At 58.1% G+C, this 57,671-nt stretch carries 49 protein-coding genes and 1 pseudogene (2 of these 50 running past the window's edge); 28 read left to right on the top strand and 22 right to left on the bottom strand.

Annotated elements, in window-relative coordinates; translation table 11 throughout:
* Positions 1–174, bottom strand: partial view of an ATP-binding cassette domain-containing protein gene (locus tag KOL70_RS19010; protein WP_021509459.1) — the 5' end (the start) only. Its footprint begins 573 nt before the window's first position; the window shows 174 of its 747 coding nt (coding positions 1–174); it begins with the start codon at positions 172–174; its stop codon lies beyond the left edge, outside the window.
* Between the two features lie 360 nt (positions 175–534).
* Positions 535–1,572: a LacI family DNA-binding transcriptional regulator gene (locus KOL70_RS19005; RefSeq protein WP_058775032.1), complete on the bottom strand. Its 1,038-nt coding sequence runs from the start codon at positions 1,570–1,572 to the stop codon at positions 535–537.
* Positions 1,573–1,913: 341 nt separating this feature from the next.
* Between KOL70_RS19005 and KOL70_RS19000 the strand changes: the two genes are divergently transcribed.
* The gene (locus KOL70_RS19000; protein ID WP_058758765.1) at positions 1,914–2,864 is read left to right on the top strand and encodes a substrate-binding domain-containing protein; all 951 of its coding nucleotides are present in this window, start codon (positions 1,914–1,916) and stop codon (positions 2,862–2,864) included.
* A 35-nt stretch (positions 2,865–2,899) separates the two neighbouring features.
* Here the strand turns inward: KOL70_RS19000 and KOL70_RS18995 are convergent, their stop codons facing one another.
* On the bottom strand, positions 2,900–3,763 hold the full coding sequence (locus tag KOL70_RS18995) for a PfkB family carbohydrate kinase (RefSeq protein WP_215481349.1): 864 nt from the start codon (positions 3,761–3,763) through the stop codon (positions 2,900–2,902).
* A gap of 27 nt (positions 3,764–3,790) precedes the next feature.
* On the opposite strand from KOL70_RS18995, the gene KOL70_RS18990 reads away from it, so the two are divergent.
* The 7 genes from KOL70_RS18990 to KOL70_RS18960 are packed head-to-tail and all read left to right on the top strand — an operon-like array spanning position 3,791 to position 10,280.
* Entirely contained in the window at positions 3,791–4,636 is an 846-nt protein-coding gene (locus KOL70_RS18990; protein WP_058781454.1) for a BtpA/SgcQ family protein, read from the top strand.
* Positions 4,636–5,292 carry a TenA family protein gene (locus tag KOL70_RS18985; RefSeq protein ID WP_215481348.1) on the top strand — a complete coding sequence of 219 codons (657 nt, stop codon included), beginning with the start codon at positions 4,636–4,638 and terminating at the stop codon, positions 5,290–5,292. The genes KOL70_RS18990 and KOL70_RS18985 overlap by 1 nt, the downstream gene beginning before the upstream one ends.
* Entirely contained in the window at positions 5,285–6,052 is a 768-nt protein-coding gene (locus tag KOL70_RS18980; protein ID WP_104093608.1) for an ATP-binding cassette domain-containing protein, read from the top strand. Before KOL70_RS18985 ends, KOL70_RS18980 begins: the two co-directional genes overlap by 8 nt.
* A 24-nt stretch (positions 6,053–6,076) precedes the next feature.
* Positions 6,077–7,048 (top strand): autoinducer 2 ABC transporter substrate-binding protein, encoded by a 972-nt coding sequence (locus tag KOL70_RS18975; RefSeq protein ID WP_215481347.1) that lies wholly within the window; start codon positions 6,077–6,079, stop codon positions 7,046–7,048.
* 11 nt (positions 7,049–7,059) lie between these two features.
* Positions 7,060–8,001 (top strand): ABC transporter permease, encoded by a 942-nt coding sequence (locus KOL70_RS18970; protein ID WP_058758759.1) that lies wholly within the window; start codon positions 7,060–7,062, stop codon positions 7,999–8,001.
* On the top strand, positions 7,998–8,942 hold the full coding sequence (locus tag KOL70_RS18965) for an ABC transporter permease (protein ID WP_132463790.1): 945 nt from the start codon (positions 7,998–8,000) through the stop codon (positions 8,940–8,942). Before KOL70_RS18970 ends, KOL70_RS18965 begins: the two co-directional genes overlap by 4 nt.
* Before the next feature lie 3 nt (positions 8,943–8,945).
* Positions 8,946–10,280: a M20 family metallopeptidase gene (locus tag KOL70_RS18960; RefSeq protein ID WP_215481346.1), complete on the top strand. Its 1,335-nt coding sequence runs from the start codon at positions 8,946–8,948 to the stop codon at positions 10,278–10,280.
* Between the two features lie 50 nt (positions 10,281–10,330).
* On the opposite strand, the gene KOL70_RS18955 is transcribed toward KOL70_RS18960, so the two are convergent.
* From KOL70_RS18955 to paoA, 5 genes are all read right to left on the bottom strand, one after another.
* On the bottom strand, positions 10,331–10,618 hold the full coding sequence (locus tag KOL70_RS18955) for a type II toxin-antitoxin system RelE/ParE family toxin (protein ID WP_058770149.1): 288 nt from the start codon (positions 10,616–10,618) through the stop codon (positions 10,331–10,333).
* Entirely contained in the window at positions 10,615–10,866 is a 252-nt protein-coding gene (locus tag KOL70_RS18950) for a type II toxin-antitoxin system Phd/YefM family antitoxin (protein ID WP_088517619.1), read from the bottom strand. Before KOL70_RS18950 ends, KOL70_RS18955 begins: the two co-directional genes overlap by 4 nt.
* Before the next feature lie 131 nt (positions 10,867–10,997).
* Positions 10,998–13,187: an aldehyde oxidoreductase molybdenum-binding subunit PaoC gene (paoC, locus tag KOL70_RS18945; protein WP_215481345.1), complete on the bottom strand. Its 2,190-nt coding sequence runs from the start codon at positions 13,185–13,187 to the stop codon at positions 10,998–11,000.
* Positions 13,184–14,140 carry a xanthine dehydrogenase family protein subunit M gene (locus tag KOL70_RS18940; RefSeq protein ID WP_215481344.1) on the bottom strand — a complete coding sequence of 319 codons (957 nt, stop codon included), beginning with the start codon at positions 14,138–14,140 and terminating at the stop codon, positions 13,184–13,186. Before KOL70_RS18940 ends, paoC begins: the two co-directional genes overlap by 4 nt.
* Positions 14,137–14,757, bottom strand: a complete 621-nt coding sequence (gene paoA / locus KOL70_RS18935; RefSeq protein WP_021509446.1) for an aldehyde dehydrogenase iron-sulfur subunit PaoA — start codon at positions 14,755–14,757, stop codon at positions 14,137–14,139. The genes KOL70_RS18940 and paoA overlap by 4 nt, the downstream gene beginning before the upstream one ends.
* A gap of 236 nt (positions 14,758–14,993) precedes the next feature.
* On the opposite strand from paoA, the gene KOL70_RS18930 reads away from it, so the two are divergent.
* From KOL70_RS18930 to KOL70_RS18910, 5 genes are all read left to right on the top strand, one after another.
* Complete coding sequence (locus KOL70_RS18930; protein WP_215481343.1) at positions 14,994–15,920, top strand: aminoimidazole riboside kinase; 927 nt, start codon at positions 14,994–14,996, stop codon at positions 15,918–15,920.
* A 130-nt stretch (positions 15,921–16,050) separates the two neighbouring features.
* Entirely contained in the window at positions 16,051–17,607 is a 1,557-nt protein-coding gene (locus KOL70_RS18925) for a carbohydrate porin (RefSeq protein ID WP_211075110.1), read from the top strand.
* Between the two features lie 64 nt (positions 17,608–17,671).
* Positions 17,672–19,042, top strand: coding sequence for a sucrose-specific PTS transporter subunit IIBC (locus tag KOL70_RS18920; protein ID WP_127834882.1), 1,371 nt, complete (start codon positions 17,672–17,674; stop codon positions 19,040–19,042).
* Positions 19,042–20,451: a sucrose-6-phosphate hydrolase gene (locus KOL70_RS18915; protein ID WP_215481342.1), complete on the top strand. Its 1,410-nt coding sequence runs from the start codon at positions 19,042–19,044 to the stop codon at positions 20,449–20,451. Before KOL70_RS18920 ends, KOL70_RS18915 begins: the two co-directional genes overlap by 1 nt.
* Before the next feature lie 29 nt (positions 20,452–20,480).
* The gene (locus KOL70_RS18910) at positions 20,481–21,491 is read left to right on the top strand and encodes a substrate-binding domain-containing protein (protein WP_058775021.1); all 1,011 of its coding nucleotides are present in this window, start codon (positions 20,481–20,483) and stop codon (positions 21,489–21,491) included.
* 24 nt (positions 21,492–21,515) lie between these two features.
* Here the strand turns inward: KOL70_RS18910 and KOL70_RS18905 are convergent, their stop codons facing one another.
* Positions 21,516–22,220, bottom strand: a complete 705-nt coding sequence (locus tag KOL70_RS18905; RefSeq protein WP_104093619.1) for an MgtC/SapB family protein — start codon at positions 22,218–22,220, stop codon at positions 21,516–21,518.
* A gap of 388 nt (positions 22,221–22,608) precedes the next feature.
* Here KOL70_RS18905 and KOL70_RS18900 point away from each other — a divergent pair, with 388 nt between their 5' ends.
* A complete protein-coding gene (locus KOL70_RS18900; protein ID WP_104093620.1) occupies positions 22,609–23,301 on the top strand; it encodes a hypothetical protein in 693 nt (230 codons plus the stop codon).
* Between the two features lie 130 nt (positions 23,302–23,431).
* On the opposite strand, the gene KOL70_RS18895 is transcribed toward KOL70_RS18900, so the two are convergent.
* The 4 genes from KOL70_RS18895 to KOL70_RS18880 form a co-directional block, all read right to left on the bottom strand.
* Positions 23,432–24,820 (bottom strand): ISNCY family transposase, encoded by a 1,389-nt coding sequence (locus tag KOL70_RS18895; protein WP_215480316.1) that lies wholly within the window; start codon positions 24,818–24,820, stop codon positions 23,432–23,434.
* Positions 24,821–25,217: 397 nt separating this feature from the next.
* The gene (locus KOL70_RS18890; protein WP_215481341.1) at positions 25,218–25,856 is read right to left on the bottom strand and encodes an SMI1/KNR4 family protein; all 639 of its coding nucleotides are present in this window, start codon (positions 25,854–25,856) and stop codon (positions 25,218–25,220) included.
* A gap of 121 nt (positions 25,857–25,977) precedes the next feature.
* Positions 25,978–26,388 carry a hypothetical protein gene (locus KOL70_RS18885; RefSeq protein ID WP_215481340.1) on the bottom strand — a complete coding sequence of 137 codons (411 nt, stop codon included), beginning with the start codon at positions 26,386–26,388 and terminating at the stop codon, positions 25,978–25,980.
* A gap of 195 nt (positions 26,389–26,583) precedes the next feature.
* The gene (locus KOL70_RS18880) at positions 26,584–27,660 is read right to left on the bottom strand and encodes a LacI family DNA-binding transcriptional regulator (protein ID WP_215481339.1); all 1,077 of its coding nucleotides are present in this window, start codon (positions 27,658–27,660) and stop codon (positions 26,584–26,586) included.
* 195 nt (positions 27,661–27,855) lie between these two features.
* Here KOL70_RS18880 and KOL70_RS18875 point away from each other — a divergent pair, with 195 nt between their 5' ends.
* The 7 genes from KOL70_RS18875 to KOL70_RS18845 all read left to right on the top strand — a co-directional run bounded on the left by KOL70_RS18875 (position 27,856) and on the right by KOL70_RS18845 (position 35,620).
* A complete protein-coding gene (locus KOL70_RS18875) occupies positions 27,856–28,677 on the top strand; it encodes an ABC transporter substrate-binding protein (protein ID WP_058759175.1) in 822 nt (273 codons plus the stop codon).
* Between the two features lie 73 nt (positions 28,678–28,750).
* The gene (locus tag KOL70_RS18870; protein WP_021509434.1) at positions 28,751–29,557 is read left to right on the top strand and encodes an amino acid ABC transporter permease; all 807 of its coding nucleotides are present in this window, start codon (positions 28,751–28,753) and stop codon (positions 29,555–29,557) included.
* Position 29,558: 1 nt separating this feature from the next.
* Positions 29,559–30,305, top strand: coding sequence for an amino acid ABC transporter ATP-binding protein (locus tag KOL70_RS18865; RefSeq protein WP_021509433.1), 747 nt, complete (start codon positions 29,559–29,561; stop codon positions 30,303–30,305).
* Entirely contained in the window at positions 30,305–31,378 is a 1,074-nt protein-coding gene (locus tag KOL70_RS18860; protein WP_215481338.1) for a Gfo/Idh/MocA family oxidoreductase, read from the top strand. Before KOL70_RS18865 ends, KOL70_RS18860 begins: the two co-directional genes overlap by 1 nt.
* Positions 31,379–31,411: 33 nt before the next feature.
* Positions 31,412–32,530 carry an FAD-binding oxidoreductase gene (locus KOL70_RS18855; RefSeq protein ID WP_058776330.1) on the top strand — a complete coding sequence of 373 codons (1,119 nt, stop codon included), beginning with the start codon at positions 31,412–31,414 and terminating at the stop codon, positions 32,528–32,530.
* Positions 32,531–32,801: 271 nt separating this feature from the next.
* Positions 32,802–33,812 carry a GlxA family transcriptional regulator gene (locus KOL70_RS18850; protein ID WP_058776331.1) on the top strand — a complete coding sequence of 337 codons (1,011 nt, stop codon included), beginning with the start codon at positions 32,802–32,804 and terminating at the stop codon, positions 33,810–33,812.
* 158 nt (positions 33,813–33,970) lie between these two features.
* The gene (locus KOL70_RS18845; protein ID WP_058776389.1) at positions 33,971–35,620 is read left to right on the top strand and encodes a methyl-accepting chemotaxis protein; all 1,650 of its coding nucleotides are present in this window, start codon (positions 33,971–33,973) and stop codon (positions 35,618–35,620) included.
* An 82-nt stretch (positions 35,621–35,702) separates the two neighbouring features.
* On the opposite strand, the gene alsS is transcribed toward KOL70_RS18845, so the two are convergent.
* A complete protein-coding gene (gene alsS / locus KOL70_RS18840; protein WP_058776332.1) occupies positions 35,703–37,382 on the bottom strand; it encodes an acetolactate synthase AlsS in 1,680 nt (559 codons plus the stop codon).
* Between the two features lie 14 nt (positions 37,383–37,396).
* Positions 37,397–38,179, bottom strand: coding sequence for an acetolactate decarboxylase (budA, locus tag KOL70_RS18835; protein ID WP_215481337.1), 783 nt, complete (start codon positions 38,177–38,179; stop codon positions 37,397–37,399).
* 104 nt (positions 38,180–38,283) lie between these two features.
* Between budA and KOL70_RS18830 the strand changes: the two genes are divergently transcribed.
* Both KOL70_RS18830 and KOL70_RS18825 read left to right on the top strand, forming a co-directional pair.
* On the top strand, positions 38,284–39,165 hold the full coding sequence (locus KOL70_RS18830) for a LysR family transcriptional regulator (RefSeq protein ID WP_136548390.1): 882 nt from the start codon (positions 38,284–38,286) through the stop codon (positions 39,163–39,165).
* Between the two features lie 498 nt (positions 39,166–39,663).
* Positions 39,664–41,445 (top strand): GGDEF domain-containing phosphodiesterase, encoded by a 1,782-nt coding sequence (locus tag KOL70_RS18825; protein WP_215481336.1) that lies wholly within the window; start codon positions 39,664–39,666, stop codon positions 41,443–41,445.
* Between the two features lie 118 nt (positions 41,446–41,563).
* Here the strand turns inward: KOL70_RS18825 and KOL70_RS18820 are convergent.
* The 3 genes and pseudogenes from KOL70_RS18820 to malT all read right to left on the bottom strand — a co-directional run bounded on the left by KOL70_RS18820 (position 41,564) and on the right by malT (position 44,918).
* Positions 41,564–41,850, bottom strand: a pseudogene (locus tag KOL70_RS18820) (type II toxin-antitoxin system RelE/ParE family toxin).
* Positions 41,850–42,089, bottom strand: a complete 240-nt coding sequence (gene relB, locus KOL70_RS18815; protein WP_215481335.1) for a type II toxin-antitoxin system RelB/DinJ family antitoxin — start codon at positions 42,087–42,089, stop codon at positions 41,850–41,852. The pseudogene KOL70_RS18820 and the gene relB overlap by 1 nt, the downstream one beginning before the upstream one ends.
* Before the next feature lie 126 nt (positions 42,090–42,215).
* Positions 42,216–44,918: an HTH-type transcriptional regulator MalT gene (gene malT, locus KOL70_RS18810; protein ID WP_215481334.1), complete on the bottom strand. Its 2,703-nt coding sequence runs from the start codon at positions 44,916–44,918 to the stop codon at positions 42,216–42,218.
* Positions 44,919–45,194: 276 nt separating this feature from the next.
* Here malT and malP point away from each other — a divergent pair, with 276 nt between their 5' ends.
* Positions 45,195–47,597, top strand: coding sequence for a maltodextrin phosphorylase (gene malP / locus KOL70_RS18805; protein WP_215481333.1), 2,403 nt, complete (start codon positions 45,195–45,197; stop codon positions 47,595–47,597).
* A gap of 8 nt (positions 47,598–47,605) precedes the next feature.
* Positions 47,606–49,675 (top strand): 4-alpha-glucanotransferase, encoded by a 2,070-nt coding sequence (gene malQ, locus KOL70_RS18800; RefSeq protein WP_215481332.1) that lies wholly within the window; start codon positions 47,606–47,608, stop codon positions 49,673–49,675.
* Positions 49,676–49,769: 94 nt separating this feature from the next.
* On the opposite strand, the gene malM is transcribed toward malQ, so the two are convergent.
* From malM to malK, 3 genes are all read right to left on the bottom strand, one after another.
* Complete coding sequence (gene malM, locus KOL70_RS18795; RefSeq protein WP_215481331.1) at positions 49,770–50,681, bottom strand: maltose operon protein MalM; 912 nt, start codon at positions 50,679–50,681, stop codon at positions 49,770–49,772.
* Positions 50,682–50,795: 114 nt separating this feature from the next.
* Positions 50,796–52,097, bottom strand: coding sequence for a maltoporin (locus KOL70_RS18790; protein ID WP_058759162.1), 1,302 nt, complete (start codon positions 52,095–52,097; stop codon positions 50,796–50,798).
* 41 nt (positions 52,098–52,138) lie between these two features.
* The gene (malK, locus tag KOL70_RS18785; protein ID WP_215481330.1) at positions 52,139–53,248 is read right to left on the bottom strand and encodes a maltose/maltodextrin ABC transporter ATP-binding protein MalK; all 1,110 of its coding nucleotides are present in this window, start codon (positions 53,246–53,248) and stop codon (positions 52,139–52,141) included.
* A gap of 361 nt (positions 53,249–53,609) precedes the next feature.
* Here malK and malE point away from each other — a divergent pair, with 361 nt between their 5' ends.
* Genes malE through malG form a run of 3 tightly spaced genes read left to right on the top strand, consistent with a single transcriptional unit; the run spans position 53,610 to position 57,291 of the window.
* Complete coding sequence (malE, locus tag KOL70_RS18780) at positions 53,610–54,800, top strand: maltose/maltodextrin ABC transporter substrate-binding protein MalE (RefSeq protein WP_165899346.1); 1,191 nt, start codon at positions 53,610–53,612, stop codon at positions 54,798–54,800.
* Between the two features lie 58 nt (positions 54,801–54,858).
* Complete coding sequence (malF, locus tag KOL70_RS18775; protein WP_215481329.1) at positions 54,859–56,391, top strand: maltose ABC transporter permease MalF; 1,533 nt, start codon at positions 54,859–54,861, stop codon at positions 56,389–56,391.
* A gap of 9 nt (positions 56,392–56,400) precedes the next feature.
* The gene (gene malG / locus KOL70_RS18770; protein ID WP_058759158.1) at positions 56,401–57,291 is read left to right on the top strand and encodes a maltose ABC transporter permease MalG; all 891 of its coding nucleotides are present in this window, start codon (positions 56,401–56,403) and stop codon (positions 57,289–57,291) included.
* A gap of 303 nt (positions 57,292–57,594) precedes the next feature.
* Here the strand turns inward: malG and KOL70_RS18765 are convergent, their stop codons facing one another.
* On the bottom strand, positions 57,595–57,671 hold the 3' end of the coding sequence (locus tag KOL70_RS18765; protein ID WP_021509410.1) for a methionine synthase. The gene runs 952 nt beyond the window's last position; only the last 77 of its 1,029 coding nucleotides appear in the window; its start codon lies beyond the right edge, outside the window — the gene reads right to left on this strand; the stop codon is at positions 57,595–57,597.

The raw sequence follows: 57,671 nt of genomic DNA, 5'->3' as shown, positions 1-57,671 counted from the left end.
ATCAATGCGGATCGCGCCGCTGGTAGGGATCACCGCGCCGGACAGCACTTTGGTCAGCGTCGATTTGCCGGCGCCGTTGTCGCCCACCAGACCGAGCACTTCACCGGGGGCCAGCTGCAGATTGACACCGCGCAGAGAACGAATTGAGCCGTAGGTTTTGGTGATGTTAATCATCTCCACCCGGGCCGGAAGAGCTGGTAATTGCTGCATTGGATCACTCCCATCAACGCCTGTGGGAAATGTTTAGCCGGTCGCGAAAAAGAGGCTATCTGACACGATTTACAATCTAGTAAACCGGTTTATCTGTCAGATAAACCCTTAATTCACAGCAACAGGGTAAACGCTACAATGATATTTACTCGCCAGGTATGACATTGCAGCATCCATGCCAGCCTGAATAACAGGCACTGCACTCGCGGCTAACTTGTTGTAATACATCGTATGTTATGTAATCAGCAAGTAAACCGGTTTACTCACTATACCGCTAACGGAAAAAATCGCTCACTTTTTGCGCCAAGATTGTGCAGTTTTGCCTCATTTTGGGACATCGCTAACAAATCCCACCGAATCGCGACCAATCCATTCCACCGGTAAACGTGTCTCCATCGGGATGCTGCTGTCGTTGTTGAGCAGGCGCAGCATAATGCTTACCGCCGTGTGGCCCAGCTGGCGCGCTGGCTGGCGGATGGTGGAGATACGCGGCTGCGTCAGATCGCTGTAGTTGGCGTCATCGAAGCCGACCAGCGACAGCGCCGCCGGTGCCTGCAGGCCGATGGCGCGCAGACCGTCGAGCAGTCCCAGCACCAGATAGTCACTGGCGGCGAACACGGCGCTAGGGCGCGGCGTGCAGCGGAACAGGTGCTGCAACGCCTGCTGACCAAATTCGCGCTCATAATTGCCATACATCACCCATTGCGGCGGTACGGTTAAACCGGCCTGCTGCATCGCGGTGCAAAAGCCAAGATAGCGTTCGCGCACGCTCATCAGCTGCTCCGGGCCGCCGATAAACGCAATCTGCGTGTGCCCGGCGGCGATCAGCTGCTCGGTGGCCATGCGGCCACCCTGCACGTTATCTGCAAAGACCTTCGGCACGTTACTGCCGGGAATGTCTTCATCCAGCAGCACCACATGGCGCTGCCGCTGGATCTCGTCGCGCAGCAGGCCGTTGTCCGGCCGGTTGGTGGTGAACAGGAGACCATCCACCTGGCGTGTATCCAGCCAGCGGATAAACTGCGCCTCTTTGTCCGGGTTGTTGCGCGTGATGCACAGCACCAGACTGTAACCGTGTGCCGACGCTGCTTCTTCGGCGGCATCCGCCAGTTCGGCAAAAAACGGGTTAGTGATATCCGGCAGTACCAGGCCTAAGGTTTCGCTGCCGCCTTTGCTTAAACGCCGCGCAAGAGAATTACCGCGATAGTCCAGCGTGCGGATCGCGCTTTCAATGCGGTCAACGGTGTCCTGCGGCAGCACAATACTGTGATTCAGATAGCGTGACACCGTGGCTTTTGACAGGCCAGCCAGCTTTGCCACGTCAGATAACAACACGCGTTTTGTACTCATCCATTTCGCCATGTTTGCCGGGGTGGCTTATCTGTAACACAGTTAAGCGCGACTAATACAGCGCTTTCCCGATTGCGTTGCTGGAGAAATAAACACTTGACAAAAAAATTCGTCGGGCGAATTGTATAAAGCGTTTACCGCAGTACCGGGATTAACTTCCCAACCCGACATTGTTTTTTTTCACCCCGCACTCCCAGTGGATGGGATGCCGAAAAAGACAACGCCGGCGGCATCAAAACACGGCATTATCGCCGTGCTCAGAATCATTGAACTGATATTTACCTGCCAAAAAAAACGCTCAGCGGTACGTCGCTGAGAAGCGCTGGTTATTATTATTCCCGACGAGGAACTCAATGATGTCATCTTTCAGCGGAAAACTGCGTTCACTATTCATTGCGAGTGGTTTACTCGCCGCAGGTTCATTATGCGTTCAGGCTCACGCCGCACCCACTTATGCGTTAGTCCAGATTAATCAGCAGGCGCTGTTTTTTAACCTGATGAATCAGGGCGCGCAGGAAGCGGCCAAAGCCAGCGGTAAACAGCTGGTGATTTATAACGCCAACGATAATCCCGTGGCGCAAAACGATGCGATTGAAAACTATATTCAGCAGGGAGTGAAAGGCATTTTGGTGGATGCGATCGATGTCAACGGTATTATGCCAGCGATAAAAGAAGCCGCAGCGGCGAATATTCCGGTGATTGCGATTGATGCCGTATTGCCTGCCGGTCCGCAGGCAGCGCAGGTGGGCGTAGATAACCTCGAAGGCGGAAAAATCCTTGGTAAATACTTTGTCGATTATGTTGCGAAAGAGATGGGCGGCAAAGCGCGACTGGGAATTGTCGGCGCGCTCAATTCGGCCATCCAAAACCAGCGTCAGAAAGGTTTTGAAGAGACGATTAAAAGCAACAGCCAGATAACGGTCGCCGATGTGGTCGATGGCCAGAATATTCAGGACAACGCCATGACCGCCGCCGAAAACCTGATTACCGGCAACCCGGATCTCACCGCGATCTATGCCACCGGCGAGCCGGCGCTGCTGGGTGCCATTGCCGCAGTGGAAAATCAGGGGCGGCAGAAGGACATCAAGGTATTCGGCTGGGATCTGACGGCAAAAGCCATCAGCGGCATTGACGGTGGCTACGTTACCGCCGTGCTGCAGCAGGATCCAAAGAAAATGGGTGAAGAAGCGCTGAAAGCGCTGAATAGCCTGACGGCCGGTAAAACCGTGAGCAAAACCATTCTGGTTCCGGCCACGGTGGTGACCAAAGCCAACGTCGATAGCTACCGTTCGCTGTTTAAGTAACCGCCAGGCGCAGACGTGAACGTCTGCGCCCAGGCTTAGCGCTGCGCCAGAATACGTTGCAATTCATCAGCATCGGGAAACGCGTTCAGTGTGCCGGTGCGACTGACGGTAATTGCCGCCGCCGCGCTGGCATGCTGCAGCGCCAGCATGTCAGGCGCGACGCCGCGCAGCAGGGCAGACGCCAGCAGCACGGCGAGGAAGGTGTCACCGGCGCCGGTGGTATCGACGGCCGCGACGTTAATCGCCGGGCAGAACACGCGCTGATTGCCGCGTATCAGCAGCGCACCGGCAGCACCCTGGGTAATCACCAGTGTGTTAACGCCGGCGGGTTGCAGCAGATCGGCTTCCGGTTGATTGACCACCGCGATGTCAATCAGCGGCCAGAGATCGGCGAAGTCCGGATTGACCGGTGAAGGATTAAATACCGTGGTTAAGCCGTGCGCTTTTGCCCAGCTAAATAACCGGCGGGTTTTATCTGCAGAAAAATTGCCCTGCTGCAGCAGAATATCGCCGGCAGCGGCATCGGCTAAGTAAGCCAGGATAATATCCGCTGCCAGCGCGTCGGCCGCGGCGGTGGTAGTAATAATGGCATTATCGCCATCGCTACTATTAAAAATAATTGAGGTGTCACTGTGAGCAGATAAAAAATGAGGCGGCAGTAGGGTTAATTTCTCGTGCCGGATGCGTTCGCGGATCCACTGGCCGTTAATATCATCGCCAGTGGCGCTAATTAAGCGCGTATCGATGCCGCAACGCGAAAGTATGATTGCCTGATTGGCGCCTTTGCCACCGATATCCTGCGCAATTTTTTTGCCATGAATTGAGGCGCCTTTTTCAGGGAGTTGATCGATGGACCAGGTTTCATCCACCACAATATTGCCTGCAACATAGACACGCATAGTTTTCTCGTTAATAAGGTGAAAGAGATGGCTTCTATATCAGCAGAAAAAAGTAACGCGATACAAGATATTTTTTCACGCAGTAAGGCGGTGATTGGGGTTATTCACTGTGATGCTTTTCCCGGCTCGCCGAAATACCGTGGTAAACCGGTGGGGGAAATTATCGATTGTGCCCTGCGCGATGCGGATAATTATCTTGCTGGCGGCGTGCACGGTTTAATCGTTGAGAATCATGGCGATATTCCCTTTGCCAAGCCCGACGATATTGGTCCGGAAACGGCGGCATTTATGGCGGTGATCACCGATAAAATTCGCGAGCGTTTTGCTGCACCGCTGGGAATTAACGTGCTGGCCAATGCGGCAATCCCGGCGATTGCCACGGCATTAGCCGGCGGGGCGGATTTTGTGCGCGTTAACCAGTGGGCCAATGCCTATATCGCCAATGAAGGTTTTATCGAAGGGGCAGCCGCTAAAGCGCTGCGCTATCGCAATCAGTTGCGGGCCGATCATATCCGCGTATTTGCCGATAGCCATGTTAAACACGGCAGCCACGCGATTGTCGCCGACCGCTCGATTCAGGAGCTGACGCGTGACGTTGACTTCTTCGAAGCCGATGCGGTGATCGCCACCGGCCAGCGCACCGGCGACAGCGCCACGCTGAGTGAGATCGACGAAATCCGCGCCGCAACTGCCTTGCCGCTGCTGGTGGGCTCAGGCGTGACGCCGGACAACGTCTGCCAGATCCTTGGCCGCACGCAGGGGGTGATTGTCGCCAGCACGCTGAAAGTTGATGGCGTGTGGTGGAACCCGGTGGAACTGGCGCGTGTGAAGCACTTTATGGCGGTGGCGCAGGCTGCGCTGGAGGAGGCGTGATGGAAAGCTTCAGCGATCGGCTGCTGACGCAGCATCAGGCGCTGTGGCAGGCGATGCAGCAGCACCGCTTTGTCGTCGACATTGAGCACGATCGGCTGCCGGACAGCGTGTTTAATCGCTATCTGGTGTTTGAGGGTAACTTCGTCGCCACCGCCATTGCTATTTTTGCGCTGGCGGTGAGCAAGGCACCCGGCATTCGTCAGCAGCGCTGGCTGATTGGCGTGCTCAATGCGCTGGTGGATACGCAAATCGCCTGGTTTGAGGCGGTGCTGACGCGGCGCGGCATTCAGCCAGCGGATTATCCGGACGATCTGCCCGGCGTTAGCGCATTCCGCGATGGCATGCTGAAAGTCGCGCAGCAGGGCAGTTATGCGGAAATCATCACCCTGATGTTCGGTGCCGAGTGGATGTATTACCACTGGTGCCTGCGCGTCAGCGCGCAATCGCAGCAGGACGCTGACGTGCGCCGCTGGGTAGAGATGCATGCCGAAGACGAGTTCCATCAGCAGGCGCAGTGGCTGAAAACCGAGCTTGACCAGTGCGCACTGACGCTCAGCGCGGCGCAACAGGCGCAGCTATCGCAGCTTTACGCCCGCGTGCTGCAGTGGGAGATCGATTTCCACAGCGCGGCTTATGCGGAGAGTGCCCATGACTAGCTGTTTCATCGAAGCGCGCAACATCGGCAAACGATTCGGCGCGTTAACAGCGCTTAGCCAGGTCAATCTGTCGATCCATCGTGGCGAAGTGCTGGCGCTGCTGGGTGACAACGGCGCGGGCAAATCGACCTTTACTAAAGTGTTATCCGGCGCGTACAGCGCCAGCGACGGCGAGCTGTGGGTAGACGGCAGGGCGGTGAAATTCACCTCGCCGCGTCAGGCCGCCGATCACGGTATTGCCACCATCTATCAGGAGCTGGCACTGGCAGAGAATCTGTCGATTGCCGAGAACGTGTTTCTTGGCCGCGAGCTGAAGCGCCGCGTGCTCGGCATTCCTTTTCTGCGCCGCCGCGCGATGCGCGAAACGGTGGATCGACTGCTGACCGAGCTCGATGCGCACATTTCCGATGCCGAAGCGGCGGTCGGCAGTCTGTCCGGCGGCCAGCGCCAGGCGGTGGCGATCTGTCGCGCACTCAATCTCAACGCGCAGCTGGTGATCATGGATGAACCTACCGCCGCGCTGGCGGTTGCGGAGACGCAGAAAGTCCTGCAGCTGACGCGCCGCCTGGCGGAACGCGGCTGCGCCGTGGTGCTGATCAGCCACAACATCAGCGATGTGTTTGCCGTGGCCGATCGCATGGTGGTGTTTCGTCGCGGTCGCAAAATCGCCGAGCGCCGTCACGCGGACACCACGCCAGACGAAATCGTTGCACTCATTACCGGTGCGCATCCTGATGCGCGCATTTTCGAAAACACCTAAGCACTCACACCAGGGGAAATCATCATGCATCGCATTGCTACTGCTGTTTGTTCGCTGTCGTTGCTTCTATCGGGTTACGCCTTCGCGGCACAAAAGGTGGCCTTCGTGCCGCAAATCATCGGTATTCCCTATTTTCAGGCGATGGAGGCGGGCGGCAAGCGCGCCGCGCACGATCTCGGCGTGGAGTTTGTCTACAGCGGTCCGGTAGATACCAACCCGATGGATCAGCTGCAGATCGTGCAGAACCTGATTGCGCAGAAGGTCAATGCGATTGGCATCAGCGTGCTGGATGCCTCCAGTATTGCGCCGGTGATGGCGCAGGCGCAGGCGAGTAATGTGCATCTGTTCACCAGCGACAGCGATGCGCCCGACAGCGGGCGGCCGGTCTATGTGGCGCAGGCCACCGATGAGGGCCTGGGCGATACGGTGATCGATGAGATGGTCAAACGCGTCGGCGAGCGCGGCAAAATTGGCATCGTCTCCGGCGAAGCCACCGCGTCAAACCTCAACAGCTGGATTGGCTTTATGCAGCAGCGGGTGAAAAGCAAATACCCGCACATTACGCTGCTCAAACCCCAGTACGCCGGCGGCTCCGCCAGCCGCGCGGCGCAAATCACCACCGATTTGATGTCCGCTAACCCCGATCTGAAAGGGGTGATTGCCATGGCCTCTACAACCTGTCCGGGCGTGGCGCAGGCCATCGAAACCGCCGGCAAAAACGGCAAGGTAATTGGCAGCGGTTTCTGCAGCCCGAACACCGCGCGCGCCTATCTGAAAAGCGGGGCGTTTGGCTATACCGTGCTGTGGGACCCGGAAAAGCTTGGCTATCTGACGGTGTGGGCGGGCAAACAGCTGATCGACGGGAAAGCCTTTGCCGCCGAAAACCACGTTCCCGGCTTTGCCCAACCGGTGACCTTTGACAGCAAAACCGGTGTGCTGCTGCTCGGCAAGCCGGCGGTGTTCACCAAAGATAACGTCGACCAGTTCAAATTCTGACGAGGCCTGTGATGCATATGACTTCGCGGGAAATCGTTCTGCTGGCGATCGCCGTGCTGGCTGGCGCCTGCTTTACGTGGTTTTCGCCGTGGTTTGCCACCGCTGACAACCTGCTGACCATTCTGCGCAACAGCAGCGAACTGCTGTTGATCGCGCTGGGTATGACGCTGGTGATCGCCATGGGCGGCGTGGACGTCTCGGTGGGCGTGGTTATGGGCGTGGCCGCGTGGGGCGTTGGACAACTGCTGATGCTGCAATCCCCGCTGCTGGCGGCGCTGGCCGGACCGCTTATTGGCCTGCTGGCAGGGCTGATCACCGCGCTGGTAGTGGTGATTGGCCGCATTCCGGCGATTGTTGGCACGCTGGGGCTGTTCGGCGTCTGGCGCACGGCGCTGTTTGTGCTGCTGGGCGGGCAGTGGCTTTCCGGTCTGCCGGGCGATCTGACGCACGCGCTGATGCGGCCGCTGCTGGGGCTGCCGCTGATGGCCTGGCTGATTGTCGCGGCCTGGGCGCTGGTGTGGCTGGCGCTGCGCCATACGCCGTACGGGTTATGGCTGCTGGCCGCCGGCAACTCCGAAGAAAAAGCGCGGCTGGCGGGCATTCCGGTAACCCAGGTGCGTGTCGCGACCTTTGCTCTCAGCGGCGTGCTGTGCGGCCTGGCCGCCACCTGCTACATCGCCACCTATCGTAACGTGGAGATGACCGTCGGCGGCACGCTGGCACTGGAGGCGATTGCCGCAGTGGTGCTGGGCGGCACGCGCATTACCGGCGGCTCCTGCAGTCTGCTCGGCACGCTGCTCGGCGTGCTGCTGTTGCGCATTCTGCAAAATGGCCTGCTGCTGATTGGCGTGCCCTCGCTGTGGCAAACCGTGGTCACCGGGGCGGTGCTGTTGCTGGTGCTGAGCAGTGAAGCAGCCAGTGGGCGGCTGTTATCGCTAAGGAGGCTGGCATGAAATTGTGGCGCAAAGCCCCCGACCTGACGCTGCTGCTGGCGCTGTGGCTGTTGCTGCTGGGCGCCATCGCGATTGTGCTGCCGCAGATGCTGGCGGCATGGTCGCTGACCTCCATCCTGCAGTTTGCCACGCTGCTGTCGCTGGTGGCGCTCGGGCAGTCGCTGGTGGTGATGACTGGCGGCGGCGGCATTGATTTGTCGGTTGGCGGTAACGTTTCGCTCTCGGCGGTCATCGGCATGCTGGCGCTCGATCAGGGCATTGCGTCCGGCTGGCTGCCGCTGATTTGCCTGCTGAGCGGTAGCCTGGCCGGCGCGCTGAACGGCCTGCTGGTGGCGCGCTTACGCCTCTGGCCGCTGATCGTTACGCTGGGCAGTTTTTATCTGTTCTCCGGCCTGGCGCTGGCATTAACCGGCGGTGCGGCGCTGGCCGGCGTGCCGCCGCTGCTGACGCAGTGGGGCCGGGCGGCCATGCTGTCCGTTCCGTTGCCTTTCTTAACCTGTGTCATCCCGGCGTTTCTGCTGGCGTGGCTGATCCTCAGCAACAGCGCCTGGGGCAAATGGATCTACGCCTGCGGCTTCAACGAGCACGCCACGCGGCTGGTGGGCATTCCGGTCGATCGCCTGCGGCTGCTGGTTTACTGCCTGAGCGGCGCGCTGGCGGGCTGCGCCGGCTTTATTTCCCTGTGCTGGCTCGGCAGCGCCCGCCCGGAAATCGGCGTCAATCTTGAGCTGGAGTCGCTGACTGCCGCGCTGCTGGGTGGCGTGGCGATCTTTGGCGGGCGAGGCAGTGTCATCGGCGTTCTCGCCGCCGCGCTGATGCTGGTCACCCTCAAAACCTGCATGTTGCAGCTGGGGCTGAACAGCGTGTGGCAACTGGGCGTGGTGGGCATGCTGTTAATCATGGTGTTAATGGCACAACGACTTTTTATCTATCGGAGATAACACATGAGTCTGACTAAAAAAATTAGCGCGCACGTCGATGCCAGCGCGCAGCGTATCGCGCAGACATTATGCGACCTGCTGGCATTTCCCTCGGTGGTGAAAGTCGATTCGCGCGAGGCCGGGCCAGGCGAGCGCGACTGCCAGCGCTATCTGCAGCAGCGGCTGATGGCGCTGGGCATGGACACCGATCTGTGGGATCCGGATGGCCCGGCGCTGTACCAGAAGTATCAGGGCCGCCCGGGCGCCAATAAAGGCCGCACCTTCGAAGGCCGTCCTAATCTGGGCGGCACCCTGAGCGGATCCGGTGGCGGCAAGTCGCTGATGCTTACCGGCCATATTGACGTGGTACCACCGGGTCCAGCTGAGCACTGGCACAGCGATCCCTTTGTGCCGGAGATCCGCAACGAGGCGGTGTATGGTCGCGGCGCGGTCGATATGAAAGGTGGCGTGGCCTGCATGCTGATGGCGGTGGAGCTGCTGCAGGATCTCAACGTGCAGCTGGCCGGCGACGTGGTGTTCACCACGGTAGTGGATGAAGAGATCGGCGGCATGGGCTCGCTGGCAATGGTGGATCGCGGCTTCAAAGCCGATGCCGGTATCATGACGGAGCCCACTGCCAACCGCATCGCGCCGATTTGCCACGGCATTTTGTGGGCGCGCATCATTCTGGATGGCATCGGCGGCCATGCGGAATTAACGCCGAACAGCTGGGACAGCAGCGGTCCGGTAGATGCCGTGATGTTGTGTCGCCAGATGCTGGACGGGCTCGATGTGCTGAACCGCCGCTGGCAGACGCAGCCCGATAAAAATCATCCACTCATGGATCTGCCCAACCAGATTATCGTGACGCAGCTGAAAGTGGGCGAGCATCCGGCGTCAATTGCCGGCCGCGCCGAGATCGTCATAGACGTGCAGTATCTGCCGGCAGAAAAGGATGAGATGGGGCTGGGCGGTAAGGTAAAACAGGAGATTGAGGCGCACGTGGCGAAGGTGTGTGCGCTGGATCCTTACCTGGCAAAGCATCCGGCGCGCGTGGAGTGGATACTGGACGCCGACTGCGCCGAGATCCCGGCCGATCATCCTTTTGTCAGCGCTTTTCAGCAGGGCGTGAGTGACGCGGCACTGAGCCCGCTGCTGGCCGGCTTTGGTGCCCACAGCGACATTGGCCTGCCCAGCACGCTGGGCCAGACGCCGACGGTCAACTTTGGTCCCGGCGATCCGGCGCTGTCGCATCAGCCTAACGAACATGTGCCGATTGCCGATCTGGTGGCCTGCACCAAAGCCATTGCGCTGACGCTGGTGCACTGGTGCGGGCTGGCGAAGGAAGCGGGGCGCTGAGAGCATTAACCACCGCAGTGACGCTGGCCGCAGAGGGCCGGCGTCATGCGTTAGCGCATTCTGTCACTGGCAAGATGATAAACGTCGCTGCGCTCGCGTTTACCGACCGCGACCACGGCGATGATCAACTGGTCATCAATTACCTGATAAACCAGGCGAAACCCGGAAGCCCTGAGTTTAATTTTGTAGCAGTCTTTAATGCCACGCAATTTGGCCGAAGGGATATGAGGATTTTCACAACATTTTTTGAGCTTTTTGGCAAACTGCTGCTGAATGGCTTTATCCAGCTTATGCCACTCCTTCAGGGCTTCTTCCCTGAACTTAACTGTCCATGTCACAGAAAGCTGTCCAAATCCACGTCAATCAGCGGCTGCTGGTGGCGTTCAGTTACCTTTTTAACCAGCTCTTGATCGTCCAGCGCCTCCAGCATTTGCTCGTAAAGTTGTGCGGGAACACAATAAAAGGCGGGCTGATTACGATTAAGAATCGCCACCGGCAAGCCTTCTCCCGCATTGACGGTCGCCATAGGATTCTTTTTTAATTCACTGACGCTGGCGCTCATATCGCTGAGAATGATGTTTGGCATACGTCTCTCCAGACTGGTTAACAGGTCTCAATATTATCAGTTTGGTGACCTGTTAACTAGTCCTGACAGCTTAGCCACTTACGCTTTTCCACCCTCCGCCAGCCAGCATGCACTGGCGGAGGGGACCTGCATTACGGCTGATCGGGCAGCGCGGCGAGTAACTTATCCAGCGTCACCGGATAGTCTCTCACTCGTACGCCGGTGGCATTGTAGACCGCATTAACCAGCGCAGCACCGACGCCACACAGCCCCAGTTCACCGACGCCTTTGGCTTTCATCGGCGAAGAGACCGGATCGGTGTCATCGAGGAAAATCACCTCCTGTTCGGGCACATCGGCGTGTACCGGCACTTCATAGCCTGCCATGTCGTGATTGACGAAGTAGCCGAGCCGGGTGTCCACCGCCAGCTCCTCCATCAGCGCGGCGCCGAGGCCCATGGTCATCGCGCCGATCACCTGGCTACGCGCGGTTTTGGGGTTAAGGATGCGCCCCGCAGCACACACCGCCAGCATGCGCCGCACGCGCACTTCGCCGGTGGCACTATCGACCGCCACTTCAACAAAATGGCCGGCAAAAGTGGATTGCTGGAAGGTTTTGTCCAGATCGCCGAATTCCATGGTCTCTTCCGCCATCAGCGGACCCGCCGCAGTGAGCGGCAGGCGCTGCCCGTTGGCGTGAATGTGCCCATCGGCAAACTCTGCGCTTTCCGCATCCAGACCCAACTGTGCGGCAACCTTCTCGCGTAGCCGGACGCAGGCCGCATAAACCCCGGCCGTGGAAGTATTGGCTCCCCACTGGCCACCCGAACCCGCCGAGACAGGAAACGCCGAATCGCCGAGCCGTACGCTGACCTGCTCAATCGGCACGCCCATCATCTCGGCTGCCGTCTGGGCGATGATGGTATAGCTGCCGGTGCCGATATCGGTCATGTCGGTTTCGACGGTGATTGTGCCTTGCGCATCCAGCTGCACGCGCGCGGCGGAGGGCGCCAGCAGGTTGTTACGGAAACCGGCTGCCACGCCCATGCCCACCAGCCAGCGCCCCTCGCGCCGTTGCCCGGGTTTAGCACAGCGCTCCGCCCAGCCAAATTTGCTGGCGCCGGTGCGCAGGCATTGCACCAGCTGGCGGCGTGAAAAGAAGCGCTCCGGATGCAGCGGATCGACCTGTGTATCATTGATGATGCGAAACTCAACCGGGTCGATACCGGCGATGGCGGCCATTTCATCCATGGCGATCTCCAGCGCCATCAGACCGGGCGCTTCACCCGGCGCACGCATCGCGTTGCCCTCGGGCAGATCGAGTTCGGCGAGGCGCAGCCCGGTAAGCCGGTTGGCGGCGGCGTAGAGTAATTCAGTCTGCTGCACCGCAGTTTCCGGCGTTCCGCCCGGCAGATTACCGGACCAGCTTTCATGGGCAATGGCGGTGAGATGGCCTTGCGCATCGGTAGCTAATCGGATGCGCTGCCGCGTCGCTGGCCGGTGCGTAGTGTTGTTGGGGATCATCGGGCGCGGCACCATCACTTTTACCGCGCGTCCCACGGCGCGCGCGCCCAGAGCCGCCAGCAGCGCATCGCTTCGTAAAAACAGTTTGCTGCCGAAGCCACCGCCGACGTAAGGAGACAGCACGCGCACCTTTTCCATCGGCATGTCGAGCGTGTGCGCCAGGTCGGTGTGGCACCAGTTAATCATCTGATTCGAGGTCCAGACCGTCAGGTGATCATCCTGCCACAGCGCCATGGAAGCGTGCGGTTCCATTGCCATATGGCTTTGATCGGGCGTGGTGTAGGTGGCGTCCAGCGTAAAGGCTGCGCTGTGCAGGGCAGCATCGACGTCGCCCAGCGTTTTATCCGGTTCACCTTCGGGTGACGTTGTCACCTCTGGCTGGGCCGCTTTAAGATCGTAAGCCCCCGTTTCAGCCTGGCAGTTAACCTTAACCAGCTGAGCGGCTGCACGTGCCTGCTCAAAGGTCTCCGCCACCACCAGCGCCACGGCCTGGTGGTAGTGTTCGATTTGATTATTTGCCAGCAGCGTCGCGGTGTTGCGCTCTGCCTTGTTAAGTTTGCCGGCGGTTGCTCCGGTGACGATGCCGAGCACGCCCGGTGCCTGCGCCGCGGCGTGGGTGTCAATCGAGAGAATATTGCCTTTGGCAACTGGCGCGCCGACCACATAACCGTAGGCCGCATCCGGTTCTTCAGCGTGCCATTCATAGGCGTAATGCGCCGAGCCGGTGGTTTTTAACGGCCCATCGATGCGTGCCAGCGGCTGGCCGACGACGCGCTGCTGGTCGATAGGATTGGCGGTTGCTGGTGTGTCGAATTTCATGCTTTGGTCCTCGCTTCCGCGATCGCTGAGGCGAGCGTGCGCTGCGCCAGCAACAATTTGTATCGGTTGGCTTCAGTGGGACGCGCATCAGCAAACAGCACATCGCAGACCGCCTGCGCCCCGTGAGGAAGTTCAGCATCCGCCGCCGCGCTGCGCCACGGCTGATGGGCCACGCCGCCGACGGCCACCCGGCCGCCACCCTCAGGCAGGATAACCGCTGCTACTGAGACCAGCGCAAAGGCGTAAGAAGCGCGATCGCGCACCTTACGGTAAATGTGCGTGCCACCCAGCGGTGCATGCAGGGTAACCGCGACGATCAGCTCACCCGGCTGCAGCACGGTTTCGATATGCGGCGTGTCGCCCGGTGCGCAGTAGAATTCAGCGATGGGAATAGCGCGCTGGCTGCCATCAGGGCTGACGGTTTCAATCACCGCATCCAGCAGTCGCATCGCCACCGCCATATCGCTGGGATGGGTGGCAATACAGGCTTCGCTGACCCCCACCACCGCATGCTGGCGGCTGAATCCTTCGCGTGCGGCACAGCCCGTACCCGGCTGACGCTTATTACAGGGTTGATTAACATCATAAAAATAGGAACAGCGCGTGCGCTGCAGCAGGTTGCCAGCGGTGGTGGCCTGATTGCGCAGCTGGCCTGAAGCACCCGCCACCAGCGCGCGCGTCAGCACGGCATAGTCGCGCCGGATGCGCGCATCTGCCGCCAGATCGGTATTGCGCACCAGCGCACCAATACGTAAGCCGCCCCCGGCGGTGGGTTCAATGCTGTCCAGCGCCAGTCCGTTAACATCAATCAGGTGCGACGGGGTTTCAATTTCCAGCTTCATCAAATCGAGCAGATTGGTACCGCCGGCGATAAAGCGTGCGCCCGGATGCTGCATCGCGCTGCTGGCGGCCTGTGCAGGCGTCGCAGCCCGTTCAAAGGTAAAGGCTCTCATGCTTTCTGGCCTCCGGCGTACTCTTCAATGGCGGCAAGAATGTTGGCATAGGCGCCGCAGCGGCAGATGTTGCCGCTCATGCGTTCACGAATCTCTTCATCGCTCAGCGCTGGCGCGGCGGTCAGATCGCCCGTGACATGGCTGGGAATGCCCGCCGCAATTTCCTGCAGTACCGCCAGCGAGGAACAAATTTGCCCCGGCGTGCAGTAGCCGCACTGATAGCCGTCGTGGCGGATAAAGGCGGACTGCAGCGGATGCAGATCATCCGGCGTGCCGACGCCTTCAATGGTGGTCACTTCGGCATCCTGCTGCATCACCGCGAGAGTGAGGCAGGCGTTGATGCGCCGGCCGTTGACCAGCACGGTACAGGCACCGCACTGACCGTGATCGCAGCCTTTTTTGGTGCCGGTCAGGTGTAAATGTTCGCGCAGCGCGTCCAGCAGCGTGGTACGGGTATCCACATTTAGCTGCTGAGGTTCGCCGTTCACCTGCAGCGTGACCGGCACCGTGACGGGGGCCGGCGCGGCGGAACCGGCACCGGCTGTCAGCCGGGCTCGCTCAGTCTCTTCCTGCTGCGGTGAATACCGCTGCGTCTTCTCATCGCGTGGGTTGCTCATGCCTTTGCCTCCGGACAAGTGGCGAAATGAAATTTCAATGACACCGATTTTTATAAGGTTTTGGAAAACTTTAAGCATAGACGTCAATACGCAGACGACCATGCGGCAGGGCGAAACCGATCCCAGCAACGGACAAGTCTGAAGCCTGTCGGTCTGTTCACGGTGACAAATACCCACATTCATGATTAATATGCATGCTTTGCTAAACCGTTTTAGCGATTAAGTGAGACTGAACTATGATGAAACGTATCTGGTGTCTGGGTGATGCCGTAGTGGATTTGCTGCCTGATGACGAGGGCCGTTTGTTGCAGTGTCCCGGTGGCGCGCCCGCCAACGTGGCAGTGGGTATCGCCCGGCTGGCGGGTAACAGCGGATTTATCGGACGGGTGGGCGACGATCCTTTTGGCCAGTTTTTGTGTCAGACCCTGGCGCAGGAAAAGGTGGATGTTTCCCATATGCGCAAAGATGTGCAGCAGCGCACCTCCACGGTGGTCGTGGCCCTGGATGAGCAGGGCGAGCGTACCTTCACTTTCATGGTGCGCCCCAGCGCCGACTTGTTTCTCACGCCAGACGATTTGCCGCGGTTTCAGTGTGGCGAGTGGCTGCACTGCTGTTCGATTGCGTTACTCGCCGAGCCGTCGCGCACGGCGGCGTTAACCGCCATGCAGCGCGTGCGTGAGGCGGGCGGTTTTGTCAGCTTCGATCCGAATATCCGTCTTGATTTGTGGTCCGATGCGGCGGAGCTGCTGCAATGCCTCAGTGCGGCCCTGCAACGGGCGGATGTGGTGAAGCTCTCCGTGGAAGAACTGGCCTTTATGACGGACACCGCCGACATTGACAGCGGCATCGCGCAACTGGCGCAGCGCTTCTCCGTAAAATTGTTGTTAGTCACGCAGGGCAGCGCTGGCGTGCGTGCTTATTTTGATGGCCGGCAAACTCACTATCCCGCGCGTGCGGTGATCAGCGTGGATACCACCGGTGCCGGCGATGCCTTCGTGGCGGGACTGCTGTGGGAACTGGCGCAGCGGGGTCTGCCAGTGGATGAAGCGCAGCTGGCGGCCTGCCTGCTTACGGCGCAGGTGTGCGGGGCGCTGGCCACCACCGCCAAAGGCGCGATGACCGCGTTACCCAACCATCAACAGCTACAGCAGCACAGTATCTGACCCCGCCGTTTTCCCTGTTTTGCGATGTATCTCACATCCACTAAATCGGTTTAGCAAAATCCATTGCGCTTTAAAAAATGGCACCGCTATGATGCGGTGCCTAAACCGGTTTAGCAAAAAAATACATCTGATGATAGCCTTGCCTCAGGGATGCAAAACAGTGAAAAAAAGCATAATCGCGATAACCCTTAGTACCGTATTAGGCTCAGGCTCAGCCTGGGCGGCAGACGACATGAGCAGTATTGAAGCGCGTCTGGCGGCGATGGAAAAACGGCTGGCCGCGGCTGAACAGCGTGCCAGCGTGGCGGAGCAGCGCGCGCAGGCGGCGGAACAGCAGGTGCAAAAGCTGGCTGCGGTGCAGCAGCAGAACCCGACGCCGGTTGCCGTGGCACAGACCGAACCGCAGGCCGCTCAGCCTGTTGCGCCTGCCGCCAGCAGCGAGTCAGAGGGCTTTGAGTTTCATGGCTACGCGCGTTCCGGCCTGTTGATGAACAGTTCCGCCGCCAAAACTCAGGGCGGGCCCACCGTCACGCCAGCCGGTGAGACCGGCGGTCACGTCGGGCGGCTCGGCAATGAGCCGGATACCTACGTTGAACTTAACCTCGAACATAAACAAACGCTGACCAACGGTGCCACCACGCGCTTCAAGGCGATGCTGGCCGACGGACAGCGTACCTACAACGACTGGACTGCCGCCAGCAGCGATCTCAACCTGCGTCAGGCGTTTGTCGAGCTGGGGCAGCTCCCGACCTTCACCGGCGCGTTCAAAGACACCACGGTGTGGGCCGGTAAGCGTTTCGACCGCGATAACTTCGACATCCACTGGATCGATTCCGATGTGGTGTTTCTCGCCGGAACCGGGGCCGGTATTTACGACATGAAGTGGGGCGATGACGCCCGCAGCAACCTGTCGATTTATGGCCGCACCTTCGGAGACATCGAAAATAACGACAACACCGCGCAAAACTACATTCTGTCGCTGAATAACTTTGTCGGGCCGCTGCAGCTGATGGTGAGCGGCATGCGCGCGAAAGATAACGATCAGCGCACCGATATTGACGGCAACCGCGTGAAAAGTGATGCCGCCAGTGACGGTGTGCACGCCCTGGTCGGATTGCACAACGACAGCTTCTACGGCCTGGGTGAAGGTTCAGCGAAAACCGCGCTGCTGTACGGTCATGGCCTCGGCGCAGAAGTGAAGAGCATTGGTTCCGACGGCGCGCTGTTGCCGCAGGCGAATACCTGGCGGCTCGCCAGCTACGGGATGACGCCGCTGGGCGCGGGCTGGCACATCGCGCCGGCGCTGCTGGCGCAGAGCAGCAAAGACCGCTATGTCAAAGGCGACAGCTATGAGTGGGCCACCGTGAACCTGCGCCTGATTCAGGAATTTACCCAGAACTTTGAGATGCAGTATGAAGGCTCATATCAGTACATGGATCTGCGGCCTGAAGGCTATAACAATCGTCAGGCCGTCAGCGGCAACTTCTACAAGCTCACCGTCGCCCCCACGCTCAAAGCCAGCGACGTGGGCGAATTCCTCAAGCGTCCGGAAATCCGCCTGTTTGCCAGCTGGATGGACTGGGATCATCGTCTGGATAACTACGCCAGCGATGACGCCTTTGGCAGCACCGGCTTTAAGTCCGGCGGCGAGTGGAACTTTGGCGTGCAAATGGAAACCTGGTTCTGATGAAACGGCCCGCGTGCGGGCCGCTTAGCGCATGATGGCATAACAACCAAAAACAGAGGTTACTATGGATTTTGTTACTCTTTCCCGGTCGCTGCTGCCGCTGCTGGGAGGCCGGGAAAATATCGCCAGTGCGGCGCACTGTGCCACACGTTTGCGCCTGGTGCTGGTGGATGACGCCAAAGCCGACACCGCCGCGATTGGCAAACTGGAGGGCGTGAAGGGCTGTTTTCGCAATGCCGGACAGCTGCAGGTGATTTTTGGCACTGGCGTGGTGAATAAAGTGTATGCCGCGTTTATCCGCGAAGCTGGCATCAGTGAAACCAGCAAGTCGGAAGCGGCGGATATCGCCGCGCGCAAGCTCAATCCGTTCCAGCGTATTGCGCGTCTGCTGTCGAACATTTTTGTACCGATCATCCCGGCGATTGTGGCCTCTGGCCTGCTGATGGGACTGCTCGGCATGGTTAAAACCTACGGCTGGGTTAACCCCGACAACGCGCTGTATATCATGCTGGATATGTGCAGCTCGGCGGCCTTTATTATCCTGCCGATCCTGATTGGCTTCACCGCGGCGCGTGAGTTTGGCGGAAACCCGTTCCTCGGCGCCACACTCGGCGGCATCCTGACGCATCCGGCGCTCACCAACGCCTGGGGCGTGGCGGCCGGCTTCCATACCATGAACTTTTTCGGTATCGAAGTGGCGATGATCGGCTACCAGGGCACGGTGTTTCCGGTGCTGCTGGCGGTGTGGTTTATGAGCGTGCTGGAGAAGCAGCTGCGCCGGGTGATTCCGGACGCGCTGGATCTGATCCTGACGCCGTTCCTGACGGTGATTATCGCCGGCTTCGTTGCGCTGCTGGTGATTGGTCCGGCAGGGCGGATGCTGGGCGACGGTATTTCATTCGTTCTCAGCACGCTGATTGCCCATGCCGGCTGGCTGGCCGGACTGGTGTTTGGCGGGCTTTACTCGGTTATCGTGATCACCGGCGTGCACCACAGCTTCCATGCGATTGAAGCCGGGCTGCTGGGCAATCCGGCGATTGGCGTCAACTTCCTGCTGCCGATTTGGGCGATGGCTAACGTGGCGCAGGGCGGTGCCTGTCTGGCGGTATGGTTCAAAACCAACGATGTGAAAATCAAAGCGATTTCGCTGCCGTCCGGCTTTTCAGCGCTGCTGGGTATTACCGAGGCGGCGATTTTCGGTATCAACCTGCGCTTTATGAAACCCTTTATCGCCGGCCTGATTGGCGGCGCGCTGGGCGGTGCCTGGGTAGTGTCGGTGCATGTGTATATGACGGCTGTCGGTCTGACCGGTCTGCCTGGCATGGCGATTGTGCAGGCCAGCTCGTTGCTTAATTATGCCATTGGCATGGTGATTGCCTTCAGCAGCGCATTTGTGATCTCTTATCTGCTCAAATACAAAACGGACGCGGAATAATGGCGGCTTTTACATTGTTACCCGATATTTTACAGGCGGTGATGCGCGGTCAGCCGCGCGCGCTGAGCGACCCGCATTATCCGGGCTGGCATCTGGCGCCCGTCACCGGATTGCTTAACGATCCGAACGGCTTTATCCACTTCGCCGGGCGTTACCATCTGTTCTATCAGTGGAATGCGCTGGGCTGTCAGCATCAGCATAAATGCTGGGGGCACTGGAGTTCAGCCGATTTGCTGCACTGGCAGCATGAACCCATAGCGCTAATGCCGGATGAGGAGTATGACCGCAGCGGCTGCTATTCGGGCAGCGCCGTTGATGATAATGGCGCACTGACGTTGATCTATACCGGCAACGTGAAGTTTGCCGATGGCGCGCGTACCGCCTGGCAGTGTCTGGCGGTGCAGAATGCGCAGGGCGGCTTTGACAAACTCGGGCCGGTGATCGCGCTGCCCGACGGCTATACCGGACACGTGCGCGACCCGAAAGTGTGGCGGCATGGCGAGCACTGGTTCATGGTGCTGGGTGCGCAGGATCAACAAAAGCAGGGCAAAGTGTTGCTGCTGCGCTCGGCGGACCTGCGTGAGTGGCACAATCTGGGCGAGATTGCCGGCAGCGGCCTGAACGGGCTGACGGCAGCCAGTTACATGTGGGAATGCCCGGACATGTTTACCCTCGGCGATAGCACGTTCCTGATTTGCTGCCCGCAGGGGCTTGCCCGGGAACAGCACCGTTTTCTCAATGCGCATCCCAGCGCGTGGCTGTCCGGCGATCTTGATTACGCTAACGCCCGCTTTAGCCATGGCGAATTGCATGAGCTTGACGCCGGTTTCGAATTTTACGCACCGCAAACCACGCTAACCGCCGACGGACGCCGGCTGCTGGTGGGCTGGATGGGCGTGCCGGATGGCGAGGAGATGCTGCAGCCCACGGTGGCCAATGGCTGGATCCATCAGATGACCTGCGTGCGCGAACTGGGCACGCGTGATGGCCGGCTGTTCCAGCGTCCTGTCACTGAACTGCAGGCGCTGCGCAGCACTGAACAACACTATCAGGGGCCAGCCGCCGATGCGCCGGTCATTGATGCGCAGCGGCTGGAGTTACTGCTGAGCGGGCAGGGCGACATCACCCTGAATTTCGCCGACCGGCTACGGCTGGAATGGCGTGCCGACGGGCTGCGGCTCGCGCGGCGCAGTCTGGCAAACGGCGAGTGGCAGTTCCGTTACTGGCGCGGCGCGGTGAGTCAGCTCCAGTTACTGTGCGATCACTCCAGCGTCGAGATTTTCATTAATGAAGGAGAAGGGGTGATGAGCAGCCGCTACTTCCCGGCGAATCCGGCGCAATTAACCCTGACCGGACACGCAGAAGTGACGGCGCGCTACTGGTCGTTACGGCCGTGCATGGTAGAATAAGTCATTGTTTCCTTAACCGATGCACTGACGTGAGAAAAACCAAACGCGTTACCATAGCGGATATCGCCGCGCTGGCGGGGGTGTCCAAAGCCACCGCCAGCCTGGTGCTGAATGGCCGTGGCAAAGAGTTGCGCGTGGCGAAAGAGACGCGTGAACGGGTATTAACGCTGGCGCGCGAACATCACTACCAGGCCAGTATTCACGCACGCTCGCTGCGCGATAATCGCAGCCATACGCTGGGTTTAGTGGTGCCGGAGATCACCAACCATGGTTTTGCCGTGTTCTCGCACGCGCTGGAAAATCTGTGTCGCGAGGCGGGCTTACAGCTGCTGATCTCCTGCACTGACGAGAACGCCGGGCAGGAGCGGGTGGTGGTGGATAATCTGGTGGCGCGTCAGGTGGATGGGCTGATCGTGGCGTCCAGCATGTTAAGCGACAGTGACTACGTCAAACTGAGCGATCAACTGCCGATTGTGCTGTTTGACCGCTACGTTAATGATACGCAACTGCCGCTGGTGATGACCGATTCGGTCACGCCGACTGCCGAGCTGGTGGAACGGCTGGCGCGTGCCAATCCGGATGAAATTTATTTCCTCGGCGGTCAGCCGCGTCTGTCACCCACCAAAGATCGTCTGGCCGGTTTCATGCAGGGTCTCGAACGGGCAGGTGTGACGCCACGACCGGAGTGGATCATTCATGGCAACTATCACCCGAGCAGCGGTTATGAAATGTTTGCCGCACTGTGCGCCCGGCTGGGGCGTCCGCCCAAAGCGATTTTCACCGCCGCCTGCGGTCTGCTGGAAGGGGTGTTGCGCTACATGAGCCAGCATCATCTGCTGCACAGCGACATCCGCGTGGCCAGCTTTGACGATCACTATCTGTATGACTCACTGACACTGCCGATCGATACCGTCGAGCAGGATGTGCCGCGCCTGGCGCAGGAGTGTTTTACGCTGCTCACTACCATGATTAACGGCGATGAACCCATCAGCCAGCATACCGTGCTGCCGGCAACGCTGCGGCTGCGCTTTGGCAGGTAGCGCAGCCGCAGCGCGTTCAACGACTTAATCGGTCTCCGGCTCACACACCTGCCATCTGACCGAGCTGACGCCTTTTTCCAGGCTGATGCGGCTGACCAGATTTTCCAGCTGATCGGTCAGGCTGGGTTTACCCAGCACTTCCGCATTTACCGCCATGCGGTGTGAGGGTTCCAGATCCTCACTGTGCAGGGATTGCAGCCGCAGACCGCTGCCGCCAAGGCTGTGTAGCATCAGGCTGCGCACCTGCACCTCATCGGCCGCCAGACAGATGATCTGCACTTTGTAATACTGGCTGGCGTCCTCCGCAATAATGATGCTTTGCCGATTGATGCCCTGTGCCAGCTCGCGCAGCAGGATGTTGGCGCACAGAATAACCACGCAACCGATGCCTGCCTCCAGCAACAAGCCCATGCTGCATAACACGCCAATCGCCGCGGTACACCACAGCGTGGCAGCGGTGTTAAGACCGCGCACATTCAGGCCATCGCGCATAATGACGCCACCGCCGAGGAAGCCAATGCCGGAAACCACATAGGCCGCGACGCGCGAGGCATCTGCGGCAATTCCCGGCACGCTTTGTGTCATCAGCACAAACAAACAGGCACCGGTGCTGACCAGCGCATTGGTGCGCAGCCCGGTCAGGCGCTGGCGCAGCTGGCGCTCGCTGCCAATCAGCGCGCCCAGAATCAGCGCGACCGTGACGCGCAATAAAAAGATTTTCCAGTCCATGTCAGACCTCACTCCATCACCGCCGGGCAATGGATATTCAGGGTTATAAGAATGGATTACAGCGGGGCCAGACAGAACGCAGGAAAAAGGGGGGAGGGAAATCCACCGTCTTAACGCAGGGCTAAGACAGCGATGAGGCTATCTCAGCATCGGCACCGATTGTAATCGTGTGGGACAGGTGTCCAATTGTGTATCCTCATCAGTAAAAATTTCGCCGGCATTGTAGACGCTTTGCTCCGTCAGAGCGAAGACAAATCGCGCATCGTTTAAGCGGGGTTGAATAGGCATGAGATAATCACGCGTTTTCACCACAATCAGGCTGGAGTATCTGCTAAAAAACGTTTCATAATTAATTATCTGCGCTTATCCAAATACCCTAAGGTCTGACATGCAACCAATCAGTCTGCAAACCCGGTACCGTTCTGCAAACGAGAACACCATTGCGCTGTGGGCGAAAAATGCAGGCATCGGGAACATCCGTGAAGAGAACTATTACGATCCGGTAAAACTGGCGCTTGCCGCAGGGATAAAGCCGTCAGTTTCCTTACCGGTGTTACGTCTGATTGATGAATTGCAACGACTCACACTGGCTGATCCGCTTGCCGATACCTTGCCAGCGCAAGGTCTTCATTTTACTTTTTTGCCTCTGACCTTGCCGCTTTACAACATCAATGAGCGTTTACCAGCGAAAGTGGCGCAACTGACCACAATCTGGCAGGAATTTGCTGCGAAAAAAATCGTTATCCGGGGTCTGCGTTTAGTGGCGTTGCCCGGCCAGTTATTGCTTGCGGGCATACCTGACACGCCTGCGATTGCCATGCGCCAGTCATTCTGTGAAAAGGTTCTGGATTCAGACTGGAAAAATGAATTGCTGATGCGGCATAGCAACAGCCCGTTGCCGGCACCATTCTGGCACAGCACGTTACTGCGCTACAGCGCTGAGTTTTTACCCGCAGTTTTGCGTCAATTCTTTTATGAACGTCAGGATATCAATTTTGCTGAGGTGGCGGGAGAACTGATGCTGGCGAAGACTAACTACAACTGGACGAAGTGTTTTCCTTTATTGCCGGCGAGGATTTAAATATGGTGAGTGCGCCATAACTGGCAGCCTCAAACTAATGGAGCTGTGTATGGGTGCTACTGATTTACCTTTCGGGCTAATGTTAAAGCTGTTTTTAAATGTCCGCTTTCCAGCTAAATTAAAATGTCCGTCAGGTCTTGCCAAATATCTCCTTGCTATGAGCCTGCAAGTCAGCAAGCGCTTCAAGCAAGTCATTTTCATTCAGTGCCCGTTGGGGCTTCTTGGCTGGATCCTTTTTGCGTGTCCTGTGCGTTGTCGCTACTGACAGCGATCGCGTGTTGTCTCGTTTATCCTGCATCAGCTTAGCTGTAGCCAAGGCATGCCCCAGCCGTTTGTTTTCTACAATCGCTCCCTGGTCAACCTCAGCCAGCCGATCATAGGCAGAGCAGGGAAGTGCAGCATTGTTTCCCCAGAGTTTAATTCTGCCATCGGGATAGTGGTACACCTCAATGTATTTCCCCATTACGCGCCGACTTTTTTCATTATCTTCAAGCAGATACAGAGTTTTATCATACTGAACTGTAAGTGATTTTGAGACCCTGCGAGGTTCCCGCCACGTAAATATCTGTTCCAGATTATCACCAGCATCAAGCGGCCGGTGAACGTCAAAATCGTGCCTTGGTGCCTTCGCAAACCGCCGGTTGTAGTCTGCCATGAACTCAGCGGCAAAGGCGTTGGCGGCTTCCGGCGTGCTGATTTTGCGCAGCCTCAGCTCTTTGACCAACCGATCCTGAAGCGTCAGATGTGCACGCTCCACGCGACCCTTGGCAGAACTGGTGTTGGCGCAGATGCCCGTGATGTTGAGCTCGTTCATCGCACGCCCGAACTGCGTCTGGCCGTCACCGCCAACCGCATTTTTGTTGTTAATGCGAAACACGCTGGCTTTGTCGCTGTAGAATGCCAGCGGTTTACCGTGCTGCTCCAGATAGCCGCGGGTGGCGTCAAAATAGGTGAACGTGGACTCAGATTTTACGAAGTGGAGCTGCATCAGGCGGCTGGTTGCGTCGTCAACATAAACCAGCAGCGTGCAGGCGGGGCCGCGATCCTCAAACCAGCGATGATCGCAGCCGTCAATCTGTATAAGTTCGCCAACGCAGGCGCGACGATACCGTGGCTGCTGGATCCTCGGCGCTCGCATTTTCCGGGGGATCCAAAGTCCCGCTCGAACCATCAGCTGACGCACGGTCTCTTTAGCCAGCACAACGTCATGGAGCTCGGCTAGCTTCTCGCAGGCAAGCGTGGGACCAAAGTCGGCATAGTTATCGCGGATGATGCCCAGAGCAAGCTCAGCAAGGCCCGGCAGAAGCTGGCGATTACCACGCAATCCCCGGCGACGGTTCGCCAGAGCCAGCGGCCCGGACTCGCGATAACGCGCTAACAGACGCCGACAGTGCCGATCCGTTATGCCAAGTCGTTGTGATGCAAGCGAGGTTGTAAGCCGGCCATCAATGACGTCCTGCAGGATCTTGAGGCGGTTAACTTCATTCATCGTAAAGCACTCCGAACCGTAAGCCGTCATCAGTTGCGTCCTCAGCCGGGAAACCCTGGAAAAAGGACGATAATGCGGACATCTCAATATAGCCAGAGGCGGACATCTGAATTTAGCCACTACAGCTAAAGTGCGCATAATCATGATTATGTTAAATAAGATATCTAGTCACGTATCGTAATCCTTCAGTTCGCCCTTCACGCCTCTTACCAGGCCCACAACTCATTTCATCACGGCGACAGTGAAAACTTATCCTACCGGTCCGTTTGTCACCACGGTGTTATATTTTTACTGACGATGTGCGTTGCTGTCATCTGTTCAACAATGTTTGCACCTATCGCTTACGGCATTGAATAAAAAATAGCATCGCTTAGGGAAATTCATCTTTCCACTACACAGAATTCATTCAGAAGCATCTAAGCGTTTCTCAGTCATCAACATTCAGTTTTATAGTTCTACCATCTGGCATATCTTTAATCTGAACTGCAATACTTCCCCTTGCTCGCATTGCTGTTACAGATTGCTGAGCACGCAAACTCTTAACTGAAAACTCACCACCCAAAACAAAAGGAATGACAGGCACTAACCGCTGATTCTGCTTAATTTTTCCGTGCGTGATCTGCCATTGATGCATCAACGAATGACCTGTTAGAAAGTCATAATCATTTAGAATAGCATCGCACCACTGAGATAAATTTTCACACATTTTTTGGCTTTCACCGGTCTCGGGATCAAATGAGTATATTCCATCCCCCTTTAAAGAAAATTGCCCACCAAATGCATCTTCTGCAAAAAAGAAATGACCATCTGTCATACCACCATAGCTTTCGCGCCATAATTTTTCTTCATTCCAGGAAAAGATATTAAAATCATCGTGTTCGTGTGTTCCTGGGAAGACATGTAGCGCTGATTCAAAACCATAAAACCCATTGCGCATTCTCAACAGAGCAACATAATCAGGAAACTTTGATGAAAGTTCGAGCTTAAGAGTGCCAGAAATATCATCGAAAGGCTTTGCTAACTCATTGCTGCAAATTGACAATAGCTTTGAGATTGGGTCTTTCATGTTACTCCTTTTATGGATCTTTATTATTACTGTATAAGGTGGCAGTTGCGGTTATATTCTTAATCGTTATTTAATGGCTAATGAATATTATTAACCATGTCATATACGCAAGTCTTGATAGCTAAAGAAAAATCGCACCAAAAGACAGGTCTGATTTTGTCAGGAAAACCCTGATAAAGAAAAATGGCTTTTTATCTTCAATTAACCCCTGGTAAAAATACTTCCCATAGAGTGCGAAAAGAAGAAATGACATTCCTCCAGACAAATTAGATATTAAAGATAAATCATCAAACCCTCTTCGATATTCAGCTATCGCCGCCGCCACATACCCAAGAACAAGAAAAATCAATGCACTGTTTGATAAAGCATCACGTTTAAAAAACATATAATTGAAATAAAGAAAAGAATCCTTACCTACCTTAGCGCCGCCAAGATTTTTATAAACAAAGATAAAAAAACAGACTCCCAACAGCAACAACAAAAATAGCAACATGAAGGATGATGCATTAAGAACATGATCATTTGAAATCATAATGGTATTTTTTCCTTAGTAGAGTCACCTTCAGATCTATTTTTTCATCATGAGAAGTAGTGGTGTAACCAGTAAAACCAATGCTTCACTGGTGCGTAAGAAAGGACAAAACTGCGCCGTTTTCTGTAGGGGCGCCATTCATGGCGACCAAAAAAAGCAAGGTGAAATTCCACAAATCCGCCGCCGCACATTGTATCACCGGGCCGACGGATTTTCCCCCACTGAGCCGCGCACCACCATCCAGCTGTCAAACGCGGGTAAAGCGCCGGCGGATTGCTGGCGGATATGGCAAATCAACCGGCGCGCGGCTTCGCGCCCCATTTCATACACCGGCTGGGCGACCACGGTTAGCGGCGGTGACATCAGCTCGGTCCAGGGAAAATCGTCGTACATCACAAAAGAGATATCTTCGGGTACGCGCAGGCCGCGTTTGGCCAGGCCGCGCAGGATGCCCATTGCAATCAGGTTATCTGAGGCAATCAGCGCGCTGGGTGGTTCGGCGAGCGCCAGCAGTTCAGTCAGGATCTGCTCAATGATGGCTTCGCTGAGCGCATTAAGCCGAATCAGCGCTGGATCCAGTTCCTTACCTGCGGCCCGGTAGGCATCAATCATTCCGCTAACACGTTGCGCCACCGGCGTGGGGCCCAACGTGATTGCCGGCGAATACGGTGCAGCGCTGCGCATGCTGGAGAGATAAGCAATTCGCTGATGCCCGGCCGCCAGTAACAGCTCCGTCGCCTGTTTGGCCACTGCGACAAAGTTCGCCTGGATGGTCTCCACCTCCATCCCCTGCACTGCCCGGTCGAACATCATTAATGAACGCCCTTCTGCCAGCACCTGGCGAAGATGTTCATTATCCTCAAACAATGAGCTGCACGGCGCAACGATGATGCCATCGACGCGCTTATCCAGCATCACGCGCACGGCTTCCCGTTCCTCGTCCAGCGTTTCATCGCTGTTACTCAGCAGCAGGTGAAAGCCCGCCTGGCGCGCGACGTCGGCCATGCCGCGCAGCGCGAGGCCAAAGTGCGGGTTTTCAATGTCGCCGACAATCACCCCGATAGTATTGGAGCGGCCAGTGTTCATGCTGCGCGCCAGCTCGTTCGGTCGGTATCCCAGCGCTTCAGCAGCCTGATTCACCCGCGATTGCACATCTTCACTGACGGAACCATACCCGCCCAGCGCGCGTGCCGCCTGAGCTTTGGAAACATTGGCGGCGCGGGCGACGTCGGCAACGGTCGGACCGCGTGAACGAGCATTTTCATTGGTCATAATTATTTCGAATCACAAGTTGATAACAACATAATTGACGCTGCTGATAGCGTGTGCTTAATATCAGTATATCCGAATGAGACCGGTCTCACAACCAGAGCCGGTTTCATTTTGCCCCGCGTTGAGACCCGTCTCAATAACAATAAACCGGCTTGGCGAACTCTGAAGTTTCACCTGCACAGACGGAAGAGCCTTATGACATCGCACAAACGTTTCAATCACCTGACCGCCGCCCTGTTCGGCACGGCAATGCTGGTTTCCGCCAGCTGGAGCGCCCACGCCGCCAGCGACAGTAATCCCTGGGGTTTGATCGAACCCGGTCATCTCCGCGTTGCCAGCCTCGGCGACGCGAAGCCCTACACCTTCACCGATAAAAACGGCAACTTCACCGGCTTTGACGTCGAATTCTTCAAAAATGTGGCGCATCGCATGGGCATCGATCAGGTGGATTTTATCGGTCAGGACTTCTCCGCCATTTTGCCGGCGGTGGCAAATGGCCAGTATGATGCCGGCGTCGCCGCGATTGGCATCACCCCGCTGCGCGAAAAAACCGTCGATTTCTCCACCGGCTATCTTGCGGGCTATCTGACGGTGCTGACCCGCAGCGATTCCGGGGTGAAAAACGTTGAAACCCTGGCGCATAAACGGCTGGGGGTGATTCAGGGCACGCTGCAGGAGAACTATGCGCTGCAGCACTTCAAACAGACCGATCTGGTGCGTTTCCCCGATAACAACGCAGCAGTGTCCGCGCTGAATAACGGCACGCTGGATGCCATGTTCCTCGATTACGAAGCCGCCAAAGATTATGCCACCCGCTTTAAGCTGGTCACGGCGGCGAACATCCCTTCATTTGACGCGCCTGCGGGTGTCGCCATCGCCAAAGGCAAGCCCGAGTTCAAAGCAGCGCTGGATAAAGCCATCAAAGCGGCGATGCAGGATGGGACCTGGAAACAGCTGTACCAGAAGTGGTTCCCGGGTTCGCCAATGCCGCAACAGTATCTGCCCGGCGGCCAATAACCCTGCGCATCGTTATGCGTGAGACTGCATCCGGTGACGGCGCATGTCCGTCACCCGCAACCGAGAATCGGCTATGGATCTGATCACTATTCTTTCCCGTACGTTTTTTGATATTCCATCGATGATGGACGTCCTGCCACAGCTGCTGGCAACCGGACTGGTGAACACCATCATTATCTCCGTGGCGGCCACCGTGCTGGGCACGTTATTCGGCCTGATACTGGCGCTGATGGGCATCTCGCCCTCGCGCTGGCTGCGCGTGCCCGCGCGGCTGTATACCGATCTGTTTCGCGGCTTGCCTTCCATCCTCACCATTCTGTTGATTGGTCAGGGCCTGGCGCGTTTCAGCTATCAGCTATTTGGTCCGACGCCGTATCCGCTCGGCATTTTTGCCCTGAGCCTGATTGCCAGCGCTTACATGGGCGAGATTTTCCGCTCCGGTATCCAGAGCGTGGAACAGGGGCAGATGGAAGCCTGCCGCGCGCTGGGAATGAGCTATGGCCGGGCGATGCGCCTGGTGATCATTCCGCAGGGCATCCGCCGCGTGTTGCCTGCGATAGTCAATCAGTTCATCGCCATCATCAAAGACTCGTCGCTGGTTTATCTGCTGGGCCTGATGACCGGTCAGCGTGAGCTGTTCCGCGTCGGCCAGGATGCCGCCGTGCTAAGCGGCAACCTGTCACCCCTGATGCTGGCCGGGCTGTTCTATCTGGTGATCACCGTGCCGCTCACCCACGCCGTGAACTACATCGACGTCCGCTACCGTACCGGACGTCGCCGCGCCACCGCGCCACAAAGCGGCCTGAAGGAGCTCGATGAAGTGCAACAAAAGCGCAACGTGGTTCCGGCGGTCTCCCTTACCAGCGAGCGAGGACACTAATATGGCCATGCCATCTGCATTTCACGGCGCCAGCCTCGAGCTGCGCAATCTGACTCTGGCGTACGGCCCGATTGAGGTGCTGCGTAATGTGTCACTGAGCATCGAACCGGGCACCACCACCTGCATCATCGGTCCCTCGGGATCGGGAAAATCCACCTTACTACGCGGCATCAATCGCCTGCATGAGCCGAAGAACGGCGATGTCTTACTGGCCGGGCGTTCTGTCCTGAAGGACAAGCCCGATGCGCTGCGGCTGAGAATTGGCATGGTGTTTCAGCATTTCAACCTGTTTCCCGATCATAGCGCGCTGGAAAACGTGGCGCTGGCACCCTGGAAAGTGAAAGGCCGCCCGAAAGCCGAAGCGCTGGAGATCGCCCGTCAGCGGCTGGCCGAAGTGGGCCTTGCTCAGCGAGCCGATCACCGGCCGCGCGATCTCTCCGGTGGCCAGCAGCAGCGGGTGGCAATAGCGCGCGCGCTGGCGATGGAGCCGGAAGTGATGCTGTTCGATGAAGCCACCTCGGCACTCGATCCTGAGCTGGTGAAAGGCGTTCTGACGCTAATGGCCGATTTGTGCCAGCGCGGCATGACCATGGTAGTCGTGACCCATGAGATGGGCTTCGCCCGGCGCGTGGCCGACCAGGTGGTGTTTATGGATGAAGGCGAAATCGTGGAAGCCGGCACGCCGGAACAAATCTTTGACCGTCCGCAGTCCGCGCGCCTGCAGCGTTTTCTGTCGGAGGTGCTGTAATGACACATCTTCAGGTTAGCGGCCCAGTCCGCACGGCGCTGGTGGGGTTTGGCGTCGCCGGCAGCGTGTTTCATGCACCGCTGCTTGCCCATAACGCCGACTATCGTCTCGACGTTATCGTCACTGGCGATGCCCAACGCGTAGCGACCGCGCAGCAACGTTACCCCCAGGCGCGCGTGCTGCCGGACTGGCCAGCGCTGCTCAAGGCCATTGATGGCGGCGAGATCGGCATCGATCTCATCGTGCTGGCCACGCCACCGGCGCAACACGCGGAGCAGGCTGTACAAGCCAGCCAGCGCGCGATCCATCTGGTGGTGGATAAACCGTTCGCACCAGACGTGCAGGCGGCAGAAATGATGATCGCCGCCGCGCAGCAGGCCAATACCTTACTCACCGTGTTTCATAACAGACGCTGGGACGGCGATTTTCTGACGTTGCAGCGCCTGGTGCACCAGGAAGCCTTCGGCACCGTAAGGAGTTTTGAGTCGCGTTTCGAATGGTGGCGACCGCAGGGATTCGGCAACTGGCGTGACAGCGTCACGCTGGCGCAGGGCGGTGGTTTGCTGCTGGATCTCGGCAGCCATCTGATTGACCAGGCCATCCAGCTCTTTGGCCCGGTCGCCCATGCCACGGCAGAGCTGGCGCGCCATTCCGGCCCGCAATCGGACAGCGACGAGGACTGTTTTGTCTCATTGCTGCACCACAACGGCGTGCGCTCGCGGTTGTGGATGAATGGCCAGGCGGCACTGAATGCGCCGCGCTTTCACCTGCTGGGCAGCAAAGGCGCTTTCACCCACTGGGGGCTGGACCATCAGGAGCCGCAGCTGGCGGCTGGCATGTCGCCCGGCGATAGCCAGTACGGCGTCACGCCGGCAGAAAACGTTGCCCGGGCCGGCACGGTCGGGGCAACCACAACGGTGCCGATTGAACGTGGCGACTACCCCGCTTTCTATCAGCTGTTAGCCCACGCGCTGTTACATGGTGGGCCGCCGCCGGTTGATGCGCGTGAAGCGCTCGGCGTTTTACAGCTTATTGAGCAGCTCCATCAGCAGCATCGCGTACGTATTGCCTGAAGGGCGAACATTTTTTAACAGAAGGAATGAATGATGTCTGACAAAACCGTGGCAAAAACCGTTATCGTGCTGGGTGGCGGCATCCTCGGCGTCTCAACCGCCTGGCAGCTGGCGCAGGCGGGCGCGCAGGTCACGCTGGTGACGGAAGCGGCACTCTGCTCCGGCGCCACCGGCCGATCCCTCTCCTGGCTCAACTCCGCGGGCGAGCGTTCGCAGCCTTACCATGCGCTGCGCATGGCGGGCATTGACCGCTATCGCACGCTGTTTGCCCGTCATCCGCAGCTCGACTGGCTGCGCTTCGACGGCGCGATTTACTGGGCCGCAGACGATGAAGCGGGCACCAAAGCGCGTCATCACTATGAAAAAGCGCAGGGCTACGACTCAAAGCTGATCAATCGCGCCACGGTCGGTGATGTCGATGCGCAGGTGAATCCGGCCAGTCTGAGTCAGGTGGCGATTGCCAACCCCGGTGAAGGCTGGGTCAGCCTGCCGCATCTGGTTGAGCATCTGGTTCAGGCATTGCGCGCGCTGGGCGGAGAGATCGTTGAGCACGCCGGTAAAGCCAGCGTGATCACCAAAGACGGCCGGGCCAGCGGCATTCGCAGCGAAAAACGCGGTGAGCTGCTGGCCGATCGCGTACTGGTAGCGTGTGGCCCGTGGACGCCGGAAGTGGTTGCCCCGCTCGGCGTGCACATCCCCAACGGTTCTCCGGTCTCTATGCTGGTGACCAGCCAGCCCGGCGATCACCGGCTGCAGGTGGTAATGAATACGCCGCGCGCGGCGGTCCGGCCTAATCCCGGCAACACCATCGCCGTCGATCATGACTGGTATGAAGAGCACATCGTCGCGCAGGCCGACGGGCAGTACAGCATTGATACCGCAGTCATTAACCAGCTGATGGCGGAAGCAGGTAACCTGATCGCTGACGGCGCGCCGCTGAAAGCCAGCAGCTGGAAAATCGGTCTCAAACCGATTCCTGGCGATGGCGAACCGGTGGTCGGTGAGCTGCAGCAGGTTCCCGGCTGTTTTGTTGTCTTCACCCATTCCGGCGCCACGCTGGCATTGATCCTCGGTGAGATACTGACGCAGGAGATACTCACCGGCGTTAAACACCCGATGCTGGCGACCTTCCGCCCGGAAAGATTCAGCTAACGTCAGCACCAGCGCCACGATGATGGTGGCGCTGGCTACACGCCCTATTGTCTGTCACACACCTCTCATTTGCCCGATCCCATCGCTTCATCCACGCGCCCTTTCCGCTTCCCTGCTGGTCTGATATCCGCGTATTGCCGGTTTCTTTTCCGATGACAACCGCCAGGGCCAGATAAACTAAGAGTCCGCTATTGAGGCCACAAAGCTTCAGCGGCGGAAAATGTCACATTTTTCACGCAAATCACGACAATCTGAACACAGGAAACCCCTTATGCGTATCGCCATACTCGCCCTGGAAGGCAGCGTACTGTCCGCCGTTGCCGGAATGACCGACCTTTTCTGGATAACCAACAAAGCGATTGCATCTTCCCCCGTGCACGCCGCACGCTTTCCCGATAAAGCTTTTGAAACGCTGATTGTCAGCGCCAACGGGGATCCTGTGTGGGATACGGAAGGCCGCCTGATTCACATCGACAGCTCATTTCAGGGGGCCGGTGCGGTTGATGTGGTGATTGCGCCCGGCATGTTGCTGGGGCCCGACCTGCAACCGATCAACCTCGACAGTATCCGTCAGGCTGCCGGCTGGTTTAACAAACTCTATCAGCAGGGTGCCTGGGTGGCTGCTGCGGGCACCGGTGGCGTGATCCTTGGCGAGGCGGGTTTGCTGAATGACCGTTCCTGTACCACCACCTGGTGGGTCAGCCATATGCTGCAGGCGCGCTATCCGCAGGCGCGACTGGCGAAAGGCAAAACGCTGGAGGAAGACGATCGCGTCATTACCAGCGGTGGCTGTTTTTCGTGGATATCGCTGGCCCTGTATATCATTGAAAAAAGCGCCGGCAAGGCGGTGGCGGATCTCACCCGGGAGATGTCGCTGGCCGATAACCCTGTGCTGCACACCCACCTTCCCGGCTCGCCGGGTACGGGGAAAAGCAGCACGCCGTTTCTGGTGCGGGCGCAGGAGATCATCCGCCTGGAAAATCCCGCCATCAATGCCGCGCAACTGGCAGCCGCGCTGAACGTTACCGGGCGTACCCTGCAGCGCAGAATGAAAGCCCTGTCGCAGGAAACGCCAAAAGAGTTTATTACCCGCATCCGCATTGAACTGGCCTGTACCATTCTGGCCAGCACCGACGTCAGCGTGCGTCAGACCGCCTTGCAGTGCGGTTACAGCGAAGATACCGCCTTTCGTAAAGCCTTCCATCAGGTGATGGCGATGACGCCGGCCCAGTATCGTGAGTGGATTGCACACCGTAAGGCGCAGGTAATTAGCGCAAAATAATACGCCACGCATTTTGAAAGTTATTTAATTACTTCAAAATTAATGATCCTGAAAAGTTAATTTATTCATAATTTTTGAAATAACCTTTTGTGAGGTCCTGCCGATGTACGGTGGGTTGTCGCTTTATTCCTTTTAACTTTTTATCAGGTAACAATATGATGAATATTACTCAAAGACTTACCCTGGCTTTCATTTTACTCTCAGCTTCACTGGTGGTGACGGGCATTATTTCTGTGCGACTGTTAGGCGGTTTTCAGGAGCGCTTTGAATATGTTCAGGTCAATGCGATTCCCTCTATTCGCGATCTGTCCGAACTGATTGATCGCAGCAATAAACTGTCGCTCTCCCTGTATAAACATCAAAGCCAGACTGACAATGCGCGTATGCCGCCGGTCGAGAAAGAGATCGCCCAGCGCCTGGCCGACATTAAAACGCTGGCAGAATATTATTTAGCCAATGATATCTCCAGCGACGAAGATAAGCAGATGACCATTAAAGGCCTGGCGACGCTGCGCGTGGTTGAATCGCGATTACCGGCGTTTCTTGCTGCTTCGCATGCTCATCAGGATGACGTCACGCTCGGCATGCTGGAAGCCGAAAGCGGTATTGGCGGCGCCATCAGTCAGTTAAAAAATGATTATCGCCAGCAGATGGCGCTTAATTTGTCGCTGGGTGACGGCTTGCGCGTGGTGAACCAGGAGATCTATCACCGCACATTCTGGGGATTGAGTGCCGGGGTCACGCTGACACTGCTGTTACTGGGTACGCTCACCGCGTTAACCCTGATGCGCATTCGTCACAGCCTGAAAGCAATTGGGCAGGTGATGGATCACGTTGGCAGCAGCCTTGACCTGAGCGTCACCGCCGATGACAGCAAAAAAGACGAAGTCGGCAACATGGCCCGCGCCTTTAACCAGCTACTTGACCGGGTTGGCAGCGCGCTGGCGCAGGTCAGTACCGCTTCTCACGCTGTCAGTTCTGCGTCGGCACAAATCGCCGCCGGCAACGAAGATCTCTCCTCGCGGACGGAACAGCAGGCCGCCTCGCTGGAACAGACGGCGGCCAGTATGGCGGAACTGAGCGAAACCGTGCGTCAGACGGCCGACAATACCCGGCAGGCTAATCGTCTGGCCGGTAACGCGACAGAACTTTCAGACGCCAGCGCGGTGTCGCTGGGCAATATGCTCAACACCATGGCGGAGATCCGCTCCAGTTCGAAAAAAATCACCGAAATTGTCACGCTGATCGAAGGCATTGCCTTCCAGACCAATATTCTGGCACTGAATGCTGCCGTCGAAGCGGCGCGCGCCGGCGAACACGGAAAGGGCTTTGCGGTGGTCGCGGGTGAAGTGCGCAATCTCTCGCAGCGTTCAACCCAGGCGGCCAGGGAGATCAAACAGCTGATTGATACCTCCTACAGCCTGGTGGAATCGGGTGCGGTACAGGCCGAAGCGGTGGAAGAGAACATGACAGGACTGAAAACCGCGTTCCGTCAGGTGAATGATTTGGTAAGCGAAATCGCTGCCGCCGCCGAAGAGCAAAACACCGGCATCTCGCAGGTGCACCTGGCGATTAATCAGATGGATGATGTCACGCAGCAGAATGCGGCGCTGGTAGAGGAGGCTTCTGCCGCATCCGCGTCATTGCAGGATCAGGCGCAAACTCTGTCCGGCCTGGTGAATCAGTTTTCACTGGCCGGGTCCGCGCGACCTGCTGAGCGCCCGAAAACGGTCTCCGCGCTGAAACGTCCGGCTGCTGTACCCGTGGCCGCCGGGCACGGCATGGACGCGGACTGGCAGAGCTTTTAACCCCATCCGGCCAGCCTGGCGCTAAATAGCGCATTATTCCGGACCGCCGTGACGTTGACGGCCGGTCCGGCTTCGCCTCCGCTCACAGCAGCTGGCTGAGATGTAGCTGCCCCATCAGCAGCGGGTTATCGCTGTAATCTACCGGGATGGCCACCACAGCCGGTCCTTCCACCTCCATCGCCCGCCGCAACGTGGGTTCCAGTTCAGCTGCGCTGTTCACCGAAAATCCAGCGGCACCAAACGCCTGCGCGTAAGCTTTGAAATCCACCGGCCCGAAGTTCACACCGGACACGCGCTGGTATTTCTTCTCTTCCTGAATCGCCACCATGTTATAGCCATTGTCGACCCAGATGATGTGCAGAATATTGGCCTTTAACCTGACGGCGGTTTCCAGCTCCATGCTGGATTGCAGAAAGCCGCCGTCGCCCGACACCGACACCACTTTACGGGACGGATCGACCAGCCAGGCGCCAATCGCCCACGGCAGCGCCACGCCCATGGTTTGCTGCCCGTTGGAAATCATGATTTGCCGTGCCCGGAAGCTGTAAAGATAACGGGCAATCCAGATATGAAAACTGCCCATGTCGACCGTCAGGCTGACATCACTGTTAATGATGTCCTGCATCGCCCGGACGATACGCAGCGGATGCAGGGCGAACTGATCGAGGCTGGCACCCTGCATCGCCAGCAGCTGACGCTGTTGCTGACGATCCTGCAGAATGCTAGCGGCAGCGTCGCTGAGCTGCAGCGGTGACGTGATTTGCGCGGCGATTTTGCGCACTGTCCCGGCGATATCGCCCACCAGTTCAGCGTCGGGTTGATAGTGGTTATCGGTCTCGGCGGGCAGCACGTCGATGTGCACCAGCAAGGCGTTGCTGCTGTTCCACATGGCCGGTTCATACTCCACCGGGCTGTAACCAATGGTGATAATCAAATCCGCCTGCTGGAGCAAGCGGTCACCGGCTTGATTGTTAAACAGGCCAACCCGGCCGGCAAAGCGTGAGAAGTGCTCCTGCCGCACCGCGCCCGCCGCCTGATAGGTGCTGGTCACCGGAATACGGCTTTTGCTCAGCAGTTCATGAATCGCCGCGCTATTCTCCGGCTGGCTGGCCATCAGGCCCAGCAGAATCACCGGATTTTTCGCCCGCGCAATCTCGCGGCTTACGGCATTCACCAGCGCGTCGGGCGCAGCGCCCAGCGTGATGTGTCCTGAACGCTGTAACAGGCTGCCTGACACCGGCTGGTCAACAATGTCCTGCGGCAGACTGAGGAATGATGCGCCGCCGCGCCCGTTTTCGGCATGGCGAAACGCGTTCGATACGCACTCCGCGAGCGCCGAGGCATCAGTGACTTCGACGGCAAATTTGGTCACCGGGCGAAACATCGCCACCGTGTCCATGCTTTGATGCACCTGTTTGGCACTGTCGGAGCGCTTAACCGCCCCGCCGATCGCCACTACCGGATCGCCTTCGCTGGTGGCGGTGGCCATGCCGGTCACCAGGTTTGAGCAGCCGGGCCCGGAAGTCACCAGCGCTACGCCGGCGTGGCCGGTCAGACGACCCATTGCCGCGGCCATAAACGCCGCGTTAGCCTCATGACGCACCGGAATCAGCTGAATGGAAGAATCCACCAGCGAATCAAATACCTTGTCGATTTTGGCGCCGGGAATGCCAAAGATATGGTTTACTCCCTGCGCTTCCAGCTGAGCGACAACCAGGTCTGCGCCACTGTTCCACAGCGTCTGGGTTTTAAGCTGTTTCATGATCACCTCTGCGATTAACTTTCGACGGAACGGATCGCGGCATCCAAATCCTGCGGATTGAGATCGGCCTGTAAAAACTCGCGATCCTGCGGCAGGTCGACCACCAGCTTGCTGATGGCACCAAACGTCAGCGTGCCCTGCTCCAGTACATAGTCGAGGATATGCCCGCCGCCCTGACGATCATCGGTGATGAAGTGCTCGTGATAGCCGGCGACGTTAATACCCTGCATATATTGCGGCGTGCGGAATCCAATCAGCTCACCGTCACGCTGGCGAAAATCGAAGGTGGGCTGATTGCCCAGCACTTCCGGCATAGAGCGATACGGACGGCACTGGCAGGGCACGGTGCGCGTCTGCACCGAGGCAAAGCGGCCGCTCAGGCGCAGCGCGCAGAAATGGTTATCGGAGGTGATGATGCGATCAATCACCTGATGGACGTCATCGCGCGTAGCGGTATGCGCAAAGCGGTGCTGATGTTCCGGTTTGAAGAAGGTCATCACGGCGAACGGGGTTTGTTGTTCAGGCCGGGCCGGGCTGGCACTGCCATCGGCGCGCAGCTGATATACCTGCCGGTCAAATGCCACCAGTTCACCATCCAGCTGATTGAACGTGCCGAGGCCAAAATCGCCCTTCTGCAACAGCTGCGCGACGGTGGTTGAACCGTCATAGACGCCGTTGAGCAGCGCACTCATCAGGGAGGTCTGATAGATAACCTTTTCTGGTGATTGCTGTCCCAGTTGAGTGACGGATGCCTTTAGCTGATCTTCGCATGAACGATCAGATACAAAGTTACACATTTGCTGCCTCACAATCAGATAGTTAAGCCGTGTTAATATCATGGTGGGCTACATGGCTCACAGAATCCAATAGTGAAAACTGCCAACTTCGAGACGTTTTTGATATGGAACTTCGCCACCTGCGTTATTTCGTTGCCGTTGCTGAAACGCAGCACTTTACCCGCGCCGCCGAGTTGCTGGGCATGTCGCAGCCGCCGCTCAGCCAGCAAATCCAGCGGCTGGAGCACGAGATCGGCACGCCGCTGCTGAAGCGCCTGACGCGCGGCGTGGAACTGACCGATGCGGGCCGCGCGTTTCTGCCCGATGCGATAGCGATTGTGCAGCTGGCCGATATGGCGCTGGAAAAGGCGCGCGGCGTGGCGCGGGGCATGAGCGGCCAGATGTCACTGGGTTTTGCCAGCTCGGTGGCGTTTGGCGCGCCGGTGTTTGATCTGATTCGCGCCTTCAAAACGCGCTACCCGGCGATGGAGCTCATCACCCGGGAAGAGAACATGGCGCTGCTGATGCAGGACTTAGGGGAAGGTTTGCTGGATGCGGCGTTCATTCGTCTGCCGTGTGAGAGCAGTAAGGCGTTTAACCTGAAAGTGATCGCCACGGAGGAGATGAAAGTGGCGCTGCCAGCCAGCCATGCGCTGAGCCAGCAGCAAAGTGTTGCGCTAACGCAGCTGGCCGAAGAATCACTGATTATTTTCCCGCGCGAGGTGGCGCCCAGCCTGTACGAATTAATCGTCAGTGCCTGTCTGCGCGCCGGCTTTGCCGCAAGTCGCTTTCAGCAGGCACCGCAGATTACCTCCTCGCTCGGCATGGTGGGCGCAGGCTGCGGGATTGCGCTGGTGCCGGCTTCGCTGTGCTGCGTCAACAATCCACAGCTGGTATTTCGTGACATTGAAAACAATACGCTGTTCACCGACATTGCCTTTGCCTGGCGGCGTAATCATCCGGCCAAAACGGTGTTACACCTGCTGAGTTTGATTAACGGGGAATAATTTGAGGGGGAAATCTGATGTCTGTGGTGACAGAGCGGACTGAACAATACGCTTATATAACATTAGCCAGGATAATAAATATACCGGCAGGTGCGTTTTTTATCAGGATAATAATACGCAGTGATACTATTATTTTGCTCATCAATCACTAAAAGCAAGTATTATTACCCGGCTCATCTCTGCCAGAAATTAATAATTCCTTCATTCTCAGTGATTAATGTCTGCACGTTCTACTTAATTAGAGTTAGCAGTGAGGACGCGTAACCTGTTATCAATCAGACTGATAAAAATATTACGATAAATTATCAGAATCGTCGCTGCTTAAAAATTTCGTTAAAGAAAATAAAAATGACAGATGCCGGTGTTAAGCCTACCATGAGAAAGACCATTATAATATTTACGCTTATTAACCACGCCAGCGGCAGGGTGTTGCAGGCCGCACACTATACTTTTTGCTGTTAAATTTCGCACCGGAACCAGGCCGGCGCGGAGGAAATTATGCTGATGAATTTCAACGGTGACGACGATCGCCGTGCGCGGGCATTGAAAGCGCTGCGCAGTCGCGACGAAAGCCGCGACGACGTATTACAAAACTTTGTCCGGCTGACCAGTCAGGCACTGGGTATTCCAGGTAGCTTTGTCTCCGTTCTGGATGATGAACATCAGCATATCTGCGCCGCCCATAATTTTGCGCTGGAGCAGTCTTCCCGCGAGGACTCGCTGTGCCGCTATGCGGTAGACAGTGACGGTGCAGTGGTCATCCCTGATACTCTGCAGGACGCCCGTTTTGACCGCCATCCACTGATCATTGGTGCCCCCTACATCCGCTTTTACGCTGGCGTGCCGCTCAGACATCGTGACGGTTACGTGCTGGGCACGCTGTGCGTGACCGACGTTGCACCGCACCCGTTCAGCGCTGAGCAGGTGAAGATATTACAGCTGCTGGCCGACCTGGTGATGTCATTCCTCGAAGCGTGGCACTGCGCGGGCTTTACCGATCCGGTCACCGGACTTCCCAACCGCCAGCGTCTGATTCGCGATCTGCAGCGGCTGGCGTCACTGGGGGATCGGACGCCGCAGCGGCTTATCCTCATTGATTGCATTGATATGCCGCGCGCCTATGAACTGGCGCGTGCCATGGGCATGGGGCCGGTGGAAAGCCTGCTGAAGCACGTCACCACGTTACTGCCTTTGCGCCTGCAGCCCGGTGCGGACGACATCATTTATACCGTCGCCACCGGGCGTTTTGCGATTCTCACCATCGATAACAGCCCGCTGACCGCCGCATCGGTGGCGGAAAACCTGGCAGGGATCAGCGCGGATTTGGACGCGGGCATCTCTGTCGCCCTCACCTGCTTTACCGGCGAGGTCATTTTCATTCCAGCAGAACTTCGCGCGCAGGAAGTGCTGCGCCGGGCGGTGAGTGCGCTGCATGAGGCGATCGGCAACCGGGTGCCCGCCATGAGCTTCAGCCTGGTAGCCGATCAGCGCCGCACTCAGGACTTTCTTCTGATGAACGATCTGGCTGCGGCACTGCAACAGGATCAGGGCCTGTGGCTGGCGTTCCAGCCGAAGATCTGCCTGAACAGTGGCCGGCCCGTTGGCCTGGAGGCACTGGTGCGCTGGCGGCATCCGCAGCGCGGCGAACTCGCTCCCGATCTGTTTATCCCGCTGGCGGAACAGACCGAGCTGCTCAGTGCCTTAACCAGCTGGGTGACCGACAAGGCGATCGCCAGGCTAAAACGCCTGCAGCACAGCCCCCTCCAGCTGCCGGTGACCATCAATATCAGCAGCCGTGACTTCTCTGATCTTGGCTTTGCCGATGCGCTGGAAATGAAAATGCTGCAGGCCCGCCTGCCGACCTCGCTGCTGGGCATTGAATGTCTGGAGACCGAGCAGATTATTAACAGTCCCGCTGCGCTACAGGGGCTGGAGTTGCTCAAGCTGCGTGGGTTTGGCATCTCGCTGGATGACTTTGGCACCGGCTACAGCAATATCGGCTATCTGCGACGGATGCCGCTGGATGTGATCAAACTTGATCGCGCGCTGATCAGCGAAATCGCCTCAGATACCGCGTCGCGGATTATCGCGCGCAGCATCATTACCATGCTGAAACAGCTGGATTACACTGTACTGGCTGAAGGCGTGGAGAATGTCGACACCGTTGCCGCGCTGGCGGAGTACGGCTGCGATCAGGCGCAGGGATACTTCTATGCACGCCCGCTGCCGGAAAGCGAACTGGATGCGTGGCTGACGCGCCAGCTCGCGGCACAACGCTGAGGTATGGTTCAGTGTACGCCGGGGAGCGTCTGGAGCAGATTCAGTGGCAATACGATGACTCTGTTAGCTTAAAGCAGAATGATACTTTAAAGGTGAAACAGAAATACCCGGCTTAGTTTTAGAGAATGCGCTTCACGGCCTCGTTATAAACCTCCGCGCGTTCTCTTTTACCAACCGAAATCACGAAAACCACCACCTTCTCGTCTATCACCTGATAGACAAGGCGATAACCTGAAGACCTGAGCTTTATTTTGTAGCAGTCAGGCATACCGCGAAGCTTGTTCGCTTCAATACGGGGTGCCTCAAGAACTTCAGCCAGCTTTTTTTTAATTGTTCACGTACCGTCGAGCCCAGCTTTCGCCATTCCTTTAGTGCCCGCTCGTCAAAATCCAGAAAATAGGCCATCAAAGGTCATCCAGCGTCACACGAACTGGCTTAGGATTGCGAAGCCGCTCTTTCACTATTTCGACCAGCTCAGCATCTTCGTCGCTCAGCAGTGTCTGTTTGAACGGTAAACGTTCATTTTCGGCGATATACTCAAGCATGAGACGAAGCGCTTCAGAGGGAGTCACCCCCATTTTTTCAAGCGCAGCGTAAGAACGTGCTTTGAGTTTATCATCAATACGCAGGTTGATGCTGCCCATGTCCTACACCTCTTGTACATACAAATGTCATTACAAGTATTTCACTCCCTCATGCATATATCAAGTCATGCCCAGCGTTATACGCGCTCTGCAGGTAATGAAATTCACCGCAACACGACTTCTGCCCTAAACGTAGCCCATCAGTTTCAGCATTGACTGTGCCTGGTGCATCGCTTCGGCGCGATGGGTGACGCCCAGCTTCTGATACAGATTACGGATATGGGTTTTGATGGTGGTCGCCGCGACGTCCAGCTCGCCGGCGATCTGATCGTTGCTGTAGCCGGAGTAGATCAGCCCCAGCACCTGCCACTCGCGCTGCGTCAGCGGGCTGGTGCGGATCAGCTCCGGCACATCCGGATGATTCAACAGCCGGCTGACGAAGCTCTCATCGAAATGGGCAAACTTATGCCGGTGATACTTGTTGATCTCATTGAGAATGCGCCGGGCACGATGCTGATCGAGTTCATTTAGCGTATTGAGCTGGATTAACTGGCGCAGCTGCTGCGCCATCATTTCGCCCTCAATCACGAAGTGGCTGACGAAGCCGGTGCTGCGTGCCAGCTTCAGCGCTTCGATCAGCGCCTGCTGCGCCTCTGCTTTGCGCGCGGTTTGCCAGTAGATTTGATTCAGCAGCAGCAGGTTACGGTTTAAATCACTCATCAGCCGCAGCGCATGCGCATTTTCATTCAGCTCATCGAGGATCACTTCGGCCTGGCTGAGATTGCCCAGCAGGATCTGCGCCCGCGCCACATTGCGCCACTGGCCCTGTAAAAAATGATTGTTGGCAAAGGCGGGTTTATCGGTATGGCGCATCCAGTGGCTGGCGCTCTGCGCATCGCCCGTCATCTGCCAGTAGATCAGCCGCACTTTGTCGGCGTTGGCAATCCAGTCGCTGTGCAGCACGCCGTTATTCATCAGATTCTCCAGCCGGCTGAGATAGCTGCGCGCATTATCCAGATTGCCGCGTGCCAGCGAGCACTGAATCAATAGCCCAAGGCACTGGATTTGCTGCTGGGGCGGATAGCCTTTCAGGACTTTGATGCCTGCGCGCGCGGCGTGTTCGGCCTCATCCAGCCGGCCCCACGCCCACATCAGCTGCGCACGGATGCGCAGTAAAAACTCGTGCAGCGGGATGTTCGCCAGATGCTGTTCACTCACCAGCACAAACGCTTTTTCCTGAATCTCCCACGCTGACTGTAAAAATCCCTGCGCGAACAGGATTTCGCTCTGCTGAATCAAACTCCACAGCGCGTAGTGCCAGGCTTCATCGCGGCGCGCCATCTGTTCGGTTTGCCGCATCAGCGCCAGCGAGTTGGTCAGGTCGCCTTTGCAATGCATCACTTCGCCGTGCACTGAGGTGGCCACAATGCGGCTATAGCGACGCGTTTCCGGCAGCGTTTCCAGCGCCAGCCGTGCCAGCCGCTCTGCTTCGTCGGCGTTGCCGTGATTAATGGCCACCTGTGCGCGCACCGCATTGAATTCACCCTGCAGCGCAGCGTCAATTTCGCAGTCGCAGCCTTCCTCAAAGCGCGCCAGCAGCCGGTTAACTTCGGAAAATCGATGCTGGCTCTGCATCAGCCAGGCCTGCAGCAGTACCAGTTTCGGACTGGTCAGCAGCGTGCGCCACGGCAGCGCATTCAGCGACTGCTCCAGCAGCGCCAGTTCGCTGCGGTTGAACAGCGTCCACGCATGCTGCAGCAGCACGTCGCGCAGCATATCAGTATCGCCGGACGCCAGCGCGTGATGAATCGCCTCGCCGGGAAAACCCTGCGCCATCCAGCTTTGCGCAGCCGCGCGGTGAATGGCCGGTAGCTCGCTGGCCAGCTCCCATTCGCAGCGCTGACGCAAAAAGCTGCCGAACAGCGGGTGATAGCTGAACCACTGCCCTGAATCATCCATGCGCTGAATAAACAGTCCCTGACGTTCAATTTCTTCCAGCCGCATGCGCCCGTTGTCTTCACCGGTCACGCAGGCGACCAGCGCATCATTCATCGACTGCAATAACGCGCTCTTCAGCAAAAAATGGCGCGTGGCGGCATCGACGTTATCCAGCACTTCCTCGACCAGATAATCGGAAAGGTGGCTGGCATTAATACCGGAGAGCCGGCGAGCGGAGTCCTGCGCCGATGCCGCGCCCTGACGGGTGGACAGTGCGATCAGCTGTAACGCGGTCGCCCAGCCTGCTACATCATCACACAAACGGTTGCTCTCATCCGGCGCGAGCGGCGCACTCAGGCGGCAGTCGAAGAACTGTTTCGCCTCCTGATGGGTGAAGGCCAGCTGCTGGCTGCCCAGCTCCAGCAGTTGTTCACGCACGCGCAGATTAGCTATACCCAACTGCGGCAGATTGCGGGACAGCACCACCAGCGTCAGGTTATCCGGCTGATGGCGCAGGAAAAAGCGCATCGCTTCATGCACGGCAGGATTGGTGATGTGATGATAATCATCGATGATCAGCCACAGCGGCTGCTGCCACGCGGCCAGCTCATTGAACAGCTGGGCGAACAGCGCATTGAGGTTCACGTACTGACGCTTTTGCGCCAGCGTCTCGCTGCGGCTGCATGCGCCGCGGGTAGCCTGCTGCAGCGCGGCGATCAGGTAATCGGCGAAGCGCTCCGGCTGATTGTCGCCCTCGTCTAATGAATACCAGCCCAGCTCGCTTTTATCAGCCGCCCACTGCGATACCAGCGTGGTTTTGCCGTAGCCCGCCGGGCTGGCAATCAGCACCAGCCGGTAATTCGCCGCTGCGCTGAGCTTTTGCAGCAGACGATCGCGGGTAACCGTGCTTTCAGGACGAACGGGACGACTCAGTTTTGAGGGTATCAACATGGGCGCACGCTTCTCCGTTAACGTTCAGCGCATCATTTTTTTACGCTTCGTAATTAATAGTCATACACGTTCGGAGATTCGGTTACTGAATGCAAGCGAACTGATTAGTTACGCTTTACAAAAGCGAGTGTTATCACACTCCTGCCACGCTTTCAGATTTACCTCAGCCTCTCCACCCTCCCTGTCCTCCCCGTGGAATTTTTTGCAGGAGGAGGTAGCCGCCTGGCGGCAGCGTCACACTGCCTGAAACCCTATTTATTCGACTGGAGTTTCCCTATGGCACTGCCCACATTTGACCCTGACCGTTTTTCTGCCGCGCTGGTGCGCCAGTGGCAACGTTTTGGCCTGCCGGATGCGCAGGAAATGAGCCCCGACCAGTGGTGGCATGCGCTGAGCGGCGCGCTGGCCGAACTGCTGGCGGATATACCGGTGCAGCCGGCCGCTGGCAGACAGCGCCACGTTAATTATCTGTCAATGGAGTTTCTGCTGGGCAGGCTGACCGGCAACAATCTGCTCAATCTCGGCTGGTACGACGGCGTCAAAGCGACGCTGGCCGCAGCTGGAGTGACGCTGAGTGATGTGCTGGAGCGTGAAACCGATCCGGCACTGGGCAACGGCGGTCTGGGACGGCTGGCCGCCTGTTTTCTCGATGCGATGGCGACCACCGGCCAGCCTGCGATCGGCTATGGCCTGAACTACCAGTACGGTCTGTTTCGCCAGCATTTTGTCGGGGGCGCGCAGCACGAACAGCCGGATGACTGGCAGCGCGATCGTTATCCCTGGTTTCGCCACAACGCGGCGCTTGACGTGCAGGTCGGACTGGGCGGCAGCGTGACCACCATTGACGGCGTGACGCACTGGCAGCCTGCTTTTGTTGTGCAGGGTGAAGCCTGGGATCTGCCGGTGGTGGGTTTCCGCAACGGCATCACGCAGCCCTTGCGTCTGTGGCAGGCAAAGCATGCCCGTCCGTTTGATCTCCAGCGTTTCAATAACGGCGATTTTCTGCGTGCAGAACAGCAAGGCATTGAGGCGGAAAAACTGACCAAAGTGCTCTACCCGAATGACAATCATCAGGCCGGCAAAAAGCTGCGTCTGATGCAGCAGTATTTCCAGTGTGCCTGTACGCTGGCGGATATTCTGCGCCGTCATCAGGCGGCGGGACGATCCATCGAAACGTTAGCGGATTATGAAGTGATCCAGCTGAACGATACGCATCCGACGCTGGCCATCCCGGAGCTGTTGCGCCTGCTGCTGGATGAGCACCGGCTCAGCTGGCAGGACGCCTGGCGCATTACCCAGCGCACCTTCGCCTACACCAACCACACGCTGATGCCGGAAGCGCTGGAGTGCTGGAATCTGCGCCTGGTGCGCAGCCTGCTGCCGCGCCATCTGATGATCATCAATACGCTCAATGCGCAGCTAAAACAGCAGGTTGAGGCGCGCTGGCCGGGCAATCAGGCGATTTGGTCAAAACTGGCGCTGGTGCACGATCAGCAACTGCGCATGGCAAATCTGTGCGTGGTCGGCAGCTTTGCAGTCAACGGCGTGGCGGCGCTGCATTCGCGGCTGGTGGTACAGGACCTGTTCCCCGAGTATCACGCGCTGTGGCCGGAGAAGTTCCACAATGTCACCAACGGCATCACGCCGCGTCGCTGGATCAACCAGTGCAATCCGGCGCTGGCGGCGCTGATCAACAAAACGCTGCAGCGTCCGTGGCTTAACGATCTCGATGCGCTGCAGGATCTGTCGCCATTCGCCGATGATGCCGCCTTCCGCGCCGAATATCGCGCCATTAAGCAGCACAACAAGCAGGCGCTGACAGAGTGGATCGCCGCCCGAACCGGCATTGCGGTGCAGCCTGATGCGCTGTTTGACGTCCAAATCAAGCGGCTGCATGAATACAAACGACAGCACCTGATGCTGCTGCACATGATTGCGCTGTGGCAAACGCTGGTCAGCGATCCGCAGGCCAATCTGGCTCCGCGCGTGATGCTGTTTGGTGCCAAAGCGGCGCCGGGCTATGCGCTGGCGAAAAACATCATCTACGCCATCAATAAAGTGGCGGAAACCATCAATCACGATGCGCGGGTCGGCGACCGGCTGAAAATTGTTTTTATCCCTGATTACAACGTGTCGGTTGCCGAGCGCCTGATTCCGGCCGCCGATCTCTCGGAACAGATCTCGACTGCGGGCAAAGAAGCGTCCGGTACCGGCAATATGAAGCTGGCGCTGAACGGCGCACTCACCATCGGTACGCTGGATGGGGCCAACGTTGAAATCGCGCAGCAGGTCGGTGAAGAGAATATCTTTATCTTTGGCCATACTGTGGAACAGGTCAGCGCGCTGAAACAGGCCGGTTACTCGCCCTTGAACTGGCGCAGTAAGGATGCGCAGCTGGATCGCGCGCTGACCGCGCTGGAAGATGGCACCTTCAGTAACGGCGACCGCACGGCGTTTAGCGATCTGGTCAACAGCCTGGGCGCGCAAGGCGGCGATCCTTATCTGGTACTGGCTGATTTTCGCCACTACCTCAACGCACAGCAGCAGGTTGAAGCGCTGTGGGCCGATCCTGAGGCCTGGACGCGCGCCGCAATCCTCAATACCGCGCGTTGCGGCATGTTCAGTGCCGATCGCGCCATTCGTGACTATCAGCAACGTATCTGGCAGGCCAGCCGCTAAGGAACGCCATGAAACCCAAAGATGCTCTTGATCGCCGTGCTGACGCGCTTATTGCTGCGGAATATATTGATGCGCACGGAAAACCGCGGCAGATTTCTGCTCTTACCCATCAGCGTCTCGCCGCGCTGATGCAGGCCCCTGCGAACGGCTCCGCATCGCTGCCGCCGGTGGTGATTTTTTATGTCGGACAGCCACTAAGTCTGGCACCGGCGCTCAGCGCCGATGCGGAATGGCAGCTGACGAGCGAAAGCGGCGAAAGCTGGTCCGGGCGCTGCCAGCCGGGTCAGGCATTGGTGTTGCCCGCGTTGCCCGCCGGTTATCACCAGCTGACATTGACCCAGGAGTTACAGTGTCACCGTTGCCCGGTTATTGTGGCACCCCGCCGCTGCTACGAACCTGCGGAACTGCTGGCGGGCGAATCGCTGTGGGGCAGCTGTATTCAGCTGTATACGCTGCGCTCTGCGGCTAACTGGGGCATCGGGGATTTCGGCGATCTGCGGCAGATGATCGCTGAAACCGCGCGGCGCGGCGGCGCGTTTGTCGGGCTCAATCCGCTGCACGCGCTGTTTCCTGCCGCACCGGAAAGCGCCAGCCCTTACAGTCCCTCGTCCCGGCGCTGGCTCAACATCCTCTATATCGACGTGAGCGCCGTGGCCGATTTTGGCCTCAGCGACGCGGCGCAGGCCTGGTGGCAAGCTGAGGAGACGCAGCAGGCGATTCGGGCAGCGCGTGATGCCGCGTGGGTGGATTACACTGCCGTCACCCGGCTTAAGTTGCAGGGACTACGGCTTGCCTGGCAGCAGTTTCGCCGGCGCACGGCAGATGATGGACAGGCGCAGGCGTTTGCGGAGTTTGTGCGTGCCGGGGGCGACAGCCTGCTGCATCAGGGACTGTTTGATGCGCTGCACGCGGCGCGCGGCGCGCAGGATGGCACGGGCTATGGCTGGCAACACTGGCCGGCCGAATGGCAGCAGGCGAACAGTGCGACAGTGCTGGCGTTTCGCATTGAGCACAGCGACGAGGTGCGTTTCTACATGTGGCTGCAGTGGCTGGCGGCAGAGCAATTCGCCGCCTGCTGGCAGCTGTGTCAGCAGCAGCAGATGGCGATCGGGCTGTATCGCGACCTGGCGGTGGGCGTGGCGGCGGATGGCGCGGAAACCTGGCGCGATCGGCAGCTTTACTGCCTGGACGCCAGCGTTGGCGCGCCGCCGGATATCCTCGGTCCGCTCGGTCAGAACTGGGGATTGCCGCCGATGGACCCGCAGGTGATGGCCGCGCGCGGCTACGAGCCGTGGATCGCCCTGCTGCGCGCCAGCATGCGCGACTGCGGCGCGCTGCGCATTGACCATGTGATGGCGCTGCTGCGTTTATGGTGGATACCGAAGGACGAAAGCGCGGCGCACGGTGCCTATGTGCAATATCCGGTGGATGATTTGCTGGCGATTCTGGCACTGGAGAGCCAGCGCCATCGTTGCATGGTGATTGGCGAGGATCTGGGCACCGTGCCGGAAGCCATCGTTGATAAACTGCGCGACGCCGGTGTGTACTCCTACAAAGTGCTCTACTTTGAGCAGGAATCGCAGCGCCACTTCCGCGCGCCAGCGACGTGGCCGCGTCAGGCGATGGCCGTTACCACCACCCATGATATGCCGACGCTGCGCGGCTGGTGGCAAAGTGACGATTTGCGGCTGGGCAGTGCTCTCGGACTGTACCCCGATCGGGCGATTCTCGCTGGCCTGTATCGCGATCGGCGCCTGGCCAAACAGGCGTTGCTGCGTACGCTGTTGCGCAGCGGTGATTTGCCGCCGCGCCGCCGCTTCCGGCGGGCCAGCGTCCGCATGAGTCATCAGCTTAGTCAGGCGATCCATCGCTATCTGGCCCGCAGCCAGTGTGCACTGCTCGGTTTGCAGCCGGAAGAGTGGCTGGATATGGCACTGCCGGTCAACGTGCCGGGCACCGTCGATCAGTATCCCAACTGGCGACGTAAGCTAAGCGTAACGCTGGAAGCGATGGCGGAGGATGACAGAATCGATGCGTTGCTGACGGCGGTACAATCACGTCAGCGCCAGCGTAACTAGCACGAAACCGACCTGCTGCGTGCAGGTCGGAGTGCCATAAAAAAGGTGCGCCGAAGCGCACCAGGTGGGGCAACTCAGCACTGTCGGGGCAGTTTCACCCCTTGCCTTTAACACTGCTGATAAAGGTTTGCCGCGCCGATGTCGATCCCAGACGCTCTGCTTCATCCAGCAGCTTCAGCGCTTTATCGATATTGCCCTGTTGCACCGCCTGACGAATGCTCTGATTGAAATAGCTTTCCGTCTCATTCACCAGCGGTGCCAATTCAGGCGCTGGCGCGCGCGCCATCGTGGCGGCCATGGCCGGCCGGGTGCTGCCAACGGTGACAGCGGCAGGCGCGGCTGAGCCAAACAACGGGCCAACCAGAATCGACGAGCCGGAACTGGTTGCTACTTTCAGTTTGATTTTGCCGTCGCGACTGTGACGCGCCACCGGATCGGGAATATCCGGTACCGCATGGCCGGTGCCTTTGGCATAAGCTTTGGCCGGATCCAGCAGCGTCGTGGTCTGGGTTAAATCCTGATCGGTGGTGAACACCAGCAAATAGATCTTCTGCTGGCCCGGCACCGGCGTCAGCTTCATCACCCCTTCCAGCCGATCGGCGCTCATCACGCCGGGCTGCTGATAGCTGAAGAAGCGGCTCGGAAACCACGCGGCCGGCTGCAGGTTTTCATCCAGTACCAACACATTTGGCGCAAAGACCTGATTGTGTACCACCTCGCTGCTTAGCGTAACCGTCAGCTCGCCCTGATTGGCAGGTAGGCTGTAAGCCGCAATGGCCCCCGTGACGCCACGTACATCTAAGGGCGTTGCGCTTTGCGTCAGCGTGGTGGTTTGTGCACGTGAAGCATCCACCGGCTGCCAGCTGAGCTGCTGCAGCCGCGCGGTGGGAATGGCGGGTGCCGCGGAAAGATCCTGCGGTACCAGATTGATGTCGGCCTGGACTGGCATAATGACGCCGGTCAGCAGCGCGCTGCTCAGGCAGAAGGCGATAAGATGTTTTTTCATTGTGTTATCCCAACAAGTTGTCAGGCAGCGGCGTAGGCCAGGCAATGGCCGCCGCTGTCCGAAAACGCCGTGCGTCTGGCGCACGGCGGATGTTTGCTTAACCTGCGCAGCGCCTTACCACCAGATTTCCATCTGTGCGCCGAAGGTCCACTCATCGTTGTCGCCACGGCTGTTGGTGAACAGACCGTTGCCGCTGCTGTCCGCCGCGGCCAGCGAAGTGATATCGCCGGAGGCGTCTTTGCTGTAGCCCCACTTCTCATCCCATTTGGCGTAGGTGGCGAACAGGCGCAGCGCCGGACGTGACCAGATGCTGTCGCCAGCCTGCCACTGCTGCGCCAGGGTGATTTTGTACTGACCGTTGCGTTCGCTGACCTGCTGTGACTTGACGTTGTCATAGCCTACTTCCAGCAGGGTGCTCATGATGGGCGTCCATTTGTACATAGGACGTACGCCGACGGTGTACCACTCGGTTCCGCGGTTGTTATCCAGATCGACGTTCTGGTACATCGCCACGTACATCAGATCCCAGCGATCGGCCAGCGAGATCGCACCGTGATCCAGGATGCGGTACATATTACCGTTGTTATTGATGTTGCTGCCCTGCGGCAGGCCTTTGCCCTGCGAGGTCAGCGCATCAGTGGCGTACTGCAGCACAAACTTATTGTAGCCTTTCAGCATGCTCTGCGTGTGTTCCGCGGTGAACATCCAGCCATCTTTCGACGCGCCGTCGTCTAAGCGATAGCCGTCACGCGCGTTGGCGCGGCCATAGTCGACACCCAGTTCCAGCACGCCATTGGGGTTAGTTTCCAGGCCGGCGAGACGCACATCAAAAACGTCATTGGCGGTACTTGTGGCGTAATCACGGATCTGGTCACTGGAGAAGGTGTAAGAGCCGCCCGCTTCGGAAGAGCGCGTCGCGGCGAACGAGAGCTTACCAAACCCGAGATCGACATCTTCCAGACCGGCACCCGGACCGGAGATATCCCAGTAGTAGAAGTCGATCATGTGAACATCGTGACGCTGATAAAAGCGTTTACCGGCCCAGATGGTGGAACCCGGCAGCGCATCGATCAGGTTTTTTCCTTTCACGTTGGCTTCACGGAAGGCCGGTGAGGTCGCTTCCCAGTCATTCTGCTGGGAAACGGAATAGGCGACGTTGGTATCGAAATAGAAACTTTTATCGCCCTCTTTCCACACTTCCTGGCCCAGTTTCAGTTCAGCATAGGTTTCACATTCGTTGCCCAGACGGTATTTGCTTTGCGCGCCGGTAGCCTGAAAGCACTGTTGCTCGCCGCCGCTGCCGGTCCAGCCGATACCTGAACGGGCGTAACCCGTAAAATCGACCGCCATGGCTTGAGCGGAGAGCGTACCCGCTGCGATGGCAATCGCGACGGGAAGTTTGCGCAGAGTTAACATTTTCTATCTCCTGAGGTCATTGCTTTTATTGTTTTGCAGGGCTAAACACCGGGTTCCTGATGCAGCCTGCGGCAGGCGCTCCCGTCCTCGCGGAACAGGTGACAACGCTCCGGCGGCAGGCCAATACCCATCAGGGTGCCCTCTTCTACCAGCACCACGTCCTCCTGGCGGTACACCAGGTTCTGACGAATGGCGGGGATCTGGATATGGATCTGCGTCTCGTGGCCGAGCTGCTCAACCACCTGCACTTCGCCCTCCAGCGTGACATCGGCGATGTCGCTGGAGAGCAGATGTTCCGGACGAATACCCAGCGACATGTTGCTGCCGACCTGGACGCCGGCGCTCTCCACCGGCAGCCAGACCCGCTGATCGTTGGGCAAGCGCACCTGCACCTGATCGATGGCGGTGGCGGTCACTTTGACGGGCAGAAAATTCATGCGCGGCGAGCCGATAAAACCGGCAACGAAGCGGTTAGCGGGATAGTGATAGAGTTCGAGCGGCTTGCCGATCTGGGCGATGCGACCGGCGTCCAGCACCACGATCTTGTCGGCCAGCGTCATCGCTTCGATTTGATCGTGCGTAACGTAAATCATGGTTCGCTTCAGGCGCTTATGCAGGCGTGAGATTTCAATGCGCATCTGTACGCGCAGCGCGGCATCAAGATTGGACAATGGCTCGTCGAGCAGAAACACACGCGGTTCGGCCACCAGCGTGCGCCCGATGGCCACACGCTGCCGCTGTCCGCCCGATAGCGCTTTGGGGCGCCGTTCCAGCAGGTGCGCCAGCTGTAACACCTCCGCCACCTGATTGACGCGCTGCTGAATTTCAGCGCGCTTTACGCCAGCCAGCTTCAGGCCAAACGACATGTTTTCGGCCACCGAAAGGTGGGGATAAAGGGCGTAAGACTGAAACACCATGCCGATGCCACGCTCAGCGGGCGGAACATCGTTCATACGCTGACCGCCAATCAGCAGATCGCCGCGGGTGATGGTTTCCAGGCCGGCGATCATGCGCAGCAGCGTTGATTTGCCGCAGCCGGATGGACCGACGAACACTACAAATTCCCCTTCGCCGATCTCCAGATTGATGTCTTTTGATACCTCGGTATCACCCCAGGCCTTGGTGACATGGTGTAACGCAACGCTCGCCATGATGCTTTCCTCTTCGCAGGCTCATGCTTGCCTGCAGCACCGCAGGCAGACTCCGGCGACCACTATGGGCAGGCGCAGACGGCGCAACATCCTCCACCGTGTGGGTTTTTACTGGGGGATGAGGCGGGAGGAGGAGTACGCGCCCCCTAGCCGCGCCGGTGCGACGTTCACGGCAATTTTGTGAGCTGTCACGCAGAGCTGACGCGTCAATAGTGTGCGCCAGCGCGTATTAAGGCGCTGTTTTGCTAGCGCGATCACGGCTTAGTGCTGTTGGGCGTAGAGCGCAGGAGGATGAGGAAATGGCATAACGCCGCACAATGATGCCACTGATGATTTCCGCTTCCGCTAACAGGATGGAGTTATGACAATGAAAACCGGCGCACGCGTTCTGGCCCTTTCCGCCCTTACGGCCGTACTGTTTTCGGCTTCGGCCGTGGCCAAAATTGAAGAAGGTAAACTGGTTATCTGGATCAATGGTGATAAGGGCTATAACGGCCTCGCCGAGGTAGGCAAAAAATTCGAGCAGGACACCGGTATCAGCGTGACGGTTGAACATCCGGACAAAATGGAAGAGAAATATCCGCAGGTCGCCGCGACCGGGGACGGTCCGGACATCATCTTCTGGGCGCACGATCGCTTTGGCGGCTATGCCCAGTCAGGGCTGCTGGCCGAAGTCACACCGGATCAAAACTTCCAGCAAAAACTGTTTCCGTTTACCTGGGATGCAGTGCGCTTCAACGGCAAGCTGATTGGCTATCCGGTTTCTGTGGAGTCGCTGTCGCTGATTTACAACAAAGATCTGCTGCCCACCCCACCGAAAAGCTGGGAAGAGATGGCGGCGCTGGATAAGCAGCTGCGCGCCAAAGGCAAGAGCGCCATCATGTTTAACCTGCAGGAACCCTATTTCACCTGGCCGCTGCTGGCCGCCGGTGGCGCCTATGCTTTCAAAAAGACCGATAGCGGCTATGACGTGAAAGATACCGGCGTCGACAACGCCGGCGCGAAAGCAGGCATGCAGTTCCTCGTCGATCAGGTGAAAGCCAAAATCCTTAATGCCGATACTGACTATTCGATTGCCGAAGCGGCCTTCAATAAAGGACAAACCGCGATGACCATCAACGGTCCGTGGGCGTGGAGCAATATCGACAAAAGCGGCATCAACTACGGCGTTACGCTGTTACCGACGCTGAACGGCAAGCCGACCAAAACCTTTGTCGGCGTACTGAGCGCGGGCATCAACGCGGCCAGTCCTAATAAAGAGCTGGCCAAAGAGTTCCTGGAAAATTATCTGCTGACCGACGCCGGTCTCAACGCGGTTAACAAGGACAAGCCGCTGGGCGCGGTCACCCTGAAGTCTTTCCAGCAAACGCTGGAGAAAGACGCGCGCATCGCCGCCACCATGAACAATGCGCGCAATGGCGACATCATGCCTAACATCCCGCAGATGGCGGCCTTCTGGTATGCGATGCGCACCGCGACGCTGAATGCGCTGAGTGGTCGTCAAAACGTCGATGCGGCGCTGAAGGATGCGCAGGCGCGTCTCAATAAGTAATGCTGTTACGGAGCCGACGGCTGTCGGCTCGCCACTGGCTGTTAAGGAACACCGTATCATGTCAGGAATACCGCAAAAGAGACGGCACAGCCTGGTGCTGCGCAGCCTGCTGGTCGGGATCGGCTGTCTGCTGGTCGGCTACCTTCTGGTGCTGATGTATGCTCAGGGTGAATACCTGTTTGCACTGGTCACGCTGGTAGTCAGCGCGGCAGGCCTGTGGATTTACACCAACCGGCGCGCCTATGCCTGGCGCTATGTGTATCCGGGACTGGCCGGCATGACGCTGTTCGTGCTGTTTCCACTGGCCTGTACCGTCGCCATTGCCTTCACCAACTACAGCAGCACCAATCAGCTCAGTGAGGCGCGCGCGCAGCAGGTGCTGCTGAGTCGACAGTATCAGGCCGGGGACGCGATGAACTTCGCGCTCTATCCGCAGGGCGATCGCTGGCAGCTGGCGCTCAGCGCGGGCGAAAACAGCTTCCTGTCTGCGCCGTTTACGCTGGGTGGTGAAAAGCAGCTCAGCCTCACACCAGCCGCGCTGCCCGCCACCGCGCGCGCCAGCTTAAAAATCATCACCCAAAACCGTCAGGCGCTGAGTCAGTTAACTGCCCGGCTGCCGGACGGTCGCGAGCTGGTGATGAGTTCGCTGCGCCAGTTTTCCGGCACGCGGCCGCTGTATGTGCTGGACGCACCGGGACAGCTGAGAAATCAGCAAAACGGCGCCCGCTATCAGGCCAACCGGGACACGGGGTTCTATCAGCAGATCAACGCCGATGGCAGCTGGGCCAGCGAACAGCTCAGCCCCGGCTTTACCGTTGGCGCGGGCTGGAAAAACTTTGCCCGCGTGTTCACCGACGAAGGCATTCAGAAACCGTTCCTGGCGATATTAGGCTGGACGCTGCTGTTTTCGCTGTTGACCGTGCTGCTGACGGTCGCGGTGGGCATGGTGCTGGCGTGTCTGGTGCAGTGGGAAGCGCTGCGGGGCAAGGCCATCTATCGCGTGATGCTGATTCTTCCCTACGCGGTACCGGCATTCATTTCGATACTGATTTTCAAGGGGCTGTTTAACCAGAGTTTTGGCGAAATCAACGTCATGCTCAATGCGCTGTTTGGCTTCAAGCCAGCGTGGTTCAGCGATCCGACACTGGCGCGCGCCATGCTGGTGATCGTCAATACCTGGCTGGGTTATCCCTACATGATGATCCTGTGCATGGGCTTGCTCAAGGCGATCCCGGACGATCTGTATGAAGCGTCCGCGATGGATGGCGCCGGGCCGCTGCAAAATTTCTTTTTGATTACGCTGCCGCTGCTGCTGAAACCGCTACTGCCGCTGATGATCGCCAGCTTTGCTTTTAACTTCAATAATTTCGTACTGGTGCAGCTGCTGACTAATGGTGGCCCCGATCGACTCGGCACCACTACGCCGGCGGGCTACACCGATCTGCTGGTCAACTATACCTGGCGCATCGCCTTTGAGGGCGGCGGCGGTCAGGACTTCGGCCTGGCGGCAGCCATCGCCACGCTGATCTTCCTGCTGGTCGGTGCGCTGGCGGTGATTAACCTGAAAGCGCTACGCATGAAGTTTGATTAAGGAGGCGTTATGGCCATGGTACAACCGAAATCGCAGAAGCTGCGTCTGCTGCTGACGCATCTGCTGCTGCTGCTGTTTATCGCGGCAATTCTGTTCCCGCTGCTGATGGTGATTGCCATCTCGCTACGCAGCGGCAATTTCGCCACCGGCAGTCTGATCCCGGAACAGATTTCATGGGAACACTGGCGGCTGGCGCTCGGGTTCAGCGTCACCCATGCCGATGGTCGCGTGACGCCGCCGCCCTTCCCGGTGCTGCTGTGGCTGTGGAATTCGGTGAAGATCGCCGCCATTAGTGCACTGGGGATTGTGGCACTCTCGACCACCTGCGCCTATGCGTTTGCCCGCATGCGCTTCGCCGGTCGCGCCAGTTTGCTAAAGGGCATGCTGATTTTTCAGATGTTCCCGGCGGTGCTGTCGCTGGTGGCGCTTTATGCGCTGTTTGACCGGCTGGGGCAATATCTGCCGTTTCTCGGCCTCAATACCCACGGCGGCGTGATTTTCGCCTATCTGGGCGGCATTGCGCTGCACGTCTGGACCATTAAGGGCTATTTCGAAACCATTGATGGTTCGCTGGAGGAAGCGGCGGCGCTGGATGGTGCCACGCCTTGGCAGGCGTTTCGTCTGGTATTGCTGCCGCTTTCGGTGCCAATCCTCGCGGTGGTGTTTATCCTGGCGTTTATCGCTGCGGTCACCGAAGTACCGGTCGCCTCGCTGCTGCTGCGCGACGTCAACAGCTATACCCTCGCGGTCGGGATGCAACAGTATCTTAATCCGCAGAACTATCTGTGGGGCGATTTCGCCGCGGCGGCTGTGCTGTCCGCCATTCCCATCACGCTGGTGTTTTTACTGGCACAGCGCTGGCTGGTGAGCGGGCTGACGGCGGGCGGTGTAAAAGGTTAAAGATTCATCAGTACCACTGCTTCCTCAACGGCAACCACCTGTTGAGGTTTTGGCGGCCAATGGCCGCCGTTTTTATTACAGGCATAAAAAAAGTGGAGAGCTGTGGCTCCACTCTGTTTGCTGACTGCGCTGTATTATTCCGGCAGTGCGTGATCGCCCACCTGATTCTTCAGGATGGTATTGCCATCGGCGACATATTGGCGGCCTTAGAGGCGGCACGGCAAAGATGTTAATGACAAACGCTCAGTCCGCAGGGTATTTAAACCCTGCGGACTGAATCAGAGACAAATTAGGCGTTACGCGTTAGCCCTGCAGTTCTTTCCGCACAATCTCTGCGCCGGCACTTAATGCCTGCAGCTTACCGTAAGCCACATGACGCG

This window comes from Pantoea sp. B270, assembly GCF_018726825.1.
In the GTDB taxonomy this organism is placed as follows: domain Bacteria; phylum Pseudomonadota; class Gammaproteobacteria; order Enterobacterales; family Enterobacteriaceae; genus Pantoea; species Pantoea dispersa.
The sequence above is the reverse complement of the archived record's forward strand: the minus strand, read 5'-3'. Positions and strand labels throughout refer to the sequence as shown.

Bases quoted from the DNA above. Each gene is read 5' to 3' on its own strand.
- KOL70_RS19005 (WP_058775032.1), bottom strand. From the start codon at position 1,572: ATGGCGAAATGGATGAGTACAAAACGCGTGTTGTTATCTGACGTGGCA.
- KOL70_RS19000 (WP_058758765.1), top strand. From the start codon at position 1,914: ATGATGTCATCTTTCAGCGGAAAACTGCGTTCACTATTCATTGCGAGT.
- KOL70_RS18995 (WP_215481349.1), bottom strand. From the start codon at position 3,763: ATGCGTGTCTATGTTGCAGGCAATATTGTGGTGGATGAAACCTGGTCC.
- KOL70_RS18990 (WP_058781454.1), top strand. From the start codon at position 3,791: ATGGCTTCTATATCAGCAGAAAAAAGTAACGCGATACAAGATATTTTT.
- KOL70_RS18985 (WP_215481348.1), top strand. From the start codon at position 4,636: ATGGAAAGCTTCAGCGATCGGCTGCTGACGCAGCATCAGGCGCTGTGG.
- KOL70_RS18980 (WP_104093608.1), top strand. From the start codon at position 5,285: ATGACTAGCTGTTTCATCGAAGCGCGCAACATCGGCAAACGATTCGGC.
- KOL70_RS18975 (WP_215481347.1), top strand. From the start codon at position 6,077: ATGCATCGCATTGCTACTGCTGTTTGTTCGCTGTCGTTGCTTCTATCG.
- KOL70_RS18970 (WP_058758759.1), top strand. From the start codon at position 7,060: ATGCATATGACTTCGCGGGAAATCGTTCTGCTGGCGATCGCCGTGCTG.
- KOL70_RS18965 (WP_132463790.1), top strand. From the start codon at position 7,998: ATGAAATTGTGGCGCAAAGCCCCCGACCTGACGCTGCTGCTGGCGCTG.
- KOL70_RS18960 (WP_215481346.1), top strand. From the start codon at position 8,946: ATGAGTCTGACTAAAAAAATTAGCGCGCACGTCGATGCCAGCGCGCAG.
- KOL70_RS18950 (WP_088517619.1), bottom strand. From the start codon at position 10,866: ATGCCAAACATCATTCTCAGCGATATGAGCGCCAGCGTCAGTGAATTA.
- paoC (WP_215481345.1), bottom strand. From the start codon at position 13,187: ATGAAATTCGACACACCAGCAACCGCCAATCCTATCGACCAGCAGCGC.
- KOL70_RS18940 (WP_215481344.1), bottom strand. From the start codon at position 14,140: ATGAGAGCCTTTACCTTTGAACGGGCTGCGACGCCTGCACAGGCCGCC.
- paoA (WP_021509446.1), bottom strand. From the start codon at position 14,757: ATGAGCAACCCACGCGATGAGAAGACGCAGCGGTATTCACCGCAGCAG.
- KOL70_RS18930 (WP_215481343.1), top strand. From the start codon at position 14,994: ATGATGAAACGTATCTGGTGTCTGGGTGATGCCGTAGTGGATTTGCTG.
- KOL70_RS18925 (WP_211075110.1), top strand. From the start codon at position 16,051: ATGATAGCCTTGCCTCAGGGATGCAAAACAGTGAAAAAAAGCATAATC.
- KOL70_RS18920 (WP_127834882.1), top strand. From the start codon at position 17,672: ATGGATTTTGTTACTCTTTCCCGGTCGCTGCTGCCGCTGCTGGGAGGC.
- KOL70_RS18915 (WP_215481342.1), top strand. From the start codon at position 19,042: ATGGCGGCTTTTACATTGTTACCCGATATTTTACAGGCGGTGATGCGC.
- KOL70_RS18905 (WP_104093619.1), bottom strand. From the start codon at position 22,220: ATGGACTGGAAAATCTTTTTATTGCGCGTCACGGTCGCGCTGATTCTG.
- KOL70_RS18900 (WP_104093620.1), top strand. From the start codon at position 22,609: ATGCAACCAATCAGTCTGCAAACCCGGTACCGTTCTGCAAACGAGAAC.
- KOL70_RS18895 (WP_215480316.1), bottom strand. From the start codon at position 24,820: ATGACGGCTTACGGTTCGGAGTGCTTTACGATGAATGAAGTTAACCGC.
- KOL70_RS18890 (WP_215481341.1), bottom strand. From the start codon at position 25,856: ATGAAAGACCCAATCTCAAAGCTATTGTCAATTTGCAGCAATGAGTTA.
- KOL70_RS18885 (WP_215481340.1), bottom strand. From the start codon at position 26,388: ATGATTTCAAATGATCATGTTCTTAATGCATCATCCTTCATGTTGCTA.
- KOL70_RS18880 (WP_215481339.1), bottom strand. From the start codon at position 27,660: ATGACCAATGAAAATGCTCGTTCACGCGGTCCGACCGTTGCCGACGTC.
- KOL70_RS18875 (WP_058759175.1), top strand. From the start codon at position 27,856: ATGACATCGCACAAACGTTTCAATCACCTGACCGCCGCCCTGTTCGGC.
- KOL70_RS18870 (WP_021509434.1), top strand. From the start codon at position 28,751: ATGGATCTGATCACTATTCTTTCCCGTACGTTTTTTGATATTCCATCG.
- KOL70_RS18865 (WP_021509433.1), top strand. From the start codon at position 29,559: ATGGCCATGCCATCTGCATTTCACGGCGCCAGCCTCGAGCTGCGCAAT.
- KOL70_RS18860 (WP_215481338.1), top strand. From the start codon at position 30,305: ATGACACATCTTCAGGTTAGCGGCCCAGTCCGCACGGCGCTGGTGGGG.
- KOL70_RS18855 (WP_058776330.1), top strand. From the start codon at position 31,412: ATGTCTGACAAAACCGTGGCAAAAACCGTTATCGTGCTGGGTGGCGGC.
- KOL70_RS18850 (WP_058776331.1), top strand. From the start codon at position 32,802: ATGCGTATCGCCATACTCGCCCTGGAAGGCAGCGTACTGTCCGCCGTT.
- KOL70_RS18845 (WP_058776389.1), top strand. From the start codon at position 33,971: ATGAATATTACTCAAAGACTTACCCTGGCTTTCATTTTACTCTCAGCT.
- alsS (WP_058776332.1), bottom strand. From the start codon at position 37,382: ATGAAACAGCTTAAAACCCAGACGCTGTGGAACAGTGGCGCAGACCTG.
- budA (WP_215481337.1), bottom strand. From the start codon at position 38,179: ATGTGTAACTTTGTATCTGATCGTTCATGCGAAGATCAGCTAAAGGCA.
- KOL70_RS18830 (WP_136548390.1), top strand. From the start codon at position 38,284: ATGGAACTTCGCCACCTGCGTTATTTCGTTGCCGTTGCTGAAACGCAG.
- KOL70_RS18825 (WP_215481336.1), top strand. From the start codon at position 39,664: ATGCTGATGAATTTCAACGGTGACGACGATCGCCGTGCGCGGGCATTG.
- relB (WP_215481335.1), bottom strand. From the start codon at position 42,089: ATGGGCAGCATCAACCTGCGTATTGATGATAAACTCAAAGCACGTTCT.
- malT (WP_215481334.1), bottom strand. From the start codon at position 44,918: ATGTTGATACCCTCAAAACTGAGTCGTCCCGTTCGTCCTGAAAGCACG.
- malP (WP_215481333.1), top strand. From the start codon at position 45,195: ATGGCACTGCCCACATTTGACCCTGACCGTTTTTCTGCCGCGCTGGTG.
- malQ (WP_215481332.1), top strand. From the start codon at position 47,606: ATGAAACCCAAAGATGCTCTTGATCGCCGTGCTGACGCGCTTATTGCT.
- malM (WP_215481331.1), bottom strand. From the start codon at position 50,681: ATGAAAAAACATCTTATCGCCTTCTGCCTGAGCAGCGCGCTGCTGACC.
- KOL70_RS18790 (WP_058759162.1), bottom strand. From the start codon at position 52,097: ATGTTAACTCTGCGCAAACTTCCCGTCGCGATTGCCATCGCAGCGGGT.
- malK (WP_215481330.1), bottom strand. From the start codon at position 53,248: ATGGCGAGCGTTGCGTTACACCATGTCACCAAGGCCTGGGGTGATACC.
- malE (WP_165899346.1), top strand. From the start codon at position 53,610: ATGACAATGAAAACCGGCGCACGCGTTCTGGCCCTTTCCGCCCTTACG.
- malF (WP_215481329.1), top strand. From the start codon at position 54,859: ATGTCAGGAATACCGCAAAAGAGACGGCACAGCCTGGTGCTGCGCAGC.
- malG (WP_058759158.1), top strand. From the start codon at position 56,401: ATGGCCATGGTACAACCGAAATCGCAGAAGCTGCGTCTGCTGCTGACG.